The organism is Streptomyces sp. 4N509B, from assembly GCF_052245655.1.
GTDB lineage: Bacteria > Actinomycetota > Actinomycetes > Streptomycetales > Streptomycetaceae > Streptomyces.
The window spans coordinates 1-57192 of the sequence record NZ_JBQQBZ010000029.1; the positions used below are offsets into that span (position 1 = coordinate 1).

Consider the following 57192-nt stretch of genomic DNA (forward strand, 5'->3'; position numbering starts at 1 on the left):
CGCCCACCCCACGAGTCCACGGGGCGCGCGGCACCAGGAGCTGATGTCGCTGCTCGGCGCCTGGGCCCTCGCGGCCTGCCAGCCCGAGGAGTCCGAGCGCGTCGAGGCCCACCTCAACGACTGCGCCCCCTGCGCCGACGAGGCCATGCGGCTGCGCGACGCCGCCACCCTGCTGGAGCCGCAGCGCGGGCTCGACCTCGACCACGACCTGCGCCCCCGCGTGCTCGACGCCTGCCTCGCCCGCCGTTCCGCCCGCGTTCCCGTCCCGTCCTGGGCCGCGCCCTACGACGCGGAGGTGGCGCGCCTCGACACGCTGCTGATCGACTTCGCCGCCGACGAGTGGCGCACCCCGGTGACGCTGCGCTGGTACGGCGGCGGCGCGTGGCCCTCCCGCGCCACCACGGTGGCCGGGGTGATCGACCACCTCCACGCGGTCGACGGGCTGCTGGCCCGCGCGGTCGGACTGCCCGACCCCCTCGCGGAGCCCGTCGACCCCGCCGCGTCCGACCCGGACACCGGCCGCGGCCCCGGTCCCGGTCCCGGTACCGGAGAGCCGACCCGCCCGGCGGGGCCGGGGACGACGGCCGGCCCCGGGGAAGGAGCGGGCGGCGAAAGCACGCCGGAAGCCCGCGCGCCCGAGCCGGCACAGGTGCCGTTGGACCCCACGGCCCGCACCCTCGCCCGCTGGTCACGACAGCGGTCCCCCGAGGGCGACGCGACGGCGCGGGACCCGGAGACGGCGACCCGCACGCCGTGGCGGGAGCAGTCGCGCGCCCTGGTGCGGGCGGCGGCCCGGGTGGGCGGGCGCACCGGGGAACGCACCATGTCCCACGCCGCGTACGGCGACCCGGGGCTCTTCACGGCGGACCCCGGCACCGGCGAACTGGCCCTCTCCGACGCCTACCTCGACCGCGCCTTCGCCTGCTGGATCCACGCCATGGACGTCGCGCATGCCGTCAGCTACCCCTACGACCCGCCGCCCGGCGCGCACCTGCGGCTGCTGGTCGACCTCACCGCGCGCCGGCTGCCCGGCAGCGTCGCGCGGCGCCGCCGGGCGGGGCTCGCGCACCTCGCCCGGGGGCTGACGACGGCGGGACGGCCGGGGCGCATCCTTCACCTGGAGGTCGAGGGGTCGGGCGGCGGCGACTTCTACATAGCGCTCGACTCGCCCGCCGCCACGGTCACCCGCGCGGAGGCGCGCGAGGCCGTGGCGCACGTCGCCCTCGACGACGTGCAGTTCTGTCAGCTGGCCTCCGGCCGGATCTCCCCGGAGGAGGCGGCCGAGAGCGCCGGCGTCGTCGGCGACGAGGACGCCGTGCGCGACGTGCTGTTCGCCGCGGCGGACCTCTCCCGCCTGTGAGGGACGGCCGTCAGGCGAAGACGACGGTGCGGCGCCCGTTGAGCAGCACGCGGCGCTCGCTGTGCCACTTCACCGCCCGCGCCAGCGCCTGGCACTCCACGTCGCGCCCGACCGCCACCAGCTGCTGCGGCGTCAGCTCGTGGCCGACCCGCTCCACCTCCTGCTCGATGATCGGGCCCTCGTCCAGCTCCGCCGTCACGTAGTGCGCCGTGGCGCCGATCAGCTTCACGCCCCGGTCGTGCGCTTGGTGGTACGGCCGCGCGCCCTTGAAGCTGGGGAGGAAGGAGTGGTGGATGTTGATGATGCGGCCGGGGAGCCGCTTGCACAGCTCGTCCGAGATGACCTGCATGTACCGGGCCAGAACGACGAGTTCCACGCCCTCGTCCTCGACGATCCGCAGCAGCCGCGCCTCCGCCTCCGGCTTGGTGTCGGCGGTGACGGGGATGTGGTGGAACGGGGTGTCGTAGGAGGCGGCGAGCTCCGCGAAGTCGGTGTGGTTGGAGACCACGGCGGCGATCTCGATGGGGAGGGCGCCGATGCGGGTGCGGAAGAGCAGGTCGTTCAGGCAGTGGCCGAACCTGCTGACCATCAGCAGCACGCGCATCCGGTCCGCGGTGGGGTGCAGCTGCCAGTCCATCTGGAAGGAGTCCCCGATCGCGGTGAAGCTGGCCCGCAGCTTCTCCGCCGTGAGGGAGGGCTCGACGGCCGAGAAGTGCACCCGCATGAAGAACAGACCGGTGTGGCGGTCTCCGAACTGCTGACTGTCCTCGATGTTGCACCCGGTCATGAAGAGGTAGCTCGACACGGCGTGCACGATGCCCGGCTTGTCCGGGCAGGAGAGCGTGAGGATGAACTGCTCGGGAGCCGGGGTCGGGGCCGGGGTCGGTGCGGGGGACGAGGCGGTCATGGCACCAGCCTGGCACACGCGCCGGGGTGCTCGGCACGCGGCGCGGGGGTGCCGCCCGGCCGCCGCGTCGGACCGGGCCGCGCCCGGCGGGACGCCCAGCCCTCGGCGGGGACGCCCAGGCACCCCGGGCCGAACCCGGAACCCGGAACCCGGGGCGAGCCCGGAGCCCGGGGCCTCAGAGCGAGTGGAGCAGGACGGCCAGCTCGTCGAGGGAGCGCGGCGGCGCGTCCGGGTCCTCGCCGTCGTTGAGCGCCAGCCGGACGTGGGCCTCGCGCGCCGCCCGCACCGCCTCGGGCCAGCCGTGGTGCTGGAGGTAGGCGGAGACCGGCGCGTCCGGGCCGACCTGGTGCATGATCCGCAGCACCCGCAGCACCGCGACGTCGACCAGCGCGGCCTCCTGGGAGTCCCGGAAGACGCTGCCGACGTACTTGTCCGCGGACCAGTTGTCCAGCCAGGTGTCCTCGACCAGGCGGTAGACGGCGTCGGTGACGTCGCCGTACCCGGGCACGGCGGCGAGCCAACGCTCCTGGTGGAGGACGGGGTCGGAGAGCATGTGCAGCGCGGAGCGCACATTGGCGCGCCAGCGCCACCACGGGAGGTCGTGAAGCGGCATGCGGACCATGGTGCGCGAACGGCGCCCGTGAGGGAATGGCGCTGCCGTCTGCTGTGGCGAGGCCGACGACTCCGACTCCGACTCCGATTCCGGCGCCGACGCCGACGGCGCGGCCGGCCGCGGGGCGTGGCCCTCCCGCGGGGCCTGCTGCCTTCTCGGCCGCGGGGCCTGCGGCGGCGCTTCCGTGGGCTCCTGGCTCACAGCTGGCTCGCCTCCCGCTCCGGCAGCCCGTGCTCGACGGCGATGGGGTTCCACAGGGAGGCCGCCTCCTCCTTGGCCTGGGTGGCGACCCCGCTGGCCGCGTCCCCGTCGTTGGCGGCGGCGGTGTGGCGGGCCTGGTTGTTGCGGCAGATCTGGCCGCGGCCCTCGCGGACGTCGTCGGCCCAGTCCGCGTAGTGCTCGTCGGCGAGCGCCGACGCCTCCCATGCCTCGGTCAGGGCCGCGCCGAGCGCGTCGCCGTCCGGGAGCTGGTCGATGTTGAGCTCCTCCAGGCGCGCCACGAGGCCGTTGCGCTGGCCGGCGGCGTCCCGCAGGTCCCGCGCGGCCTGGGGCAGGCGCTTGCAGGAACGGATGCTGTCGACGGCGCTGATCACGGCGTCGCGGCTGTCGTTGCTGTCCTCCAGCAGCGCGGAGAGCGCCTCGGCCTGCTGCCGCACGGCCTCCGGGTCGCCCTCCTCGTCCTCCTCGCCGCCCGCGCCTCCGGCGGCGGACTCGCCCTCGCCGCCGCCCTCGCCGCCGGCGTCGGCGCCGCCGGCGTCCCCCTGCTCCTCGGCGGTGGTGTCGGAGTCGGAGCCGCCGCTGCTGAACGCGGCGCCCGCGATGAGGCCGACGAGGGCGCTGACGGCGACGACGGCCACGATCACCGCCGTGGAGACGCGCCGCCGCCCGCCGCCGTCCCCCGCGTCCCCGCCCCGGCCGTGACCGAAGACCGCCGGGGCCACGTCGGGCTCGTCCTGCGGCGTGTGGTGGGAGGCGGACCGGAAGAGGCTGTCGAAGTCGCCGCCGCCCGGGAGGTCGCCCGGGATCCCGGGCATGGCCTGCGTCGACTCGACGCCGCTCTCCGGGCGGATCTGGCCGCCCGCGTGCCGGTGGCGGCCCGCCCGGTGCGACGGGGGCGCGCCGCGCTGCGAGGTGTCCCGTATCGCGCGTATCTGGGTGGTGGACTCGGGGTCGGCCGGGGCCGGCGTGGCGTCGGTGACCGGCGGGATCAGCTGGGTCGCGCCCTCGGGGTCGGCCTGCGTCGGGGGGACGTCGGTGACCGGGGGGATCAGCTGGGTGGCGCCCTCGGAGTCGACGGGCGGCCGCGCGGGGCCGGCGTGCTGGGGGACGGCGCGGATCTGCGTCGTCGACTCGACGTCGCCACCCCCCTGCGGGCCCGGCAGGCCGGGCAGGCCCTGCTGGCCGTGTGGTCCCTGCTGACCATGCGGTCCCTGCTGGCCCGCGTGGCCGACCGGTCCCGCCCCGTCGGCCGGAACGGGCGGGATCAGCTCGGTGGCCGCCTCGTCGGACAGGGCGGGCGGGGTGACCGAACCGGGCGCGGGCGCGTGGCTGGGCATGGGGGGCGTCGGCTGCCGGGGCAGCTCGGGCGCCCCCTGGGCCGGAGCCGGAGCAGGAACAGGAGCAGGGGCCGGCGGCGCGGCGGGCGGCGCCGGCAGCTGCTGCGGCTGCGAAGGCGGCTGCACCTGGGGCGGCGGGGGGACCTGCGCCTGCGGGGGCAGCTGCGGTTGCGGGTGCGACGAGTGGGACGACGGCGACGGCTGGGGCTGCGACGGCTGCTGACCCTGCGCCGGCAGTTGCTGGCCGGGCCCCCAGGGCTGGCCCCACGGCTGCCCCGAGGAGGGTGCCCCCAGGCCGGGGCCGGTCTGCTGCGACTCGTCACGCGGGTTCCACGGCTGGCCACCGTCCGAGGGCAGCACGACGCCCTCGCGTGGTTCCTCGTCCCGACCGCTGTGGCTGTTCACGCGGGTCACGTTAGCGGCTCTGATTGAGAGTCGTCGAACGGCTCAGCGAATGCTGGCCGCGGATCGCGGCGCTCACCCGACGGGCACCGCGCCCGCCCTCGGCTGCCACCGCGCGGTGAAGTCCCTGACGACGGGCTCCCCCTCGTGCGGCGCGAGCCGCGAGGTGAAGTCGGCGAAGTACTCCGCGCCGCGGCCCGACCGCAGGCCCGTCAGGAGCGACGCGGCCTCGCCCGCCGTGTGGCAGGCGTGGTCGAGCTCGCCCTCCTGGAGCTGGCCCGTCGCCATCACCAACAGGCCGATGGCGCGGCGCCTGGCGCGGCCCTGGGGGTGGCCCGCCAGCGCCTCGGCCGCCCGCCGCTGCGCGGCCTGCCCCTGGCCGAGGTCGCGGTGGCAGTGGGCGAGCTCGTCGGCGAGGTACGCCGTGTCGAAGTGGCGGATCCACGCGGGCTCCTCGCCGTCGCTGCCGCCGGCCGCGCCCGCGGCCCGTTCCATGGCGCCCAACGCCGCTCCGGCGGCCCGGCGGCAGGACTCCTTGTCCCCCAGCTGGGCGTGGCCGCGCGCCTCCGCGGCCAGGAACAACGCCTCGGCGCGCGGCGGCACCCGCCCGCGGGTGCCCTCCTGGGCGGCACGGGCCAGCTGGATGACCTCCCGGGGGTTGCCCAGCTCGGCGGCGAGATGGCTCATTCCCGCGGCCAGCACGTACCCGCCGAAGCCACGGTCGCCGGCCGCCTGCGCCAGCCTGAGCGCCTGGATGTAGTACCGCTGGGCGAGCCCCGGCAGTCCGCTGTCGACGGCCATGTACCCGGCGAGCTCGGTCAGGCGGGCCGCGGCGGCGTACAGCTCGCGGCCGACCGGCTCCCGGTAGGCGCCGGACAGGAGGCCGGAGAGAACGGTGTTGAGGTAGTGCACGACGAGGGGGCGCACGTGTCCCGAACCCCAGCGGCGGTCGAGGTCGACCAGCGCCACGATGGTGGCGCGGACCGTGGCCACGTCGGAGGCGCCCACGCGCGGCCCCGAGGAGCGGCCGACCTCCGCGTCGGTCGGAGTGATCAGCCAGTCCCGGCTCGGCTCCACGAGGGCGGCCGGGGCGACGTGCGCGGCGCTGGCGCCGTATGGCCCGCTGAACACCCCGCCGACCAGCGCGAACGGCGCTCCCGGCGCGGCCGGCACCCCGCCCGCCCCCGACGGGCCCGACGTCCCGCCCGAGCCGGCTGCCCCGCCCGGCCCCGCGGGCGCGGGGATGAAGCCGCCGGCACTCTCGTTCTCCCGCCGCGCCACGTCGGACCGCCACAGCTCGGTGGCCTGCTCCAGGCACTCGGCGAGCCCGGCCGCGAAGTGCAGCCCCACGGAGGAGCCGAGCTGGCGCGAGTTGCCCATGCCGATCTCGTCGACCGTGACCGGGCGGCCCAGCTTGCGGCCCAGGGCCTCGGCGATGATGTCCGGCGCCCGGCCACGGGGCTGCTGGCCCCGGATCCACCGCGCCACCGACGTCTTGTCGTAGCGGAAGTCGAGGCCGCGCTCGGCGGCACACATGTTGACGCGGCGGGCCAGCCCCGCGTTGGAGCAGCCGGCCTCCCGGATGAGGGACAGCAGGCGCTCGTTCGGCTGGCGCGCGATCAGCGGTCTGGCGGTCATCGGCGGCACGCCTCCCGACCATGAGGCATCGGGCACAGGGACATTTCGGCAGTCATCAGCTCGCTCCCGACCGGGGACACTCCGCGCTGATGACTGCCCGGTGAGTTCCGGGTCCATCCCATACGCCCCCGTTGATGCACCGATGCGCCCCAGGGTGCGGATGGGGGAGCACGGGATCACCGGGGCAGCATGCGGACCTCTCCGGGCGTGGACGGGCGCGGACGAGCGCGGACGGGCGCGGACGGACGGGGACGGACGGGGACAGGCGTTCGGGAAAACGCTCCGGGAGACGCTCGGCGACGAGCGCTCGGGGTCGACAGGAACGGCAGGAGAATCTCAGGGGAGAAACGTCGCGCGGCCGTGGCCGTAACCCATCTGGCCCAATCCGAGTTGTGTTCGACGTGGAAGAGACCCTCGGCGCCACCCCCGCCCCCTCCCTCGCGGCCCGTCCCGGCATCCCGCCCCGACACACCTTCACCTCGACGATCCCGGCCGCCCGACCAGCGCCGACGCCCCCGTCGGCGCCATCGGTGACCTCACCGGTGGCCGCGCCGGTCGTCTCGGCTGCCGTCCCAGGCGCCACCTCCCGCACCACCGCACGGCCCGTCCCGTCCGTCGCGCACGTCGCCTCCGCCCCACTCGCCCCACCCGCCCCGTCCGGCCCGCCCGTCACGATCAGCGCCGTGGCCGAGCCGCTGCTCGACCACGCGGTGCGGTACGCCCAGGAGCGGCACTGGGAGGTGCTTCCCGGCACCTGGCTCGAGTTCACCGGAGGCGTCCCGCGCTGCTCGTGCGCCGTGCGCGACTGTGACGCTCCGGGTGCGCACCCCGTGCGCCCCGACTGGGCGGCGCAGGCCACGGGGAGCGCCAGCACGGTCCGGCAGCTGTGGACCGCCGAGCCGCGGGCGGCGATCCTGCTGCCGACCGGGCGCACGTTCGACATCCTGGAGGTGCCGGAGTCGGCGGGCTGCCTGGCGCTGGCACGGATGGAGCGCATGGGCACCACGCTCGGTCCGGTCAGCAGCACGCCGTACGGCAGGATGCAGTTCTTCGTGCTGGCGGGCGGCGCCGCTAAGGCCCAGGCCCTGCTGCGGCGGCAGGCCCGGGGGCGGTCCCGGGGACAGGGGCCGGTCGACCTGGTGGCGCGCGGCGAGGGTGGGTACGTGGTGGCGCCGCCCACGCGGATGGGGCCGCGTGGCTCGGCGCAGTGGGTGCGCGAGCCGGCCTCCGCCGCCCGCTGGCTGCCCGACGCGGAGGAGCTGGTGCCGCCGCTGACCTACGCCTGCTCGGTCGACCAACGCTAGGGCCCTTCTGACGCCGGCTGACGCCGGGCCGTGGCCGTGGGGGCGGGTGCCGGGAGCCGGCTCCCGCCACCGCTGCCCGGCTCCTCTCCCCTCTTCCGGGTCCGGGTCCCGGGGCGCCGTCTAGGGTGAGAGCCATGACGGTACCCGGGGACAGCAACACGGCCACCTCTCGCATATCGCCCATCCCACCCGCCCCCGGCCAGGCCGAGCGCCCCGCCGCCGTCCGCGTGCGAGGGCTGTGGAAGCGCTTCGGGGAGCAGGTCGCGGTCTCCGGGATCGACCTGGTGCTCCCCCAGGGGCGCTTCGTCGGCCTGGTCGGCCCCAACGGGGCGGGCAAGACCACGACCCTGTCCATGATCACCGGCCTGCTGCGTCCCGACGCCGGCGAGGTCGAGGTCGCCGGGCACGACGTCTGGCGTGACCCGGTGGCCGTCAAGTCCCGCATCGGGGTGCTGCCCGAGGGCCTGCGCCTCTTCGACCGCCTCAGCGGACGCGAGCTGCTGACGTACCTGGGGCGCCTGCGCGGGCTGCCGGAGGCCGAGGTGGAGCGCCGCGCCGACCAGCTGCTGGACGTGCTCGACCTCTCCTCCGCCCAGAACAAGCTGATCATCGACTACTCGACCGGCATGCGGAAGAAGACGGGACTGGCCGCCGCGCTGCTGCACAACCCCGAGGTCCTCTTCCTCGACGAGCCCTTCGAGGGCGTCGACCCGGTCTCCGCCCAGACGATCAGGGGCGTGCTGGAGCGGTACACCGAGTCGGGCGCCACGGTCGTCTTCTCCAGCCACGTGATGGAGCTCGTCGAGTCGCTGTGCGACTGGGTGGCGGTGATCGCCGCCGGGCGGATCAGAGCCGACGGGCCGCTGGAGGCGGTGCGCGGCGACGCCGACTCGTTGCAGAACGCCTTCCTCGCCCTGGTCGGCGCGCAGGGCAACCCGGCCGGGCAGACCCTCGACTGGTTGGGCGGCGCCCGGTGAGCGCCACCCCGTCCGTCCCCTCGGTCCCACCGCCCGTTCCCCCAACGGGCCCCCCAACGGGCCCGCCGTCGGGCCCGCCACCGGTGCCGCCGGCAGTCCCGCCGGCCAGCGCGCCGCCTCCCGCGTCGCCCGCCGTCGCCGGCGCTGTCGCCCCCGCCGCCGCGACGCCGTTCGCCCTGGCCTCGACGCGGGTCGTGACCGCCACCTTCCTCCGGCTGAAGCTGGCGCTGCTGCGCAACGGGGTGCGGCAGTCCACCGGCCGCTCCGCCGCGTTCATCGGCTCGCTCGTCCTCACCGTGCTGTTCGGCAGCCTCGGGCTGCTGAGCATGGTCGCGCTGCGCGGCTACGCCCACGTCACGGACGTGGCGCTCGCGCTGGTCGCGCTGGTCGCGCTGGCCTGGGCGTTCCTGCCGTTCTTCGTCGGCGGCGTGGACGAGACGCTCGACCCGGGCCGCCTCGCGATGCTGCCGCTGCGCCCCCGTCCGCTCATGGTGGCCCAGCTGACGGCCTCCGTGGTCGGCATGGGGCCGCTCTTCACGCTGCTGCTGATCCTCGGCTCCGCGTTCGCGATCGTCGACGGCACGGCGGGCTGGGTCTGTCTCGCGGTGGCGGTGCCGCTGGTCCTGGTGACCTGCACCACCCTCACCCGCACGCTGGCCACGGCCAACGCCCGCCTGCTGACCAGCCGCCGAGGCCGTGACCTGGCGGTTCTCAGCGGTCTCGTGGTGGGCTTCGGCATCCAGCTGGTCAACCTCGGCGTCTCCCGCCTCTCCGGCGAGGACGGCATCGGGCCCGTCTCGGCGACGGTGGACGTGGTGCGCTGGGTCCCGCCGGTCTCGGCGATCGACGCGGTGCGGGCGGCCGAGGAGGGCGAGACCGGCGTCGTCGTGCTCGGCCTCGGCGGCACGGTGGCGCTGCTCGGCCTGCTGCTGTGGTGGTGGCAGCGCGCGTTGACGCGGCTGATGACGGCGCCCGACTCCTCGACGCTCCAGGCCGCCCCCACCGGCGGCACGCCGCGGCGCGCGGGCCGGAGCCGGGCGAGCGGGCGGCGCGGCGGCCGGCGCGGCCTCGCCGCGCTGCTGCCGCGGGGCCGCACCGGGGTCGTGATGCTGCGGACGCTGCGCTACGGCTGGCGCGACCCGAAGACGAAGATGGGCTGGGCGACGTCGCTGGGCATGGGTGTGCTCCTGCCGGTGGTCTTCGCCGCGCAGGGCAACGACAGCATCTTCCACGCGTGCTGGGGCGCCGGCATGCTCGGCCTGCTGATGTACAACCAGTTCGGGCAGGACTACAGCGCCTTCTGGCTCGTGTCGCAGACCATCAGCTCGCGCCGCGACGCCTTCGAGGAGCTGCGGGGGCGGGCGCTGGCGGTCGGCGTGATCGCCGGGCCCTACACGACGATGGTGGTGCTGCTCTCGGCCGCCGTCTTCGACGCGTGGGACCAGCTGCCCGAGGCGATGGGCATCTCGCTGGCGCTGCTCGGCTCGCTCTTCGGCGTCGGCGCGTTCTCCTCCGCCCGGTACCCGTACTCCATCCCCCAGGACAACCCGATGAAGAACGTGGCCGCCGGGCAGGCGTCGGTCGCGTGGGTCAGCATCCTGTGCGGCTCGCTGGCGGCGGCGGGGCTGACCCTGCCGGTGCTGGGGCTCGGGCTGTGGTGGGGCGGTTCGGACAGCGAGCTGGCGTGGACCGTGCTGCCGTTGGGCGCGGGCTACGGCCTGCTGCTGGCCTACCTCGGATTGCGTCTCGGCGCGGGCGTCACCGCCTCGCGTCTCCCGGAGATCCTCGACGCGGTCAGCCGCTCCTAGCGGCCTGTCGTCCGGAGCCGTCCCGAGGCCAGGGACCGACGCTCCGTCGCGGACGCGCGTTCGATATCGGCGTTTTACCCACGTTTGAGTGATAGGGCGGAATGCGTCGGAGACGGGCGGTATGGGGAGAGAAGGAACGGGAGGGACGCCGGCCCTGATGCTCGGGGCTCCAGGGCCGTGCGGAGAAGAGGGGGGTGGGTGAGAGGTGGGCTGGCCGTACCGACGCCAGGGCGCGGCCGGCCCGCCACCACCCGACCGTCCTTCCGGTGCCTGTCCTCCCGTGCGGTCGCCCGGCGCCTGTCGCCCGATGCCTGTCGCCCGATGCCCGTCGCCCCGGAACGGCCGGGCGCCCGTCTGCCGCCCCTCGTCGCTGCGCTGCACGCCGACGGCTCCGTCCGCCGTCGTGGCCGTCCGCCGTGGCCGCCCTCGCCGTCGTCGCCGTGCGACGCGGCGGGCCCCGCCGGGCGTGGCGGCCGGGCCCGGCCGCGCTCAGCCCTTGGCGACGAAGACGTGCATGGCGACCTCGGGATCGAGCTCGGCCGCCTCACCGCCACTGCCGACCTGCACCCCGCCCCCGACACCGGGCGTGACGCTCACCGACGCACCGGGCTGTACCCCGGCCCGCCGCAGCGTCTGCATCACCTGCGAGTCGGTCTGGATCGGCTCGCCGATCCGGCGGACGATCACCGTCTTGCCCCCGTCGGAGGCGAGGTCGGAGAGCGCGACCATGCCCTCGTCGAGGAACGGGTCGGGCTCGCTCGTCTCCCCCAGCTCCGCCAGGGCGGGAATGGGATTCCCGTACGGCGACTCCGTGGGGTGGTTCAGCAGCTCCAGGACACGGCGCTCGACCGCGTCACTCATGACGTGCTCCCAGCGGCACGCCTCGGCGTGCACGTGCTCCCACTCGAGGCCGATGACGTCGACGAGGAGGCACTCGGCCAGCCGGTGCTTGCGCATCACCCGCTCCGCCAGGCGCCGCCCCTGCTCCGTCAGCTCCAGATGACGGTCCCCCGCCACGACCAGCAGCCCGTCGCGCTCCATGCGGGCCACGGTCTGGCTGACGGTGGGACCACTCTGCTCCAGCCGCTCCGCGATGCGCGCCCGCATCGGGACCACCCCTTCTTCCTCCAGCTCCAGGACGGTGCGGAGGTACATCTCGGTGGTGTCGATGAGTCCGGACATGAAAGCCCCTAGATTCTCGTGCGGTGGCCCTTGTCCAATTGTGACCCACGCCAGTGACAATCGTTCCCGCCCGGCGACGTCGGCGGTGACGGGTTTGGAGGGTAGCGGGTTTGGACGCGGCGATGACAGGAACGGCCGAGCCGGAAGAGGCCCCGGGGACGGCCGCGACGACGGCCGCCCCGACAGCCGGGGCGGACGCCGAAACGACACGGCGAGCGGGCTCGGACCCCGCCTCGGGCTCCACGCCGGACCCCGCAGAAGGCCCCGCGGCCGGCTCCGCGCCCGCCGACCGGTACCTGGAGGCGGCCGTCGGCCTGCTCCAACGGGCCAGGCAGACGCAGGCGGCCACGCTGGCACGCGCCGGCGCCCTCGTCGCCGACACCGTCGCGGGCGGCGGCGCGCTCTTCGCCCACGGCGCCGGCCACTCCTCCCTCGCCGCCCAGGACCTCGTCTACCGGTCCGGCGGCCTGGCCCTGGTCAACCTGCTCGCCGTGCCCGGCGCCACCGGCGTCGACGCGGTGCCCGCCCCGTTCGGCAGCGCGCTGGAGCGGGTCAGCGGCCTGGCCCGCGCCGCCCTCGACACCAGCCCCGCCCGCGCCGGCGACCTGCTGTTCGTGGTCTCCCTCTCCGGCCGCAACGCGCTGCCCGTCGAGATGGCCTCCCACGCAAGGGCCCTGGGCCTGACCGTGATCGGCGTCACCTCACTCGCCTACGCCCGGCGGTACGGGGCGACGCTGCGCGAGCACTGTGACCTGGTGCTCGACACCGGGATCGCCGTCGGGGACGCCGAGCTCACCGACGACCGTGTGGCCGCGCCGTTCGCTCCCGCCTCGACGGTGGTGGCCGCCGCCCTGCTCCAGGCCACGGTCGCGCAGGCCGTCGGCGAGCTGGCCGACCGCGGCGTCGAGCCTCCGCTGCTGCGCTCGGGCAACGTCGACGGCGGCGCCGCGTGGAACGAACGGGTCCACGCCGCGGCGGCCGACCGCGTCTACTGGCGCCACCCTCCCCGCCCCGCCTGAGCCCGCCACCCGCCGGGGCGAAAAAGGGTTGTGTCGAGCCGACACCGGCGCCTAGCGTATTGAGCACACGAGAAGGGAGGTGGTTCGGCAGATGATTGACTACCGGACGCGTGAGGTGGCTGCGGCCTAGCGGTCGTCGCCCCACTGCACGTGGAGCCGGCACCGCCGGCCAATCCCAAGCAGTCACCCGATCCGCGGGCCGCCGGTGACGTCCGGCCGGCTCCCCGGGCGCCCAGCGCCCCGGGGAACCAGGTCCGCGGGTCGTTTCTTTTTGGGGCGCCCTCTCTTCGTGCGCCCCTCCTTTTGTATGTGCTCCTTTTGTGTGTGCCCTCGTCCCGCCCGCGCCGCCAGAGCCTCCGCGCCAGGACCGATACGGACGGCGGGCCAGGGACCGCTACGGGCAGAGCCGCTCGACCGTCCAGCCCGCGCCCTCGCGGACGTACCGCAGCCTGTCGTGCAGCCGGTTCTGCCGGCCCTGCCAGAACTCCACGGTCTCCGGCACCACCCGGTACCCACCCCACTGCGGGGGCGCCGGCACGTCCTCCTCCTCCGGATACCGCTCGGCCAGCTCGGCGTACATCCGGTCCAGCTCCGCCCGCGACGCCACCTTCGAGGACTGCTCGCTGGCCCAGGCTCCCAGCTGCGAGCCGTGCGGCCTGGTCCTGAAGTACGCCACGGTCTCGTCCCTGCCGGTGCGCCCGGCCGTGCCGGAGACGATCACCTGCCGCGAGATCCCGTGCCAGGGGAAGAGGAGCGAGACGTGGGGGTTCGCCTCGATCTCGCGCCCCTTGCGCGAGCCGTAGTTCGTGAAGAAGACGAACCCGCGCGGGTCGACCTGCTTCAGCAGCACGGTGCGGGAGCTGGGACGGCCCTGGGTGTCGGCGGACGAGAGGACCATCGCGTTCGGCTCGTGCAGGCCACTGGCGGCGGCCTCCTTGTACCACTCCTCGAACTGCGTGAACGGGTCGGGAGCGAGGTCCTTCTCGTCCAGGCCAGCCTCGACGTACCGGGCGCGCGTGACGGCGGGGTCGAGCTGGCGAGCGGGAGCGTCGGACCGCTCAGGTGGGCCGTCGCCGCGGGAGGCGCGGGAGTCGCTTCGGGGATCGCTTTGGTGGTCGCTTCGGCGGTCGCTTCGGGGAGGGGTGCTGTCGGCGTGGGACACGCGCCATATCTTGCAACACCCGACTGACACTCGGGGCTCGCGAGGGGCTTTTGTCCCGTGCTCTGTACCTTGTGTGTGTCGTGCGGGAACCCCGTGGCCACCTGACGTCCCCGCCGGGCCCCCGCCGGGGACGCCACCGGCGCTGACGCGGACCGCCCCCGCGGCGGGCTGGCGGACGGCGGACAGGAGAAACGACACGGCGAAGGCCGGACGGGCGGAGCCGGACGGCGGAGGGGGGAGACGGCCGTCCGGAACCCGGGGATATGGTGACGCCGCCACCCGATCCAACGAGGAGCCACCCATGTCCGACATCCCCGACGCCCCCGGCACCGCTCCCGGCTTCGTCGCCGGCCTGGAGGGCGTGGTCGCCTTCGAGACCGAGATCGCCGAGCCCGACCGGGAGGGTGGCGCCCTGCGCTACCGGGGCGTGGACATCGAGGACCTCGTGGGCCGCGTCTCGTTCGGCCGGGTCTGGGGCCTGCTGGTGGACGGCGCCTTCGCGCCCGGCCTGCCGCCCGCCGAACCGTTTCCCCTCCCCGTTCACACCGGTGACGTCCGGGTCGACGTGCAGGCCGCCCTCGCCATGCTCGCCCCCGCCTGGGGCCTGCGACCGCTCCTCGACATCGACGCCACCCAGGCGCGCGAGGACCTGGCGCGGGCCGCCGTCATGGCGTTGAGCTACGTCGCCCAGTCCGCCCGCGACCCCGCCCTGCCCCGCGTGCCGCAGCGCGAGATCGACAAGGCCGACACCATCGTCGAACGCTTCATGCGCCGCTGGCGCGGCGAGCCCGACCCGCGGCACGTCGCCGCCGTGGACGCGTACTGGACCTCCGCCGCCGAGCACGGCATGAACGCCTCCACCTTCACCGCCCGCGTCATCGCCTCCACCGGCGCGGACGTCGCCGCCGCCCTCTCCGGCGCGGTCGGCGCCATGTCGGGCCCGCTCCACGGCGGCGCGCCCTCCCGCGTGCTCGGCATGATCGAGGAGGTGGAACGGACCGGCGACGCGACGGCCTACGTCCGACGCGCCCTCGACGCGGGCGAGCGCCTGATGGGCTTCGGCCACCGCGTCTACCGCGCCGAGGACCCGCGCGCCCGGGTGCTGCGGCGCACGGCGCGGGAGCTGGGCGCGCCGCGCTACGAGGTCGCCGTCGCGCTCGAACAGGCCGCGTTGGAGGAGCTGCGGGCGCGGCGGCCCGACCGGGTGCTGGCCACGAACGTCGAGTTCTGGGCCGCGATCGTCCTCGACTTCGCGGAGGTCCCCGCGGACATGTTCACGGCGATGTTCACGTGTGCGCGGTCCGCGGGGTGGTCGGCCCACATCCTGGAGCAGAAACGTACCGGCCGCCTGGTGCGACCCTCCGCCCGCTACGTCGGCCCGCCGGCGCGCCCGCTGAAATCCGTTGCCGCCGACGGCGACCCGGCCTAGCGTGCCTGGCGTGGAGTACTCCTTCTTCCTCGTCGACGTCTTCACCGAGCGGCGTTTCGGTGGCAACCAGCTCGCCGTCCTGACCGACGCGCGCGGCCTGACGACCGAGACCATGCAGGCCATCGCCCGCGAGTTCAACTTCTCCGAGACCACCTTCGTCCTCCCACCCGAGGGTGAGGGCGAGGGCGGGCCCGGCGGAGCCGGCGACGGGGAGGCGCCGGTACCGGAACGGCGGCTGCGGATCTTCACGCCCGCCAGCGAGCTGCCGTTCGCCGGCCACCCGACGGTGGGCACGGCCGCGGTGCTCGCCGCGACCGAGGAGGAGGTCCGCTCGGCCGGCCGTCTCGTGCTGCGGGAGGGCGTCGGCCCCGTCCCCGTCGAGATCGACGGCACCTTCGCCCGTTTCACGGTGACCGCCCCCTACCTGGCGCCGGACGACGGCCGCGAACCGTCGCGCGCCGACGTGGCCGCCGCGCTCGCCCTCCCCGACGGCGAGAGCGGGATCGTCGACACCTGGTATGGCGGCGTCGGCGTCGGCTTCTGCTTCGTGCGGCTCGCCGACGCCGAGGCCGTGGACCGGATCGTCGTCGACCGGGCGGCCTGGGCGGCGGGCGTGGCCAGGGGCTGGTCCCCCGACCTGTACGTCTTCGCCCCTGACGCTGACGGGGAGCACGTCAACGCCCGGTCCTTCCCGTTGGCCATGGGCATCGACGAGGACCCGGCCACCGGCGCCGCGAGCGCGGGCCTCGTCGCGAGCCTCGCCGTGCGCGAGGGCCTGGCCAACCCGTCGCTCCTGATCGAGCAGGGCGTGCGGATGGGCCGCCCGAGCCTGATCGAGGCGACGGCGCACACCGAGGGCGGGCGCCTGACGGGTGCCTCCGTCGGTGGCCATTCCGTCATCGTCGGAAACGGAACGATCTCCGTGTGACGGCCTTACGATGGCCCCTCGTGTGAGGCGTGTGAGGGCTCAGCCCAGTGGCTGAGGGGCTGTCAGGGGAGCGTGACGGTGACACGACCGGTGGTGCTGCGTCGGCTCGACCCGTCGATCGTCGGGGCGGAGCCGTGTCCGAGTTGCCGCGTCCGCGTCGTGAAGCTCCCGGGGCTCACCCACCCGTTGTGTCTGCACTGCTTCGCCGCCGAACGACTCCCCTACGAACGCCAGTCGGCGGCCGCCACCCTGTACGTCACGGCGTGCGTCGCCGGACCGCAGTGCCCTGCCTGCGGCAGCACCCGCGTGGACGCGGACGGCGCGCTGTGGTGGTGCGAGGGCTGCGGCCTGTGCACGCGGGTGGCCGAGTAGCCCCTTCCGGTCAACGGTGAGCGTTGGCCAAAATACGTCACCTTCCGCCGTATTGTCGTTACCTCTGGCTATGCTGTGACAGTTGGTGTCTGACCGTGATCTGGGGGACGTTCGCGATCCAGGGGGTGGGCCACGGTGAGTGGAAGCGATCTGTACATAGACGGGGAGATGCTCGCGCGGGTGCGGCAGAACCTGCGGCACATCACGGACATCCTCGAAGACCCCATGGAGAAGATCCGGGAGGTCGGGGCCGAGGACGCCGGAGTCGACGAACTGTCCGACCGGCTGGGCGAGTTCGGCGAGGAGTGGGACTACGGCATCGGCAAGATCAACGAGTACGCGGGCGGCGCCGCCGACACGTTACAGAACGTCGAGCAGGCCTTCGACGACCTGGACCTGAGCCTGGCGCAGGCGCTCCAGGACGCCCGGTCCGGCTCCGGCTCCGGTTCCTGAGGGGGGCATCCATGTCATTCCGAAGCCAGCCACGGTTGGAGGAGTTCCCGGCTCTCGGGTTCGTCCCCTGCCCCGGCCGCCAGGAGTCGATGGACTCCGTCGCGCAGACGTTCAGCGACACCGCCGACGTCCTGGCCGAGGTCAACGCGGTCCTGACCGGAGCCGACGACGGCGAGTGGCGCGGCGAGACCGCCCGCGCCTTCCGTCAGATGCTCCGCGAGGACTTCCAGCCCAAGGTGGAGAACGCCTGGCAGTCCTTCAGCGACGCCTACCGCGCCATGTCCGACTGGGTGCTCGACATGGAGGACTTCCAGCGACGCGCCGACAACCTGGAGGAGGAGGCCGCCACCGCCCTCGAAGAGGTCCAGATCGCCCAGGCGGCCGTGGACGGACTGCCGGCCGAGTCCGAGGGCTCGGACGACGAGGACCGCGAGGAGACGGAAGGCGGCGAGTCCCCCGAGGAACGCAGGGAACGACTGGAGGGCACGCTCTCCCTCGCCGACGGCGCCCTGGAGGACGTCCGCCAACGGGCTCGCAACCTCCAGGACGACTACAACGAGGCGGGCCGGGACACCGCCGAACGCCTGCGCAACGCGATGGACCTGGCACCGAACGAGCCGGGCTGGCTGTCCTCCGCGATCGACGGCTTCGGCGACTTCATGCAGGGCATCGGCGACTGGGTCGACGAGATCAGCTCGGGGCTGATCGACGTCCTCACCCAACTGGCGCCGATCCTGGCGAAGATCGGCGAGATCGCGGGCCTGGCCAGCTTCGTCGTCGGCCTGTTCGCGCTGGTTCCCGGGCTGCAGTTCCTGGCTCCGGTGGCGCTGTGGCTGGGTGTCGTATCCCTCGGTGCCACCTACCTCGCGACGGTCGGTGAGACGGGAAGCTGGACACAGGCGCTCACCAACCCCGACGTCATCGTGGCGGCAGCCGGTCTGGCCATGGGTCTGGGGGCCGCGCGCGTCATCCGTTCGATGACGAGTTCAGGGGTGATCACGCAGGGCGCCCTGGGCGGCGTCATGCCCAACGCCGCCAACATCATGTCCCAGGGTGACGACGTGATGAACTTCGTGCTCGTCGCCAACGTGCACACCTCGTGGACCTTCGCGAACGACCTCACGAGTAACTTCCAGGCGGCGATGGACTTCCGACCGCACGAGGGCTGGCACCTCGACAACTCCCCCGTCGCGTCCGAGTGAGCTGGTGGCAGAACCATGGACGTCAGGAACACCGACCACACCGCGGCGAACGCCACGAGCCAGAAGGAGGGCCAGGAGAGTGAGACGAGCCAGGAACACATCTTCGGAGGTGGCCCACCGGCCCGCCTCTACGTTCCCTCTGACTGGTTCGACTTCCTGAGCGACGGCGAGGACGTCGACGCCGCCCGGCGGCGCTACGAGACTCTGATCGGCCGTGTCTTTCCCAGCGCGACGGCCGATCAGCGACAGGAGATCATCAAGGGCCTGATGCTGTGGCGCGAACAGATGTGGTCCAAGGGAATGCTCTCCCACGGCATCGTCAACGTGCCGGCCAACGGCACCGAGCCGCCGATCTTCTGGAATGTCTTCGCAATCGCCATGAAGCTGCCGGCTGCCAGCCCCGAGCTGAACTCAACCTCCCTGCTCAGTCAGTTGATCGGCCACTCCGATCTCTCGTTCGCGCGGCACGTCGAAACCTTTCCAACGGATATGGGTGTCGGCCTCGGCCTGTTCGGGCGACAAGCGACTCCTCAGCTGGGCACGGCCTCGGCGTCACCACAGGACGACGACGTCAACCGACAACAGCACGGCATCGCGGCTGCCTTGTCCTATACGCCGGGCGCCGAGTACGGTCTGGCCGTGGTCGGCGTGAGCATGGATCCGGAACAGGACCAGGACGTCGGTAGGCTGGTCGCGCTCATTGCTGGACGATCGACGTTCGTAACCCCCGAGACAGAGGACGCGTGAGCATGTCCAGAGGGAGCACGCAGCAGGAGAAGGTACGACCGGGGACACCCCGCCAGGAACTTCCGCCGCGTGTTCGCCGGCAGCTCACCACCGCCCACGTGCGTCGCTGCGGCGTGGATTCGTTGTCGAAACACCCTGTGCCCTACCGCAGGTGGGAACCACGGGCCGTGATCACGTTCACCTTCATCGCCTCGGTCGCCGTATGGAGCGTCGCAGGGATCAGGGTCGCGACGGAGTCGCCAGGGGCCTACGTGTTGTATCCCCTCGGTGGCGTCGCCCTCTGGGCGGTGGTTATGGGACCCATCCTTCTCACCCAGCTCAGGCGCGTCAGAAAGACGAAGCGCCGCCTGGAGGAAGCGGCCGAGGCCATCCCTGCCCCCCAGGACGGAAACAGCTCGCTGCCCTGGTGTTCGGACGACGACGCGGGCCGGGTCCTCTACGGTGGGGACTCGCTTCGCCTGATCTCGAAGAACGGTGGGACGACCACCATCCCGTTCTCTGAGATCCACTTCACCGAGGAACTTCCGCCCAAGGGCATCCTGGGCATTCCCGGGATCGACGTTCTGACGAAGGCGGGTCACTGGACCGAGCTCCGGGTCACCGACAACACCGGACTCCTCACCGCCTTGGAGCAGGCCGGCACCCCCGTTGTGCGTGCCCGTAACTTCCCCTTCAAGAACAAGTACGCCTGAGACCTGGATAATCTGCCAGGCCGCGCCTGCAGCGCGGTGACGGGTTCCTGGCTCTCCGACGGATCCCCTCAGAAGCGGCGTGGTCGCCGCCTTCTCCTATGGGCCGGCACCGAATACGGTTTGACCAGGACAACGCCGGCGCGTGGCGCCTGTTGCTGGATGGTCGACGTTCGTGACGGCCAAGACAAGGGGAAATATGAGCAGACTCAGAGGGAAGTCGAAGCAGAAGGCACAGGAAAAGATTCGCGCGGGAACGCCCCGCCAGGACCTTCCGTTACGCATTCGCCGACAACTCACCTACGCCCACGTGCAGAAGTGGGGCGTCGAGGCGCTGCCCGAGCATCCCGTGCCCTACCGGAGGTGGGAGCCGTGGGTCGTGGTGACAGTCTCGTTGGGTCTGTCCGTCGTCGTGTTCGGCCAGGCAGGCATCAGGTCGGATCCGGACTCGCTCTTGTCCTACGTGGTGTCCCCCCTCATCGGCGTTGCCTGTTGGACAGTGTTCATAGGACCGGTCCTCCTGTACCAGTCCCGTCGCCTCGGAAGGACGAAGCGTCGCATGGAGGAGGCGGCGCGAGCCGCCCCCGTTCCCTCCGGTCGCGGGCCTGCAATTCCGTGGTCGTCGGACGAGGGGGCGGGCCTCGTCAGCTACGGCGGCGATTCTCTCCACCTGGTCAGCGACGACGGTGCGGTGACCGACATTCCGTTCTCCGAGATCCATTTCGTCGAGGAACTTCCGCCCATGGGCATCCTGGGTATCCCCGGAATCGATGTCCTGACCACAGCGGGCCACTGGACCGAGATCCGAGTCATTGACAACACTGAACTGATCGCCGCCTTGGAGATGGCCGGAGCACCCGTGGTGAGGGCTCGCAACCACCCCTTCAGAAACATGTACACCTGAGCCGAACCTGATCTGACCGACAAGGTGGTGTAGCGGTCTCAGTATGAGCAGGACCAGAAGGAACAAGCAGCAGGAAAAGTTACTTCGGAAAAAACCCCGCCAGTCTCTTCCCCCGCCTCATCGTCGGCAACTCACCCTCGCCCACGTGCGTCGGTGGGGCGTCGAGACTCTGTCGCAGCATCCCGTCCCCTACCGGAGGGGAGCCATGGGCCCTGATCACGGTCAACATCGTCGCCTTCGTCGGCGCCTGGAGCCTGTTGGGAGTCGTGTTCGCACAGGCGTCCTCGACCTATAACGTGGCCTACCCTCTTGGCGGCGCCGTCGCCTGGCTGATGCTCCTGGGCCCCGTCTTTCTGCGCCAGAGCAGGAGCGACAGAAAGACAAGGCACCGCATTCTCGACGCTGCGCGGGCGATTCCTGCTCCCATCGGGGCAGACGGTGCGCTGGCCTGCTCGACGGGAGAGCACGCGGGTCTTGTCAGTTACAGCAGCGAGTCGTTGCGCGTGACCACAGAGAACGGCACAGTGACCGACATTCCGTTGACAGAGGTCCACTTCGCCGAGGAGCTTCCACCGAAGAGCATGTGGGGCCTTCCCGGGATCGATGTCCTGACCAAGGTCGGCCATTGGACCGAGATCCTGGTCATCGACAACACCGAACTCATCGCAGCACTGGAGCGCGCTGGCGCGCCCGTGGTGAGGGCCCGCAACTTCCGCTTCAAGAAGACCCACACCTGAGCTCCGGCTCGCTCCGGCTCGCCCTCCGGGGGCGGGGGTCGCGAGGGCTTTCGAGGCAGTGGAACCCGGCCCGCGCGTCGGGCCGGGTTCCGACGACCCGGACGTCGTGGCTGTTCGTGGGTGTTACTGGACGATGGCCTGAATTTCCTCGACGTTGAGGTCAACGGTAGTGGAGAAGGCGCCGTCAGGGAGAGAGCCGGTGTTCCCCTGGTAGTCGGTCCAGGTGATCTCCCACGTGAGGGTGGCTTCGAGTTCGTACTCCTCGGCGTCGGGAGTGGCACGGAGGTAGGTGAGACCGCAGGGCGGCGTCTCGTCGCCACGGCCCTCGCTGTACGGCTCACCGATGGTGCCGTCAGCGCTGATGCTGCACGACCCGTCGCCAGGGTGGAGATCGGCGTCCTCGGTGCCGGGGTCGAGGGTGAGCGTGGCCGGCGTGGCGGTCGTCTCCGCCCAGATGCCGTAGTCGGGGAGCTCGGCACGAACGGTCACCGGCTCGAAAGCCGCCTCGTCCAGCCAGACCCAGGTCGGGACCCCCACGACCTGATCCACCTCCGGGCTGACGGAGACCTCGGTCTCCGGGACCCTGGTGTGCTCCCAGGCGAGCTCGGCGAGCGTGTCGGTGTCCACGACGTTGGGGTCGTCCGGCGGCGGATCGCCGAACTCGACCCAGAAGATGCGGTAGTCGCAGACGAGTTGTTCCGCCAGTGGATAGTCGTCGTTCCTCACAACCATCCAGAAGAGGCCCTCGCCCTCCTGGTCGATGTTGTAGTTGGGAAACTCACCATCCTCCCCGAAGCGGGCCTCGTGGGACTCACGGATCGACTGGACATCCTCCGGCGGCCACGGCGGGGTGTGGAACCGACTGAGGATGCCCTCCTGGTACGCCTCCATCTCAGTCGGCGTGTACACCGGTGCGTAGTAGCAGGCTGGCGGCGTCCATTCCGTCGTGCTCGTCAGCGGGGAGTTCGATTCTTCCGACCCGCCGCTCGTCGTGTAGGTGATGCGCTCGATTCCAGCACTGATTCCGTCGTTGTCGGATTCGTGCGACGTAGATTCATCCGACTGCTGCCCTCCCTCCTCACCAGAGCCCAAGGCGTCCGCATATGCAGTACCAGTCAGGAGAGCTAAGCTGCCTAATAAGGAAACGGTCACCGTGATTCTCCTCCAGCCACTCACCGACACGCGCTATCCTCCTGCTCGGTTCCAAACTCAACCGCTTCCCAGACTCCGTCCTCGTTGATCTCCACACGCTCGGTGTAGTAGGTGGGGAGAGCTGAGGGCTCAGCCTCATTGATGATCTCGCCAGTGTCCGCATCGGCGTCGTACGTCTCACTGTAATCTCGACAGAACGTGACGATGGCTGCGGTCTCGTTTAGGAGATTGACTTCGCGATTGAAGTAGCGCACCGTTCCCGCCGAAACGATGTTGTCATCAATGATCGTTTCGAGCACGTCAAGAATCCGCGCTTGAGCCTCCCCTTCGTAGTAGAAGGAAATTGCCTCATGCTGCGTGTCTTGGGCTGTCATCGCGGCGTAGTCTGCCGCGATGCGCTGTTCGTGGTCGTACAGGATGGCCTCCACGACAGGGTCTCCCGTCTCGACCTCCTCGATGATCAGTTCGAGGTTGGCCGGCAGTACCAGCTCCGGGCGGTCGATGCCGTCGTCCGGCGGTTGGGACTCGGACTCGGTGGGCTCCTGCGTGCTCTCGTTCGGGGTCTCTTCGCCGGGGCTCTGCGCCCCGTCGATCGCGTCGTCGCCACTGTCGGAGTCGTCGCTGGAGCACGCGGTGGCGCCTGTCAGCAGTAGCGCGGCGCTGAGGAGGCCGGCGGCGATGGGGCGGCGGTGGGACACGGTCAACTCCTGGTCGGTGGCTGTGTGTTGTCCAGAGAAGGTCGTGCTGCTACCGAAGCCTAGCCAGGTGACGACATGTCGGGCCATAGCTCTCCGCAACATCACCGTCACGATCGGCGGAACGACAGCCTCCGGACCTTCCACGCGGTCGGCCGAGCAACACAGGACATAGCAAGCCCTTGCTGAGTCGCGAGGTCTCCCCTTCAATGTCCGTCAGAACTCACACGCCTTCAGGAGGCTACGAGTGACGTCTCGCATGCGTGCGTCAGGAGTCGGGGCCGCACTCGCGGTCGGCCTCGCCCTCACCGCCGGCGCCTCGGTCGCGACGGCCGCCACGGCCGCCACGGCCGCCTCGGCACCGGCTGTGGCCAGCGACGTCGGTGTCATGGACTACTGGCACCTCTGGGGCCACTACCCCACGGAGCAGGAGTGTGTCGCCGTGGGCGAGTCGTACGTCCCGGAGCGGGCGGACGGCTACGCCTGCCAGCCCAAGGACGGCGGCTGGGACCTGTACCTGATCTTCGCCACCTGACCCGCCGACCCAACCCGCCCCACCCGCAAGCCCTTTCCTTCCCGCGCACCCCACAACCGAGCGTCCGGAACGACGCCCCTCACCGGGAGGTTCATGTGAAAGCACGCCTGCGCACCTTCGTGGCCGCGGCCGCCGTCGCCGCGGGACTCGCCCTCACCGCCGGCACGACGACGGCCACAGCCGCCGTCGCCAGCACGGCGGACGACGTCCACGCGATGGACTACTGGCAGTACCACGACCACTACCCCACCCTCGACGAGTGCCACGCCGCCGCGCAGCCGTGGCTGTTCCCCACACACCCGGGCGGCGCCGACTACTACGAGTGCGTCCCCTACGCCGACGGCTGGGACCTGTACCTGATCTTCCTCACCTGAGACTGACGCCCCCCTGGCCGGACCGGCACCCGCCGCTCCGGCCAGGCGCCCCCTCACGGCCGCGCGGCCACCCCGTCGAACGCCCCCCGCTTCACGGCCGCGAGCAACGCACGCACCCTCGCGGGATCAGCGACGACCACGACGCGCTCGTCATCGCTCTCGCGTACGTGAACCCTGCCCGCCACCAGTCCCAGTTCGACACAGGAACTTTCTCCGTTACTCGCGGAATAGGAAGATTTCTGCCAGCGTATGTCGGACATGTCATTATCCTCAGAGCTGCCGCAGGATGTCGCGAACGAAGTCACGCGTCTTCTCCTCGTTCAACGAGAGCATCTCAACGCGATCGAGAATACAGCGGTTCTTGTTCAGAACCGCTGGGGCGTCGAGGAACAGGGTGTTCATCGGAGTGTCGAACTGCACCGTATCCAGCGCCGGTACGGCACCGTAGAAGTAGTTGACCACCGAACCGGCGTGCGGAAACCCACCGGCAGAGAACGGAATGACGCGCACCGTCACGTTCTCCCGTTCCGACGCGTCGAGGATATGCCGCAACTGTTCACGCATGACCGTCGTTCCACCGAAGACGAGACGCAGGGCGGCCTCGTGGATGAGGAAGACGCACGACGGAGGATCATCCCGATCGAGTACGTCACGACGCTTCATCCGGAAGGAGAGGAAACATCGCAACGCCGAGGGCATCGGCTCAGGGACATCGGTGGAGAGGACGGCCTTCGCGAACGATTCGGTCTGCAGCAGACCCGGAAGGTACGTGACCTGGAGGCTCCGCACCGCCGTGGCATGTGCCTCCAACTCGGCCAGGTCGAGCGCTCCGACGCCGAGCTTCCCGCGATACTCCTCCCACCATCCCTTGCCCCGTTCCTCGGCCATGGCGGCAAGCGCGTCCACGTAGGCGCGGTCCGCGCAGTCATACACACTCGCGAGTGATCTCACGGTCTCGGCGCTGACGCCGGTCCGCCCGGCTTCCATGTTGCTGATCCGGGTGCGGTCGATCCCCAGGCGCTCGGCTGCCTCACCGCCGCCGAGCCCCGCCGCGTCGCGCATTCTGCGCAGCTCAGCGCCCAACCTGCGTTGCCTGGCGGTGGGCGTCGTCCTCGCTGGCATCCGTGTCCTCCCATCGCGTCCCAGACAGCTTCGCCGACCTTTCCACAGGCTCTCGACACGGCGCAAACTTGACGATGTGCCGATGCACGTGTGATGCGCCGTGCCCTACGGTTGCCTTCCGTGATCCGGCAACCACACCACGGAGGTAGGCCGTTGAGCACCACCGCGTCCATGGCGGCGTCGTCCCCGTCCACGTCGTCCCCCGTACGTCGCTTCCGGCTCGTCGCCCCGAACGCGTCCGACACCCCGCGCCTCGCGCGCGACCACGTCGGCTACCTCCTCCTGCGCGAGGGTCTTCCCGAACTCGTGGACACCGCACGGCTGCTGGTCACCGAGCTGGCCAGCAACGTCCTCCAGCACACCTCCGCCCGTTCCCTCGCCGTCGAGACGACGTTCGAGCACGGCCGCGTCACCGTCGCCGTCGTCGACTCCTCGCCCGGCGGCTCCACCGCGATCCGGCCACCGGACGTGCCTCCCGGCGCGGAGGCGGACTACGGACGTGGGCTGATGCTCGTCGACCGGCTCGCCGACGGCTGGGGTGTGACCGTCCTCCACGACGCCCGCTCGGCGACGCCCGTCGGGAAGCGGGTCTGGTTCACCCTGGTCCACACGTTGGTCCACACCCTGGCCGACAGCTGATCCTCCGGCGCAGTGGGTGGAGCGCTGCGTTCGCGTTCGGGCAGGTCAACCGTGCGAGCCCGCGCGCGGCCCGCGCACGGTCCGGTCCCGCCGCGCCGGCCGTGCCGGGGGCGGCTGTCCGTACGACGCGCGGACCGCGTGTGCGCTCGCGGCGCGCGGCGTGCGGGCGCGGCCACGGCGAGGTGGGCGGGCGCCCGTGCTTCCGGGGACCGCGTTCGCGCCTACCGACCGTGGGCCACGGTTCGTCACGCTGAGCTGGGCCGGAGCCAGGGCTGGGGCTGGAGCCGTGGAGGGGGTGACGACCCGTGGATCCGACGAGGCAGGCGGAGACGACGGCGGCGGAGGGAGGGCGGGGTGGCGCACGCCCGGGGTGGGCGCCACGGAGGCGGCCGCTGCGGCGGCCGGCGCTGCGGGAGCAGGCGCTCCGGAGGTGGGCCGGGGGCGCGGCCGGTCTCGGCGTACCGGCGCTGGCCGTCGCGTACTTCGTCACCTACGTCCCCTACAGCGCGCTGGTCAAGGCGCTCTCCAGCGGCGAGGTCCCGGGCGTCGACGAACCCGTGGGCGGCCTGGTCCTGCTGCCGGCCGCGGCGTTGGGGCAGCTCGCGGCGATGCCGGTGGTTCTGGCGGTCGTCGGCTGGTGGCGCTACGCGCACCGCCGCACGGTGCGCGGCCGGTCGGTGGTGATGCCCCGGGCGACGATGCTGTGGGCGGGCTTCTGGATGGCGCTGATCATCGGCGCCACCACCCTCAACTACACCTTCGTCGGCGCCTCGATCCTCCTGATGCTGCTCCTGATGCGCGGCGGCGTGCTCGTCCTCTCCCCCTTCGTGGACATCCTCCGGCGGCGGTCGGTCCGCGCCTCTTCCTGGGTGGCGCTCGTACTGAGCCTGACCGCCGTGACCGTGGCCCTCGGCGACGTCGACGGCTACCCGCTGGGCCTGGGCGGGGCGCTGAGCGTCGGGGCGTACCTGGTCGGCTACGTCGGCCGTTTCACGATCATGAGCGGGGTCGCGAAGACCGGCGACCCCGAGGTCGACCGGCGGTACTTCGTCGACGAGCACGTCGCGGCGCCGGTCTTCCTGCTTCTGCTCTGCGCGCTCCCCGCGATCGTGGGGGCGGGCGCCTGGGGCGGGGAGTTACGGGAGGGCTTCACCGGATTCCTCCTCACGCCGGCCGCGGTTCCGGCGTTCGCGGTCGGGATCTGCTACGAGGCGCTGTTCGTCTTCGGCACGTGGATCTACCTCGACCGCCGCGAGTACACCTGGGCCGTGCCCGCCAACCGCTGCGCGAGCCTCCTCGCCGGCCTGGTCGCCGCCTTCGCGTTGACCGCTCTGACGGGTGTCCCGCGGCCCGGTGACGTGCAGCTGGTGGCGTACGTCTTCGTCCTGGCCGCCGTCGCCGTCCTCTGCTGGCCGTCGCGGGCCGGTCGGCGTTCCGAGTAGGCCCCGGAGTAGCCGGCGCCGAGGACGACGATGTGGTGCTTCATGGTGGGGTGCTCCTGTCGTTCGCGTGGCTCTCGTGGGTTGAGCGGGGCGGCGGCGCGATTCCTGACGGTGCGGGGTGTGGCGTGGTCCACGGGCGTGGGTCACGGGCGTGGGTCACAGATGACCGCGGCGGGCGGCCAGGGCGGGCCAGGCCAGGCCAGGCCAGGACGGCGACGGCGGCGAGGACGAAGACGTACGCCACGAGCTGCGCGTCGCCCGGCAGCGGTACGTCGGTCAGCGCGGTGAGCGCGAACGCCGAGACCAGGCCGGCGAGGAGGCTGGAGCAGCGGTTGACCGGCACCGCCCAGGTGTACTCGCGGCGGTCGAGGTAGATCCACGTGCCGAACACGAACAGCGCCTCGTAGCAGATCCCGACGGCGAACGCCGGGACCACGGCGGGCGGCGTGAGGAGGAATCCGGTGAACCCCTCCCGCAGCTCCGCGCCCCACGCGCCGACCCCGGCGACGGCCGGGACCGCGCAGAGCAGCAGCACGAAGACGGGCGCCGCGACGTGCTCGTCGACGAAGTACCGCCGGTCGACCTCGGGGTCGCCGGTCTTCGCGACCCCGCTCATGATCGTGAAACGGCCGACGTAGCCGACCAGGTACGCCCCGACGCTCAGCGCCCCGCCCAGGCCCAGCGCGTAGCCGTCGACGTCGCCGAGGGCGACGGTCACGGCCGTCAGGCTCAGCACCAGCGCCACCCACGACGCGGGCTGGACCGCCCGCCGCCGGACGAGGTCGACCACGGGGCAGAGGACGAGCACCCCGCCGCGCATCAGCAGCAGCATGGGCAGGATCGACACGCCGGTGAAGGAGTAGTTGAGGGTGGTGGTCGAGATGATCAACGCCATCCAGAAGCCCGCCCACAGCATCGTCGCCGTCGGCAGCACCACCCGGCGGCCCCTGATGGTGCGGCGGTGCGCGTAGCCCCACCAGCCGACCGCCGACAGCACCAGCGGCATCGCCGCGAGCTGCCCGAGGGCCGCCGCCGGCAGCATCACCAGCCCGCCCACGGGCTCGCCGACGCCCAGCACCTCGCCGCTGGAGAGCGCCTTCACGAGCGCGCTGTACGGGACGTAGGCGGCGAAGTACGCGGCGGCGAGGCCCAGTACCCCGAGCCCCGCCGCCGCACGCACGCCCGGGTGCTGTCGCCGCGCCCGCGTCCCCTGCTCGCGACCCTCCCGCACCACGTGTCCGCCCCCTTCGCCCGCCAGCCGAGGCTACGGCTCGCACACCCTTGGGCTTGCGTCCCACCTCAGGTGACGAGCCGTTGGCCAGGGTGACAGGCGTGTACGGGAGCAAAGGAGTCACGGCCGCTGGTGCAGTTCCGCTGTTCGCCACCGCGCGAGCGCCCACGCCCCCCGCGCGCAGGCGGCACGCGCGCCGCACGGGCTGTCGGCTGTCGGGTCGCGGGGGGCGCGCTACCAGTCGATGGGGAGCGACGCCAGGTGGTCGTCGAGCAGGCCGGAGACGCGCTCTGACGGGCGGCCGCCCAGGCTCCACCCCGGACGTGGCCGCCCGGACCCCGGGAGAGGGCAGGGCCCGTACCCACGGAGTGCGCCGTGGCTGCCCTCGGGGCTCTGTCGTGTGGGCGTGTGGGTTTGGAAGGATGCGCCCCATGCACGCACGAGCACGTGAGGATCAGCACGGCGGGCCGACCGACCGGCGCGGGGCGCGGTCGGTCGTGGCGCGGCCGGGAGGGCCGGCGTCGTCGGGCCCGGGGCTCGCCGCGCCGGACGCCGCGACCCCGGCGCACCTGCTGGCGCTGCAACGGCTGGTCGGCAACCAGGTGGTCGCCCGCGCGCTGGCGGAGCGGGAGCGCGGCGGGTCGGAGCCCGGCGGGTCGGAGCCGGCGGTGCAGCGGTCGGCCGTCGACGCCGTGCTGCGCACGCCCGGGCGGCCGCTGGCAGAGCCGGTGCGGCAGGAGATGGAGGCGCGGTTCGGCGGCGCCGACTTCTCCGACGTGCGGCTGCACACCGGCGGTTCGGCGGAGCACTCGGCCCGGGAGATCGGCGCGCGGGCGTACACCTCGGGTAGCCACATCGTCATCGGCAGCGGCGGCGAGGACCGGCACACGCTCGCCCACGAGCTGACGCACGTCATCCAGCAGCGCCAGGGCCCGGTCGCGGGCACCGACAACGGCGACGGGCTGCGGATCTCGGACCCGTCGGACCGCTTCGAGCGTCACGCGGAGGAGACCGCCCGCCGCGTTCTCGGCGGGGAGCACCCGCCCGTCCAACGCGCCACGGGAGAGCACACGCCGCACGCGCCGCACCACCACACGCACGCCGACGGGTGCGGCCACGGCCTGCCGGTGCAGCGGGCTCCCCGGGTGCGGTCGGAGACCCTGAACAACGACGTCGGCGACGGCCTGATGCCTCAGGCAGCGGCGGACCAGGCCGGAGTCGAGTCTGCCTTCCCCACCGTCCGTCCGAACTTCCGGCAGTATTACGAGCAGTTCCCCGACCCGGTCGACCACGTTCGGCAGGTGATGGCCGGGGCCCTGCAGGCGGCCAACGCCAGCGCGCCCCACGATCTGCCACCCGCCGCGTGGGTCGAGGCGATCAACCACCGGCGGGACGAGGGCACCGATCTCAGCCAAGGCCGGTACGGGCCCTTCCGCCGGAACTGTATCGAGGCCGTGCGCAGCTTCATCGCCTCCTGGTCCGGCAGGCCCACGGCCGCCCGCGGGATCGCCCAGGGCGTCGAGCAGGGCGGGAACAGGGCGACGGCGGACTGGCTGAACGCCGGCCAGTTCCGTGACCCCTTCGCCTACTCGGTGGTGCCCTCGGACGGCTCTGTGAACAGCGCATGGGACGCCATCGCGCGCGTGCTGACCACCCTGGGGCACGGCGCCGCGAGCATCGTGGTCTTCGAGCCCGACCGCGACAGGCCCGTCAACCCCAACGGGGAGGACCCGTACCACGCCATCGCCGCCGTCAACTTCCAGGGGAGGGTGCTGTGGGTCGACGCGCAGTTGGGGCGGGTCAGCAGCCGACCCATGTACCAGGGCACCGGCATCCTCGTGATCACGCTGCGACCCAACCTCACCGTGTTCGAGCCTGCGGCAGCGCCCCTGAATCTCAACAAGAACTACGCCTCGCCGGACGCCCTGCCCGACCTCCTCTGAGGAGCGGCGGCTTCCGAGGGGCCGCGGCGTTGTTCCCCTTCAGGTGTACGTGTTCGTGAAGGGATGGTTGCGCGCCCTGACCACCGGCGTGCCGGCGTTCTCCGGGGTGGTGAGGAGTTCGGTGGTGTCGGCGGCCCTGAGTTCGGTCCGGTGGCCGGCCCTGGTGAGGACGTCGATGCCGGGGAGGCCCCATCGGCAACAGCGCCCACCGCCCACTGCGTGCCCGTCACGTCTCGCCGTCCTACCCGGTGATCATCACAGACCGTGATCTACTTCTGGTCACAGCGCCGAACAACGAGAAGCCGAGATCATGACCAGTCACTGCTGTGAGGCGATGGCCAAGCGCGTGAACGTGCGCTGCGACCAGCACGACACCTCCTTCGCCTGCCCCGACGCGCTGGTTGGCTTCAGTGCCAAGTTCCAGGAGTACGGGCTGATCATCCATGACGGCGGCACGTCGAGCATCACGATCGACTTCTGTCCCTGGTGCGGACGACGCCTCCCCGAGTCGCAACGGGACCGGTGGTTTGAGGAGCTAAGCCGCCGCGGGATCGATCCGTGGGAGGACGAGGTTCCCGCCGAATTCCAGGATGACCGCTGGCTCGCCCCTCTGTGCCAGGAGTAGCGGACCAGCAGCACGTCAGGCCACTTCCGACACACGTCCCAGACGTGCTCGGCACCGGGGCCGTCATGGCGCCGGCGCTGGTCGCGGCGCTGTGGTGGCTGTGGTGAGCCGTGGTGGCTGTGGTGGCCGTGGTGGCGTGCCGGTCGCGATGGCCGTGATCGCCGTGATCGCCGTGGTGATGTGGCGACCGCGATGGCCGTGACGGCCGCGATGACCGTGGCCCGCGTTCACGGATTCCGGCCGTGGGGCCGGTCGCGGAACCCCGACGACGCGCCGGTGGGCGACGCGGCACGGCACCGCCCGACGCGACACCGCAGTGCGGCGTCGGCCGGCGCGCCACCGCCGAGCGCCACGGTCGGCGCGCGGCCAACGACCCGGCGGGTCGTTGGTCAGCGCTGCCGAGCGACGGCACGCACGGCCGCCGCGCGACCGTCCCGCGCGGCGGCCGCGCGACGCTCGAACGCGTCGTCGTCGTGTCCACGTGAGGCACCACGTGGGGTCTGGCGGAGCCCTCCGTGGGTGTCTCGGATGTCAGCGTGAGGTTCCGGGGTGGGCCCGTGCCGGAACCTCACGCTGAGTCCCCGTCGATCCTCTGGCGGGACCGCCGCCCAGCAGGAAGCGGCGGTGGCTGGCCCGCGCTGAGGATGGTCTCCTGGCGGGAGCGACGGGGTGACGGAGGGGTGGTGCGTTGGTGAAGTCAGTGGGTTTTGCAAGGAGTCAGTGGGAGCGCTCCCAGGATGTTGTCGACTTGCGTACATGTCAAGACTCCGACACACAGATCATGCAGATCCCGTAAGACACTTGGCCCATCAGCGAGGTTGAGTCACGCCGTCTCCACATTTCTTGAACGCGACTCTGGCCAAGAGGCGTCGCCGGGGTTACGGTCCTTTGAGTCAGTGGGAGCGCTTCCAAGAGACCGTCAGCCCCGCCACCCCTTCCCCGGGGCGGCGCCACGACCGTCGCCACGGCCCGCCTCGGCGCGCGGGACGACGGACTCGACAACCTCCCGAAAGGACTGCACAGACCCATGAGCCGCACACGCGGACTGAGAGGCAGACCCGCCACACGTGGTCGCCTCGCGCTCCTGACGGCCGGTGCCATGGCCGCCACGGCGCTGGGCACGGGCGGAATGTTGTACGGCACGGCCAGCGCGGCTGCCGCGGCATGCTCCGTCGACTACACCACCAACGACTGGGGCTCTGGCTTCACCGCCAACATCACCATCACGAACGAGGGCGACGCGCCGTTGAACGGCTGGACCCTCACCTACGACTACAGCGGCAACCAGCGCCTCGCGCAGGGCTGGAACGCCGTCTGGTCGCAGTCCGGCGCCAGGGTGACCGTCGAGGACGCTGGCTGGAACGCGACCGTCGCGGCGGGCGCCTCCGTCTCCGCCGGGGCGAATTTCAGCTACAGCGGGACGAACACGGCCCCCACATCCTTCTCCGTCAACGGCGTGGTCTGTGGTGAGGATGGCGGCGGCGGCCCGACGGACCCGCCGGACCCGACCGACCCGCCCGGGGACCGCGTGGACAACCCGTACGAGAACGCGGGCGTCTACGTGAACCCCGACTGGAGCGCGAACGCCGCGGCCGAGCCCGGCGGCGACGCCATCGCCAACGAGCCGACCGCCGTCTGGCTGGACCGCCGCTCGGCGATCACCGGCGGCTCCGCCGGCAACAGCACGGGCCTGCGCGAGCACCTCGACAACGCCCTGGTCCAGGCCGAGGAGCACGAGAACTTCGTCTTCCAGGTCGTCGTCTACAACCTGCCCGGCCGTGACTGCGCGGCGCTCGCCTCGCAGGGCGAGCTCGGGCCGAACGACATCGACATCTACAAGACCGAGTTCATCGACCCGATCGCCGAGATCCTCGGCGACCCGGCCTACGCCGACCTGCGCATCGTGACGATCGTCGAGATCGACTCGCTGCCGAACCTCGTCACCAACGTCAGCCCGCGCGAGACGGCGACCGAGAACTGCGACGAGATGCTCGCCAACGGCAACTACCAGGAGGGCATCAGCTACGCCCTCCAGGAGCTGGGCGCCATCCCGAACGTCTACAACTACGTCGACGCCGGCCACTACGGCTGGATCGGCTGGGACGACAACCTCACCGCGTCGGCCGAGCTGTTCCACGAGACGGCCACGATGAACGGTGGCTCGGTGGACAACGTCCACGGCTTCATCGTCAACACCGCCAACTACGGCCCGACCGTCGAGCCGTACTACACCATCAACGACACGGTGAACGGCACCTCCGTGCGCCAGTCGAGCTGGGTGGACTGGAACCGCTACGTGGACAACCAGTCCTTCGCCCAGGGCTTCCGCGAGGAGCTGATCCGGCAGGGCTTCAACTCCGACATCGGCATGCTGATCGACACCAGCCGCAACGGCTGGGGCGGCCCCGACCGTCCCACCGGCCCCGGCCCGACGACCAGCCTGGACGCCTACGTCGACGGCAGCCGCATCGACGGCCGCTACCAGGCCGGCAACTGGTGCAACCAGGCCGGCGCCGGTCTCGGCGAGCGCCCGCAGGCGGACCCCGCGCCGGGCATCGACGCCTACGCGTGGATCAAGCCGCCGGGTGAGTCCGACGGGGCGAGCGAGTACATCGAGAACCCCGAGGGCAAGCTGCCCGACGAGATGTGCGACCCGGCCTACGAGGGCAACCCGCGCAACAACTACAACATGTCGGGTGCTCTCCCCGACGCCCCGCTCTCCGGGCACTGGTTCTCCGCCCAGTTCCAGGAGCTGCTGGCCAACGCCTACCCGCCGGTGAACTGACGCACCGACGGGTGGAGAGATGACCGGCTGACCGGTCGATCACCTGGTTCACGTCCCGCTTCGGAGCTGTGGGGGCTCCGGAGCGGGACGCTCCTTTTGTGACGCCGGCCGCCGCCGCGCCGGACACGGTGCGGACTGTGGGATTCGAGGGGTTGACCGAGGTGCCGCCTTTTGGCGTGGCGGGCGGTTGACGGAGACTGGAGGTCCTGACCGGGCCACCGGACCACCGGATTACCGGGCCACGCGGTCCCCGGACCGTCGGACCACGCGGTCCCCGGACCGCCCGACCGCCGGACCACCGGACGACCCGGCCACCGGGGCCCCGGCCACCGGACGACCGCACGCACCCCCACGGAGGGCAGGGACCACCGATGCTGTTCATGCGCGACCACGAGCTGCGGCTGCCGACGGCCGAGGAGGCGCCGGTCGGCCGCCCCACCCCGCTCTACGAGGTGCCGGAGCGTCACGCCGAGCTCGGCACGGCCCTGTTGGGCCCCTATCCCGAGACCTGCGAGATCGCGGACTTCGCCCTCGGCTGCTTCTGGGGCGCCGAGCGGCGGTTCTGGCAGACGCCCGGCGTCTGGACCACGCTGACGGGCTTCCAGGGCGGGTTCACCCCGAACCCCACCGACGACGAGATCCGCTCCGGCATGACCGGACACGCCGAGACCGTGCGGGTGGTCTTCGACCCGGCCGCGGTGTCCTACCGGCGGCTGCTGCGGCTCTTCTGGGAGTCGCACGACCCGACCCAGGGGTTCAGGCAGGGCAACGACGTGGGCACGCACGTCCGCTCCGTCGTCTTCACCCACTCCCCCGAGCAGCGCGCCGCCGCCGAGGAGACCCTCGCGGACTACCAGCGCTCGCTGACCGCCGCCGGGTACGGGCGGATCACGACGGAGATCCTGCCCGCCGAGCGGCACCCGTTCTACCCGGCCAGGGCCCAGCACCAGCAGTACCTCGCGCGGAACCCGTCCGGGTACTGCGGTCTCGGCGGCACGGGCGTGCTGGCGGAGTTCGCGACGGAGGCCTGACCGGGCCGGGCCGGCGCCGGCCCGGCCCGGTCAGGCTCGGCCCGGTCAGGCCATGAGGCGCCGGACACACCCGTGGATAACCTTGCGGGAATATAACCAGCGAGGCATACTCGCTGCGTGAGAGCCGCGAAGGACGACGACGACGCACGGCCCGACGACGGATCGCGCGCCGGCGAGGTGATCGAGGCGATAGCCGAGCCCAACCGGCGTCGCATCCTCGACCTGCTGCGGGAGGGCGAGCGCCCCGTCGGCGAGCTCGCCACGCGCATCGGCCTGTCGCAGCCCGCCGTCTCCAAGCACCTGCGGGTGCTGCGGGCCGCGGGGCTCGTGGACGTCACGGCCCACGCCCAGCGGCGGCTGTACCGCGTGCGTGCCGAGCCGCTGGCCGAGCTCGACGCCTGGCTCGCGCCGTACCGCCGCCTGTGGGGCCAGAGCCTGGACCGGCTCGAACAGCATCTGGCACAGGACGAACACGAGCGTGAAGGACCCAGCCGTGACTGACAGCGACCCCACCCTGCTCACCGCCGGCGAACGCCCCGCCGTCCGCCTCGAACGCCTCCTCGACCGCCCGCCCGCGGCCGTCTGGCGTGCGATCACCGACCGCGAGGAGCTGCGCGCGTGGTTCCCCAGCGACGTCGTCGTGGCGGCGTGGGAGCCGGGCGAGACGATCACGTTCGTCTTCGACATGGAGGAGGAGCCCCACACGGAGAGCCTCTCGGACCTCACGGGGACCGTGTTGGAGGTGGACCCGCCCCGCCTGCTGGTGTTCACCTGGGGCGAGGACACGCTGCGCTTCGAGCTGTTTCCCGAGCCGGTCGGGGAGGACGGCGTCGAGCGCACCCGCCTGGTCCTGACCAACGAGCTCCCTCCCGGCACCGCCGCGCGCAACGCCGCCGGCTGGCAGCTGTGCCTCGCGGCGCTGGCGGGCGAGACCGTCGCCGACGACGCGTGGAAGGACCTCTTCGATCGCAACGTCGCAGCCTTCGAGCCGGTCGTCGGTCCGCAGGAAGGCCCGCCCAAGGGCTGAGAAACGCGTGTTCGCGGCGGAATGCCGGCGCGGCCGTGATCGTTTCAGCAGTCATGACTGAGATTGCGAACGAAAACGCGGGCGGGGCAGGCGCACAGCGCGTCACGTTCGACGCGGCCACGCGGGAGCTGCTGGACGGGAAGAACTTCGCCACGGTGGCGACGCTGCTGGCGAGCGGCGCGCCCCAGACCTCGGTGGTGTGGCTGGGGCGCGAGGAGGACACCGTGGTGTTCTCCACGCGGGCGGACCGTCAGAAGGCGCGGAACCTCAGGCGGGACCCTCGGGTGAGCGTCACGCTGTTCGACTCCGCGAACCCCTACCGCTCGGTGGAGATCCGGGGCAGGGCCGAGCTGGAGGAGGACCAGGAGAAGGAGCTCGGGCGGCGGCTGTCCCACAAGTACCTGGGCGAGGACCCGCCGCCCGAGCCGGACGACGTCGTGCGTCTGGTGGTGCGGGTGCGTCCCGAACGGGTGATCTCCTTCTCCGTGTGAGGACCGACGATCACGGCCAGGGCCACGACCAGGAAGTCAGGGCCACGGGCCACGGGCCACGACGAGGACCGAGGGTCGTCGCGGCCCGTGACCGGTGTCCACAGCCGTTCGCCGTGGCTACGCGGTGACGCGCTCGGGCGCGGGGCCGGGCTCGTCGTCCCTGGCCGCCACCGCCGCCGCCTCCTCGGGCGTCGGGTCGGTGTTGAGGGACTCCAGCAGCACGTCCCGCTCCTCGCGCTGATCCGGCCGGACGAGCCCGATCCCGACGTAGAGGACGAGCGAGGTCAGCAGCGGGAGGCTGACGACCTGGGTCTGCGAGGCGTCCTCCACGATGTAGAAGACGACGTACCAGACGGCCAGGCCACCGGCCCAGGACGTGATGGCGGCGATCGGCCCGCAGCGCCTGAACCAGGGCAGCAGCCCGAGCATCAACGGGATGGAGATCGGCCCCATCGTCGCGGCCACCAGGTCGACGACCACGTCGAGGACGAATCCCTCGCCGCCCGTGGTGATGGCGATGATCATGCTCGTCGCGACGAAGACGACCGTGGTGACGCGCGCGAACCTGAGCTGCGCCGCCTGGCCGAGCCGCCGCACCTTCGGCACGATGACCGGGGCGATGTCGCGGGTGATGACGGCGGTGATGACGTTGGAGTCGGAGGCCACCATCGCCATGGTGTGGGAGAAGAAGCCGGCCAGCATGAGGCCGATGAGTCCGGCGGGCAGCAGCTCCTGCGACAGCGCGATGTAGGACTCCTCGCCGTTCTCCAGGCCCGGGACGATCAGCGGGGCGGCGAACATCGGCAGGAAGAGGATGAACGGCCACAGCAGCCACAGCGCGCTGGACAGCAGCGCGGAGCGGCGGGCCTCCGAGCCGGAGGGGGAGGCCATGTACCGCTGGGCCAGGTTCCACATGCCGCCGTTGTACTCGAAGGTCTTCACCAGCAGGAACGCGAGGATGAGGGTGGTGGTGACGGTGTCGTTGACGGGGTCGTTGTGGTCGGCCGGCAGGTCACTCCACATGGCCCAGGGGAAGTCGGCGCCGAGCTCGCCCATGATCGCGATGAACATGGCGACGCCCGCGACACCCTGGATGACGAACTGGCCCATGTCGGTGAGGACGTCGGCCCACAGTCCGCCGACCGTCATGTAGGCCATGGTCGCGACGCCGGTGATGACGATGCCCCACTCCATGGGGATGTCAGCGAAGCCCTCCAGCAGGACGGAGACGGCCACCCACTTGGCGGCGATGTCCACGACCTTCAGGGCGGCGCCGCTGTAGGCCAGGACCTGCTGGGTGGGGAGGTCGTAGCGCCGCAGCAGGTACTCGAGGGGGGACTTGACGCCGTGCTTGGCGCGTAGGCGGTTCCATCGTGGGGCGAAGAGGAAGGCCCCGACGCCGATGCCGAGGCCGATGGTCATCGCCCACCAGACGTAGACGGTGAGTCCGGAGTTGTAGGCGACGGCGGCGAAGGCCACGAACATCACGGCGCTGTAGCCGGACATGTGGTGCGATATGCCCGTCAGCCACCAGGGGATCTTGCCTCTCGCGGTGAAGAAGTCGGCGATGGTGTGGATGCGTTTCTTCGACCACCAGCCGATGGCTACCATCACGAAGAAGTAGCCGCCGACCACAATCCAGTCGAGCGCTGACATCGTGGCTCAGCTCCTTAAGTCCAGTGGAAACGGGCGTTTGAGAGAAAGCGCTTGCTATGAAGGCGAACGGGAGGACGAACCAGGGGCGGGGCGGTGCGGTGCGGTGCGAGGTGGGTGGTGCGGGGTGGCGCTGGTGGGGGAACGGGGCGCGCGGGCTGGAGCCGGGGCCAGGGCCGGGGAGTCGTGGGGTCTACGGGTGGAGCGGCGAGAGGGAAGGCGGGAAGGCGGGTCGGGCTGCCGATACGGCCGGTGCTGCCGCTACGGAGCTGCTACTGCTTCTCTGGCTGGTGCTACGGCTGGTGCTCTGGCTACTGCTACTGCTGCTTCTTCTTCTGGTTCTGCTGGTTCTTCTGGTTCTTCTGTTCTCGCTTCTACGGATCGCTGAGCGTGGGGGGGACGCGAGGGTGATGCGGGGGCGGGCGCGGAGACGGACCCGCCCCGCGCGGCGGTCCGGCGGCCTACCAGTGGGCGCGCCTGGGCTGGAAGTCGGGCTCGAACCGGTGCATGTACACGGTGTCGTCCCGACGTCGGATGCCGCAGCGCTCGTACTGCTCGTGCAGGACGGCGAGGGCGTCGCGGTCGAGCTCGACGCCGAGCCCCGGGCCTTCCGGCACGGGCACGGCACCGTCGACGAAGCGCAGCGCGCCCGGCGCGACGACGTCCTGCCCGTCCTGCCAGGGGGTGTGGGTGTCGCAGGCGTGGGTGATGCCGGGGGTGGCGGCGGCCAGGTGGGTCATGGCGGCCAGGCTGATGCCCAGGTGGGTGTTGGAGTGCATCGACAGTTCGAGGCCGAAGATCTCGCACAGGGCCGCGATCTGGGAGGAGCGGTGCAGGCCGCCCCAGTAGTGGTGGTCGGTCAGGAGGACGCCGATGGCGCGCCGGTCGATGGCCGGCGGCAGGTGCTCGGGGGTGACGACGCACATGTTGGTGGCCAGCGGCATGGGCACCTCGGCGGCGACCTCGGCCATCCCGGCGATCTCGGGGGCGGGGTCCTCCAGGTACTCCAGCACCCCCTCCAGCGCCTTGCCGACGCGGATCGAGGTGGCGGGGGTCCATGCGGCGTTGGGGTCCAGGCGCAGGGGGTGGTCGGGGAACGCCTCGCGCAGCGCCAGGATCGCCTCGATCTCCTGGTCGGGCGGCAGCACGCCGCCCTTGAGCTTGATCGAGCCGAAGCCGTACTCCTCGACGAGGAGGCGGGCCTGGGCGACGACGCCCTCGGGGTCGAGGGCGGCGCCGAAGCGGTCCTCGGCCTGGCCGGGGTGGGCGGCCCACTTGTAGAAGAGGTAGGCGCTGTAGGGGACGGCGTCGCGGACCGGGCCGCCGAGGAGGTCGACGACGCGCAGGCCGGCGGCGCGGGCGCGGATGTCGAGGCAGGCAGTCTCGAAGGCGGCGAAGACGGCGTCGACCGTCTTCTGGTTGCTGCCGGCGCCGGTCAGGCCGTGCTGGTCGGTGACGACGGCGCTGCCCACACTGGCGGCGACGCGGGCGTAGAGGGCATGGTGGGCGTGGACGTCGACGGGGGCGTCGGGGTCGGTGAGCGCGGTCGCGGCGGCTCTGAGTCGTTCGAGGTGGGAGGCGTCGCCGTAGGTCTCGCCGAGGCCGGTGAGGCCCTCGTCGCTGACGACCTCGACGACGGCGCGCAGCGCCCAGGGTTCGTGGACGCCCATGGCGTTCAGCAGCGGCGGGTCCCGGAAGGCCACGGGCGTGATGCGTATCTCGCGTATGCGCATGTCCCTTGACCTCCTGTTGGGCAATTCCCGGGACCGGTTCATGTGGGTGAACGCTGACCATTCTGCTGAACGTTCCACGTCAAGGTAGAAGTCCCCCAGGGGAGCGTCAAGGGTGTCGACGGCGCCTCGTGCGACCCTTTCGCCCCGTGGGCGCGGCCGGGGCCGGCTCGTCGTGCAGGGCGTCGGCGAGGATCTCGGCGAGGTGGCGCGCGCGGTGGCCGCCGAGTTGGTCGAGCTGGGTGCGGCAGGAGTACCCGTCCGCCAGCAGCACGGCGTCGGCCGGGGCCGAGCGGACGGCCGGCAGCAGCACGTCCTCGGCGCAGGCGACGGAGACCTCGTAGTGGCCCCTCTCGTAGCCGAAGTTCCCCGCCAGCCCGCAGCAGCCGGCCGACAGCTCGCCGGTCAGACCCGCCCGCTCGCGCAGCCGGCGGTCGGCGGCGTCGCCGAGGACGGCGTGCTGGTGGCAGTGGGTCTGGCCGGCGACCGGGCGGCCGACGTGGGGCGGCTCCCACCCGGGGGCGCGTTCGGCCAGCGTCTCGGCGAAGGTGCGGACGGCCGTGGCCAGCCGGCGGGCGCGCGGGTCGTCGGGCAGCAGCTCGGGCACGTCGGTGCGGAGCGCGGCGGCGCAGGGCGGTTCGAGGACGGTGACGGGCAGGCCGGCGTCGAGGACCGCCTCCATGCGGTCGAGGGTGCGGCGCATCACGGCGCGGGCGCGGTCGAGCTGTCCCGTCGTGGTGTAGGTCAGGCCGCAGCAGACCGGCCCGTCGGGGAGGGTGGGGCGCAGGCCGGCGGCGGTCAGCACGCGGGCGGCGGCCTCCCCCGCCTCGGGGGAGAGGTGGTTGGTGAAGGTGTCGGGGAAGAGCAGCACGTCCCCGGCTCCGGCCCCTCCCCCGGCTCCGGCCCCTCCCCCGGCACCGGCCCCGCCCCCGGCTCCGTCGCCCCTGTCCCCGCTGTGGTCGTCGTCGAGGCGCAGCCGCCTGGTCAACGGGACGCGCGGCAGGGCCGGGATCGGCCGCTGCGGGGCGATGCCGGCCAGGCGCTTGGCGAGCGCGGTCAGCGGCGGGACGCGGGCGGCGAGGTTCACCACGGGCGCGAGGCGCAGCGTCGACAGCAGCCGCAGCCAGGTGGGCAGGCGCCCGAGCGCGAGGTGGGAGGCGGGGCGGCGGCGCCCGGCGTAGTGGTGGTGGAGGAACTCCGCCTTGTAGGTGGCCATGTCCACGCCGACGGGGCAGTCGGAGCGGCAGCCCCGGCACGACAGGCACAGGTCGAGCGCCTCGGCGACCTCGGGCGAACGCCAGCCCTCCGTCACGACCTCGCCGGTCAGCATCTCGTGCAGCAGCCTGGCCCGGCCCCTGGTGGAGTGCTGCTCGGCGCCGGTGGCCCGGAAGGACGGGCACATGACGTCGTTGCCCGCCGTGTCCTCGCGGCACTTGGCGACGCCGACGCAGCGCCGCACGGCCTGCGCGAAGTCTCCGTCGTCGTGGGGGTAGGAGAACGCGACGGCCACCCGCTCCCCCTCCCTGCCCGGCCCTCCGGGCAGCCCGACGAAGCGCAGGTCGGCGTCGACCGGTGCCCTGCGGGGGGCGATGACGCCCGGGTTGAGCCGCTCGTCGGGGTCCCACAGCCGCTTGTAGGCGTCGAACACGGCGACGAGCTCGTCGCCGTACATGCGGGGCAGCAGCTCGGAGCGGGCCAGGCCGTCGCCGTGCTCCCCCGACAGCGAGCCGCCGTGGCGCACCACGAGGTCGGCGAGGTCGACCGAGAAGGCGCGGAAGGCGCGGATGCCGGCGGTGTGGGTGAGGTCGAGGTCGAGGCGGACGTGGATGCAGCCGTCGCCGAAGTGGCCGTAGGGCACGCCGCGCAGCCCGTGTCCTGCCAGCAGCTCGCGGAAGTCCCGCAGGTACGCGCCGAGGCGGGCGGGCGGCACGGCGCAGTCCTCCCAGCCCGGCCACGCCTCGCCGCCGTCGGGGCGGCGGGTGGCGGTGCCCGAGGCGTCCTCGCGGATGCGCCACAGCACGCGCTGCGCGGCCGGGTCGTCGACGACGGTGTGGTCCATGGCGGCCGTGCCGTCGGCGTCGCCGACGCGGCCGAGTTCCAGGGCGCGGGCGCGGGCCTCGGCGGGCGTGTCGCCGCCGGTCTCGACGAACAGCCAGGCGGCGCCGCGCGGCAGCGGGGCGCGGACGGCCGGGTCGGGGATCAGGTCCACGGCCATGCCCTCGACCGTGAGCGGCCGGTAGGGCAGCAGCCCGGCCGCCGCCTCGGCGGCTGCCGCCTCGTCGGCGTAGCCGAGGACGGCGAGGGCGCGGGCGCGGGGGGCGCGCTCCAGCCGGACGGTCGCCTCGGTGAGCACGCCGAGGGTGCCCTCGCTGCCGGTGAAGGCGCGGGCGTGGTCGCGGCCGTGCTCGGGCAGCAGCGCGTCGAGGGCGTAGCCGGAGATGCGGCGCGGCAGCTCGGGGAACCCGGTGCGCAGCGCGGCGAGGTGGCGGCCGGTCAGCTCCTCGACGGAGCGGCGCAGCTCCGGCGGCAGGCCGTCGCCGCCTCGGCCGAGGACGGCGCGCTCGCCGCGGTAGGTGAGGACGGCCAGGGACTCGACGGTGTCGGCGGTGGTGCCCCAGGCGACGGAGTGGGAGCCGCAGGAGTTGTTGCCGATCATGCCGCCGAGGGTGCAGCGGCTGTGGGTGGAGGGGTCGGGCCCGTAGGTGAGGCCGTGGCGGGCGGCGGCGGCGCGCAGCGCGTCGCAGACGACGCCGGGCTGGACGGTGGCGGTGCGGGCGTCCGGGTCGAGGGAGAGGACGCGGTTCATGTGGCGGGTGAAGTCCAGGACCACGCCGGTGCCGGTGGCGTTCCCCGCGATGCTGGTGCCGCCGCCGCGCGCCACGACCGGCACGCCGTGCTCGCGGCAGACGGCGAGGGCCGCGGCGACGTCGTCGGCGTCGCGGGGGGAGACGACGCCGAGCGGGACGCGGCGGTAGTTGGAGGCGTCCTGGGTGACCAGGGCACGGCTTCCCGCGTCGAACGCCACCTCGCCGCCGACGGCGTCGCGCAGCGCCGCGGCGAGGGCGCGGGCGTCCTCGGGCGGCGTCGGGGATGGTCCTGGTGGGGATGGGGGTCCTGGGGTCGCGGGTGTGGGTGCCATGGGACCTAGCGTGCCCCCTCGACGGCGTCGAACGCGGGTGGGGCACGGTGCGGGCCTCGGCGCGGCCCGCTGTGGTGTGGTCGTGACCGGCGTCGCGGCCGGTCGACGCGGCTGCGACGTCGCGGGCCGTCGACGCGTGGCGTCGCCGTCCCCGGTCGAGGAAACCCGGCTTCCGGAGTTCACGATCAAGCTCGCCGCAGGCTCCTACTCCACGAGACCACCGCCCCGTCAGGGCGTAGGCGGGAACGAGAGGAAGAGCATCGATGGACACCACCACGGCCGACCTGCGCACCGCCGATCCGGCCGACGTCGATCTGGCAGGGGCGCGTTGGTCGGACACCGGAACGCGGTGGCCGCCCACCACGGATGGCGAGGATCTCAGAGCCCGAATCGCCCGGAGCCGTCTCCCGGCGGGCCGCCGGTCGTCGTGCGACGCTGGAGGAGTGCTGAGGACGCTGCTGAACCTGGTCTGGCTGATCTTCTCCGGCCTGTGGATGGCGTTGGGCTACGCCGTCGCGGGCCTGATCTGCTTCGTACTCGTCGTGACCATCCCCTGGGGCATCGCGTGCTTCCGCATCGCCCGCTACGCGCTGTGGCCCTTCGGCAACACGATCGTCCGGCGTTCGGAGGCGGGCATCGCCTCCGGCATCGGCAACGTGGTCTGGCTGGTCTTCGCCGGCATCTGGATCACGATCGCGCACATCACGGCCGGGGTCGCGTTCTGCCTGACCATCGTGGGCATCCCGTTCGGCCTGGCGCACTTCAAGATGGTGCCCGTCTCGCTCATGCCCCTCGGCAGCGAGATCGTTCCCAGCGACGCGGCCTATCCCCGGTACCGCTGGTAGCCACGACCGTCCGCACGACCGTCGTCCGCGCCGTCGACCCGGGCCGCCGTCCCGACGTCGTCCTCGCCACCCGGTGATCGCCGTGTGCAGCACCCGTGAATCCGGAACCCATCCCCTGGGACTCACTTATAGTGTGGGCGGATTATCGCCTGTCAGTGCCGCCCGATGAGGACCCATAGATGACAGCGCAGACTCTGCAGACGCCACGGACGCTCCCGTCTTCCCCGGAGCGCCGTAGAACGCGGGCGGAGCGTCCACCCGTTCGTCCCCTGCTGATCGCCCTGCTCGTCTCCGTCACGGCCACGGGCGTCGCGTGGCTCGGGGCGATGTACGCGGCGCCGGAGTCGTTCGAGGCGACGCTGGCGTGGGGCGCGGGTGCCGGCGCGGTGGCGCTGTGCGTGGCCGTGGGCGTCGCGACGTGGTCGCTGGGGCGCCTGCGTCAGGCGCGTGCCGGGATCGCCGAGGCGGAGGCCGAGACGGCGCGCTTCGCCCACGAGACCGTGCCAACGCTGGTCCGGCTGCTGCGCGAGGGCCAGTCGTCGGCCACCGCGCTGGCGGAGACGATCCCCGACGCGCCGCAGGCCGAGCCCTACCAGACGGTGCTGCGTTCCGTCGCCGAGGAGGTGGGCCGCGGCCAGACGGAGAAGAACGCCGCCATGGCGGCCTGCGCCAACGCGGCGGGCCGGATGCAGGCGTTGGCCACGGGCATGCTCGCCGACCTGCGCGACATGGAGCACCGCCACGCCCACCCCGACGTCCTGGGGGACCTGCTCCACCTCGACCACCGCACGGCGCAGGCCGGGCGGTTGGCCGACAGCATCGCCGTGCTGACCGGGGCCCGTTCCGGGCGGCGCTGGGCCAAGCCCATCGTCATGGAGAGCATCCTGCGCGGCGCGATGGGCCGCATCGGCGGGTACCAGCGGGTGCGGCTGCACTGCACGGTGACGGTGACGGTCGCCGGCCACGCCGCCGAGGGCGTCATGCACGCCCTCGCGGAACTCCTCGACAACGCCGCGAACTTCTCGCCCCCCACCTCCGAGGTCCACGTCTACGTGGAGGAGGTGCCGGCCGGCGTCATCGTCACCGTGGAGGACAGCGGCCTGGTCATGGGCGACGTGGCGCTGCGCCGCGCCGAGCGCGCGGTGGCGCGCGACCAGCCGTTGGACCTCACCAGCCTGTCCGGCAGCCGGCTCGGCCTCGCCGTGGTGGGTGTGCTCGCGCGCAAGCACGGGCTGTCGGTGTCGTTCCGACCCTCGGCCCGTGGCGGCACGGGGGCGCTGCTGATGATCCCGCACGAGCTGATCAACCGCGTGCCGTCGGACGACGAGCGCGTGGCGTCGCGCGAGCGGCGCGCCCCGGCCGCCGACGCGACGGAGGCGATGGAGGCGACGGGTGCCGCGCCGACGCGTGGTCTCGCGGCGAGTGCCGCCTCCCGCGTCGCGGACCGGGCGAACGGCCCGGACACCGCCGGCACCACGGACCTCGCGGACACCACGGACACCACGGACACCACGGACGCCACCGCCACCCGGCGGGAGCCGGCCGCCCCGGCCGCCTCCGCCGTGCCCCGCGCCACCGACGACCACGCGCCCGGCTCCGACGACGCGGTCGGCACGCGCGGCTCCGACGGCCCGGTGGAGTACGGCGCCAGCGGTCTGCCGAAGCGGCGACGCGGCAGGACCCTGGCCAACGCCCACCCCGACGGCGTCCCCGGCACCCGCCGTCGCGCCGCCGCCCAGCCGGCCACCCCCCGCCCACCCCGCACGCCCGAGAGCTCCGCGGCGCGGCTGCGGGCCTTCCGTGACGCCGTGCGCGGCCCGCAGGACAGCCAGGCGACCCCGACCGTCACCGTGGAAGCCGCCGCGGAAGCCACGGCGACCGCGGCTCCCGCCACACCAGCGCGGGGTGACGCGCCGGACGGACCGTCCACACCGGTCGAGCCGTCCACACCATCCACCGTATCCGCCACCTCGGCGCCTCATCCGGAGGACGACGACGCATGACCGCACCATCGACGGGGACACGACCCCAGGCCCCGAGTCGCGGCACCACCGCGGAGCTCACCTGGCTGCTGGAGAACCTCGTGGGCCGCACACCCGGCGCACGCCACGCGCTGGTGCTGTCGCGCGACGGACTGAGGCTGTGCCACACACCGGAGCTGACGCAGGACCAGGCCGACCAGCTGGCCGCGATCTCCGCCGGCATCCAGAGCCTGTCGCAGGGAGCGTCGATCGAGTTCGGTGACGGCACCGGCGGGGTGCGGCAGTCGATGACCGAGTTCTACGGCGGCATCCTCTTCATCGTGGAGGCGGGGGACGGCGCCCACCTGGCGATCATCGCGGGCGAGGACGCCGACGTCGGCCTCATCGGGCACAACATGACCGAGCTCGTCGAGCAGCTCGGCGAACACCTCACCTCCCCGCCGCGTCACGCCGCGGACGCCTCGACGGCCCCGCCGAGCCGCCCATGAACCGGATGCGCCGCCCTGGCCGCGACGACGACCCCGACCGGCTGTACACCGTCACGGGTGGGCGCAGCCGCGCCGGTACTGACGTCTTCGACCTGGTGACGCTCGTGGTCGCCGAGAGTGGGCCGACCCCCGGCATGCAGTCGGAGCACGCCACGATCCTGCGGCTGTGCCACTACCCGACGGCGGTCGTCGAGATCGCCGCCGAGCTGCGTTTACCGGTCAGCATCGTGCGGATCCTGCTGAGCGACCTGCTCGACTCCGGCCACATCACCGCCCGTCACCCCGTCACCAGCCGCGCGGCCCGCACGGCCGACGGGAGCGGCGGTGACGACGGCGGCAGCGGCCACGGCGCCGACGGCGGCGACGAGGCCGACTCCCACCTTCCCGACCCACAACTCCTCGAACAGGTGCTCGTTGGACTCCGCAACCTCTGACGCGACGGCAACCCCTGACGCGACGGCCCCGGCGCGGGCCGATGACGCGCCCCGCCCCCACCTGAACGCCGCCGCGAGCAACGGTCTGAAGATCGTGATCGTCGGCGGCTTCGGCGTCGGCAAGACCACCATGGTCCGCTCGGTGAGCGACATCCGCCCGCTCAACACCGAGGAGGTCATGACCCAGGCCGGCCAGGACGTCGACGACCTCAGCGGCGTCGGCGGCAAGACCGCCACGACCGTCGCGTTCGACTTCGGACGGATCAGCATCAACGAGGAGACGGTCCTCTACCTCTTCGGCGCGCCGGGGCAGGAGCGGTTCTGGTTCCTGTGGGACCGGCTCTTCAGCGGCACCCTCGGCGCGGTGGTGCTGGTGGACACCCGGCGGCTGGCCGACTGCTGGTACGCCATCGACCGGCTGGAGCACCACGGGACGCCGTTCATCGTGGCACGCAACGACTTCGGCGGCCCGCAGCACAGCCACGACGAGATCCGGGAGGCGCTGGACCTCGACGAGCGGATCCCGTTCGTCGACTGCGACGCCCGGTCCCGGTCCTCCAGCAAGAACGTCCTGATAACGCTCGTCGAACATCTGCGGTCCCTCACCTCGCCGTGAGGCCCGCCGCGCGAGACTCGCCGTCCGGGGCCCGACGCCGCCCCTGACCCCGTCGACGCCGATGCCACCGTCGACGCCGATGCCACGTCGACCCCGATCCCACCGTCGCCACCGATGCCACCGTTCGAGGAACGAAGCGAAGGATCCCCCACATGACCGCCCAGCAGCAGCCCCCGACGGCGCCCACCTCCGCCGTGCCCAGCGCGGAGCCCGACGCCGTGCCGCTGAGCGGCCCGCGCTTCCACACCGACCCGGCCCACCTCTACCAGGAGATGCGCCGCGACCACGGCCCCGTGGTGCCCGTGACGCTCCCCGGCGACATCCCCGCCTGGCTGGTCGTCGGCTACCGCGAGCTGCACCGCGTCACCAGCGACCCGACGCTGTTCACGCGGGACATGGACCTGTGGAACCAGTGGCCCAACATCCCGGACGACTGGCCGCTGCTGCCCATGGTCAACAAGAAGCAGCCGTCGATCTACTACACGGTCGGCGAGGAGCACAAGCGTCACGCCGAGGTCGTCGGCGACGCGCTGGAGGCCGTCGACCCGTTCCAGCTGCGCAAGGACACCGAGGAGCTGGCGGACGGCCTGATCGACGCCTTCTGCGGGAGCGGCGCGGCCGAGCTCGTCGGCGACTACGCGCGGCTGCTGCCGGTCCTCGCCCTGGCCCGCGTCGTGGGCTTCCGCGACGAGCAGGCCCCCGAGCTCGCCCGCGACATGAACGCGCTGGCCGACGGCGGCGAGGACGCGATCGCCAGCCACCAGCGGGTGCTCGCCGCCCTCGCCGAGCTGGTCGCGGCCAAGCGCCGGCTGCCCGGGCCCGACGTGACCTCGCGGATGCTGGGCCACCGGATCGCGTTGACCGACCAGGAGCTCCAGCTGGACCTGGCGGCGATCACCATCGCCGGGCACCAGCCCACCGCCGACTGGATCGGGAACTCCCTGCGGCTGATCCTCACCGAGGAGCGCTTCGCCGCCTCCCTCTCCGGCGGCCAGCAGAGCATCGGCCAGGCCATGAACGAGGTGCTGTGGGCCGACACACCCACCCAGATCCTCGCCGGCCGCTGGGCCGCCCGCGACGCCCAGCTCGGCGGCCGGCACGTCCGCGCGGGCGACATGCTGCTGCTGGGCCTGGCCGGCGCCAACGGCGACCCGCAGGTGCACGAGCAGGTCGGTGTCCACACGGGCGGCAACGGGGCGCACTTCTCCTTCAGCCACGGCGAGTTCCGCTGCCCGTTCCCGGCACAGGAGATCTCCGAGATCATCGCCCGCACCGCGATCGAGGTGCTGCTCGACCGGCTGCCGGACATCGACCTCGCGGTCCCCGCCGACGAGCTGACGCGGCGGCCCTCGCCGTTCCTGCGGGGCCTCACCCGGCTGCCGGTCCGCTTCACGCCGACGGTGCGTCAGTTCCGCTGAGGCGGCGGGCTCGTGGGCCGCGAGGGCCGCGCGGGTCACACGGGGGTGGGGGTGTGCGGCGCGGAGAACGGTCCGTAGGGTCTCGCTCAGGCGGTCCCGTTGTGAGGATCCCGCGGACGGATCCCGTTGGAGGAACGAGATGAGCTGTCCTGTCCACCACGACCCCGACCCCGTCGTCGACCCCATCGTCCTCGACCCCCTGGTGCGCGACCTGCGCGGCGAGACCCGCCGCCTGCGCGACGCCGGGCCCCTGACCCACATCGAGCTGCCCGGCGGCGTCACCGCCTGGACCGTCACCAGCCACGCCGAGGCCCGGCGGCTGCTGACCGACCCCCGGCTGGTGAAGGACATCAACCAGTGGGAGCTGTGGCGCACCGGCAAGGTGACCCGGCAGTGGCCGCTGATCGGCATGATCGACTCCGGGCGCAGCATGTTCACCGTCGACGGCGCCGAGCACCGGCGGCTGCGCGCCAAGACGGCGCAGGCCATCACGGCGCGCCGGGTGGAGGAGCAGCGGCCCGTCGTCGAGGAGACGGTCGCGCGGCTGCTCGACGCGCTGGCCGAGGAGGGCGCCGACGGGCGGCCCGTCGACCTGAAGGCGGTGTTCGCGCAGCCGCTGCCGATGGTCGTCGTCAGCCGCCTGATGGGCGTGGACCCGGCCGAGCACCCGCGGCTGCACCGGCTCTACGAGGCGTTCTTCAGCGGCCTCACGCCGCAGGACGAGCGGCTGGCCGTGATCGGGGAGCTGGACGTCTTCTTCGCCCGCATGGTGGCGGAGAAGAAGGAGCACCCGGGGGACGACCTGACCAGCGCGCTGCTCGCGGCCGAGGACGGCGGCGAGCCGCTGACGGAGGAGGAGGTGGAGGGGAACCTCAAGGCGATGGTGGCCGCCGGGCACGAGACCACGATCAGCCTCATCGTCAACGCGGTGCGCGCGCTGTGCGGGAACCCGGAGCAGCGGGAGCTGGTGCAGCGGGGCGAGGTGTCGTGGGAGGCGGTCGTCGAGGAGACGATGCGCTGGGACTCCCCCACCCCGCACCTGCTGATGCGTTTCGCCACGGAGGACGTCGAGGTCGGCGGGACGGTGATCCGGCGGGGCGAGGGGCTGGTGATCTCGTACCACGCGATCGGCTGGGACGAGGCGCAGCACGGCGCGGACGCGGACCGTTTCGACGTCACGCGGCCGACGCCGATCCGGCACATCAGTTTCGGCCACGGGCCCCACATCTGCCCCGGGGCGGCGCTGGCGCGCCTTGAGGCGCGCATCGCGCTGCCCGCACTCTTCGCGCGCTTCCCCGCGCTGGAGCTGGCCGTCGCGGACGAGGAGCTGCGCAACCTCCCGATCGTCACGCAGAACGAACTCGCGGCACTGCCGGTGCTGCTGGGGGCCTGAGCGGCCGGGGCCGTGGCGTGCGGCGGGCGGGCGCGCGGTGGCGGGCGCCTTCGGTCACCGCCGCGCGCCCCCGGTCCCGCCCGGTCCGCCCGGCCCCGGCCCGGCGTCGCCACCCGGCGTCGCCACGCTGCGGGCCGGGCCCGGCGCGGACCCGTCCACGGACTGGCGACACGAGTCTCACCGGCCGGACACGTTGCTGTCCCGACTGCCGGACGGACTACGCTCCGACCCGTGGCCGATATCCAGATTCCCGCTGACATCAAGCCCGCCGACGGCCGGTTCGGATCGGGCCCCTCCAAGGTGCGCACCGAGGCGCTGAGTGCCCTGGGCGCCACGGGTGTCTCTTTGCTGGGCACCTCCCACCGCCAGGCCCCGGTCAAGAACCTCGTCGGCAGGGTCCTCACGGGCGTGCGCGAGCTGTTCTCGCTGCCCGAGGGCTACGAGGTGGTGCTGGGCAACGGCGGCGCCACCGCGTTCTGGGACGTCGCGACGCACGGCCTGATCGAGGCGAAGTCGCAGCACCTGTCGTTCGGCGAGTTCTCGTCGAAGTTCGCGAAGGCCGCGAGCCGCGCCCCGTGGCTGGACGAGCCCACGGTCATCACGGCGAACCCCGGCTCGCACCCGCTGCCGCGCGCCCAGCACGGCGTCGACACCTACGCCCTCACCCACAACGAGACCTCGACCGGCGTGTCCATGCCGCTCCAGCGGGTCGCGGGGGCGGACGCCGGTTCGCTGGTGGTGGTGGACGCCACCTCCGGCGCGGGCGGCCTGCCCGTCGACATCGCCGAGACGGACGTGTACTACTTCGCGCCGCAGAAGTCGTTCGCCTCCGACGGCGGCCTGTGGATCGCGATCTTCTCCCCCGCCGCGCTGGAGCGCGCCGAGCGGATCCACACCTCGGGCCGGCACGTGCCGGAGTTCTTCTCGCTGCCCACGGCGATCGACAACTCGCGCAAGAACCAGACGTACAACACCCCGGCCGTGGCCACGCTCTTCCTGCTCGCGGAGCAGCTGGACTGGATCAACGGCCAGGGCGGCCTGGCGTGGGCCACGCAGCGCACCGCCGACTCGGCCTCCCGCCTCTACGGCTGGGCGGACAAGCACGAGCTGGCCACCCCGTTCGTGACGGACCCGGAGCAGCGCTCGCAGGTCGTCGGCACGATCGACTTCGCCGAGGGCACGGACGCGGCGGCGATCGCGAAGGTGCTGCGGGCCAACGGGGTCGTGGACACCGAGCCGTACCGGAAGCTCGGCCGCAACCAGCTGCGCGTCGCGATGTACCCGGCCGTCGACCCGGCGGACGTCGAGGCCCTGACGGCCTGCGTGGACTACGTGATCGACCGGCTCTGACGGTCACCGGACGGCCGTCGGGACGGACGGCCGCACGACGGAGGCGCTCGGGCCGTTCGGCCCCCGGACGGCGGGGGTCGAACGGCCCGAGCGCGTTGTGGTCGGCGCGGGGTCAGCGCCTGTCGGCGGTCGGCGGACGTCGGCTCCCCGCGCGCGGCACGCGCGTCAGCCGGTGACGATGGAGACGCCGTAGACGCGCTCCACCTCGGTCCAGGGTGTGGCGTAGGAGGTGACGCCGGAGCCCGCGATGACGTGGCCCCGGATGAACGCGTCCGTGTTGCCCCTGACGTAGAACGGGCCGCCCGAGTCCCCTGGCTGCGGCTGGGTGCCACCGTTGAAGACGATGACCGGCCACGTGCAGCCGACCTCGGTGCACACCTGCCCGTCGATGCTGACGGCCGTGTGGCCGCAGTGCTCGCCGGTGGTCCGGCCGCTGTGGCAGTAGTCGGCGAAGCCGACGGTGGCCGGTCCCGCGGCGGACACCCTGTACGCGGTGGTGCTGTTGACGCCGCCGCTGTAGACGAATCCCGCGTAGGACTGCCCGCCGACGCGCTCGACGTCGATCGGCTCTCCCGTGACCGGGGGCAGACGCCGGTCGAACACCGTGCCGTACACGAGGTTGAGGGATTCGGTCCACACGGTCGCGCCGTTCCCGAAGCAGTGCCCGGCGGTCACCATGGACACGCCGCCGGCGGCGTCGCGCACGGCGTAGCCGGAGGAGCAGCGGGCGTTCTGGTCGGTGATGCCGGCGGCTCCCCAGAACGGCGCGGTGTCGTCCCGGCGGCTGAAGGTGGTGGAGACGGTCCTGTGGTGCACCTCCACGTCCCCGGCCGTCGCCAGCCCGGTGGGCAGGGCCGTCAGCTCGGCGACCAGGTCCGCCGGCGCGTCGGTCTCCAGGACGATCCGTCCGGTCTCGTGGTCGACGAAGCTGCCGAAGGTGTACTCCGTGCCGTTGGCGGCGACGTGGTCGGCGATCCGCTGCTGGATCGTGGCCAGTGCCTCCGCCGTCGCGGCCGGCACCGCCGCTGGCTCGGCGGTCGCGGCCACGGCATGGTCGGGCGCCACCGTGGAGGCCGGGGCCGTTCTGCCCGCCGGCTCCTCGCTCCGGGCGGCGCCCGTGCTGAGAACGGCCGTCGCCACGATCGCGGCGAGGACCGCTCCAACCAGCCTTGTTCTGCGTCCGTGCATCCGTGTCGACCTTCCGTTCGTCCCTGAGGGCCGACGGCACACGTCATGCCGTCACGGAAAGTAGGCCCCGGTGGCGGCCCCGGCCGACAGGGCGCGCGGGCCCGTGGCCCTGCCGAAAAGGAGTGCGTCGGGCGCGCGCGTCGCGGCCCGCACGCCGTCCGGCCGGAGGCGTGCGGGCCGCGTGCCCGCCGAGGACCGTGCGCCCCGGGATCGCCCCGGGGCAGCCGGGATCGCCCGGGAGATGGCCGAGGTCATCCGGGATGGCCGGGATCGCGCCGGGATCGCCGGGGCAGCCGGGATCGCGCCGGGATCGCCCCAGCCGCCCGGGCGGCTGGGGCTGACTCCCCCCTCAGCGCCCGAGGCCCTGGAACTTCCTGACGGCCAGCGGCATCGCGACGGCCGTGATGACCAACGGCCACACCACCGCCATCAGCATCGCGTTCTCCTCGATCCAGCCGCCGCCGTTGGAGGGCAGCGGGTTCCCGAAGAGCTCGCGGACCGCGTCGGAGGTGGCCGAGACCGGGTTCCACATCGCGATCGTGCCCAGCCAGTCCGGCATCAGCGACGGCGGCGTGAAGACGCTGGAGATCATCCCGAACGGGAAGGCGACGGCGAAGAGGCTGCCGGCGGCCTCCTGGTTCGGCATCAGCAGCCCCAGGTAGATCCCGACCCAGATCAGCGCGAAGCGCAGCAGGAGCAGCAGCCCGAACGCGGCGAGCGTCGCCAGCAGCCCGCCGTCCGAGCGCCAGCCGACGACGAGGGCGATGCCCGCCATGATCGCCAGGTCCAGCGCGGCGTGGAGCAGGTCGGAGACGCCGCGCCCCGCGACGACGGCCGAGGGTGACATGGGCATCGACCTGAAGCGGTCGGTGACGCCCTTCTCCTTCTCGATGGTGACGACCATGGCCGTGTTCATGAAGCCGAAGGCCATCGTCATGGCGAACATGCCCGGCATGGCGTAGTCCTTGAAGTCCACGCCCTCGCCCACGTCCATGGCGCTGCCGAAGACGTAGACGAACAGCAGCACGGAGACGATCGGGAAGCCGAGCTGCCAGGCGACGATCGAGGGCTGCTTCACCAGGTGGGTCAGGTCCCGCTGGACGACGGTCCAGCAGTCGGCGAAGGCCCAGTACAGGCGCCGCTCGGGGCCGGTCACGCCGAAGGCGTCGGCCGCGAGGGGGCCCGTGGTGCCGGCCGTGGTGCCGGTCGTGGTGTCGGTCGTGTTCGTCGTGCTCACGCGACGACCTCCTTCGTCTCCGCCGCGTCGCCCTGGTCCGCCGCCCTGCCCGTGGTGCTCGCCGTGCCGGTCGCGCCCGGTGTGCCCGTCGTGCCCGAGCCCTCCTCGGGCGGCGCGCCGGTCAGGCGCAGGAAGACCTCGTCGAGGGTGGGCCGGCGCAGCCCGATGTCCACGACGCTGGCGTCGGCCTCCTTCAGGGTCCGCGCCACCTCCGTGAGCGCCGCGACGCCGTCGCTGACGGGCGCGTGTACCCGCAGCTGCTCCTCGTCGGTGCGCGGCTCGACGCCGCTGTCCGTCACCCTCGCGACGGCGCTGGTGGCGACGGCCAGGTCGGCCGGGTCCTCCACGACGACCTCGACGCGGTCCCCGCCCACCGCGCGCTTGAGCCCGGCCGGGGTGTCCTCGGTGATCTTCCGGCCGCCGTCGATGAGGGCGATGCGGTCGGAGAGCTGGTCGGCCTCGTCGAGGTAGTGCGTGGTGAGCAGGACGGTGGTGCCGGCCGCCGTCAGCTGGCGGATCGACTGCCAGACCTCGCTGCGCCCGCGCGGGTCGAGGCCGGTGGTCGGCTCGTCGAGGAAGAGCACCTCGGGCGCGAGGATCATGCTGGCCGCGAGGTCGAGCCGGCGCCGCATGCCGCCACTGAAGGAGGAGACCTGCTTGTCGGCGGCCTCCGTCAGGCTGAAGTGTTCCAGCAGCTCCTCCGCCCGCGCCGAGGCCCGAGCCCGGCTGAGGTGGAAGAGGCGCCCGAACATCCGCAGGTTCTGCCGGGCGCTGAGGATCTCGTCGACGGCCGGGTTCTGTCCGGTCAGGCCGATCCGACGGCGCACCTGGCGTGCCTGGCGGCGCACGTCGTACCCGCCGACGCGGGCGGTGCCGCCGTCGGGTCGCAGCAGGGTGGTGAGGATGCGGACCGTGGTGGTCTTGCCGGCGCCGTTGGGCCCGAGCAGGCCCATCACCGTGCCGCGTCGCACCTCCAGGTCGAGTCCTTCGAGGGCGGTCTTGTCGCCGTAGCGCTTGCACAGCCCTTCGGCGACGACCGAGTGGTCAGCCATACGCCCCTCCCGGGGAGCTTCTGGGGGTGGTCTTGGGACTTCGAGCGGATCCGAGGGGATCGGGATCAAGGAAGCGATGAACTGGGTACGTCGTACAGGGTACGTTGTACTCATAATACCGAGAGAACGGGGTACGTCGTACCCAATAACCGGGCGGCGCTGGTCGGACCTAGGATGACGAGCGACATGACGACGGCACATCACAGCGGCAGCGGCGACATCGCCCGCAGCCTCCAGCTCCTGTGGCAGGGGCGCGAGCAGGCCAGCCGCGGCCCGAAGCCCACGCTGACGCTGGAGGGCATCGTCACCGCCGCCGTCGCCCTCGCCGACGAGGAGGGGCTCGCCGCCCTCTCCATGCGGCGCGTCGCCGCCACCCTCGGCGTCGGCACCATGACGCTCTACCGGTACGTCCCCGGCAAGGCGGAGCTGCTGGACCTGATGCTCGACCGGGTCAACGGGCCGGGGGAGGAGGCCGGGGAGAGCTCCGAGGAGGAGGCCCGGCGGCTGGGCGAGCTGGGCTGGCGGGAAGGGCTCGAACACATCGGGGCCGGCCTCTTCCGGCTCTACGAGAGGCACCCCTGGCTGCTCCAGATCAACCAGAGCCGCCCCCTGCTCGGCCCGAACTCCCTGCGCGGCTTCGACCTCGCGCTGTCGGTCCTCGAGGGGCTGCGCCTGACCAGCCAGGAGAAGGTCACCGTGATCACGATCATCGACTCGTTCGTGACCGGCATCGCGCGCGCCCACATCCTCCAGCGGCAGGTGGCGGAGCAGACCGGCATCTCCGACGAGGAGTTCTGGCGGGCGCAGACGCCGATCATCGAGATCGCGATGTCCAGCGGGTGCTATCCGCACGTCTTCGCGCTCGACGAGGACGCGTTCAGCCTGAGCAACGAGGAGACCATGCGATTCGGCCTCGCCCGCATACTCGACGGCCTGGCGTCCTTTCTCGACAGCAGGAACGCCGACTGAAGGCCGACCGAAAGCCGGCTGAACGCCTTTTCCGTCCCGCCTTCGGCATCCAATAATTTCGTCATGAAATCGGTGTTTTACGGCGGGCCTTGTCTGTTTCGCACGCCTCACCTTAGCGTGGATGAGGAACGGCCGCGCGGAAGAGGCGAAAGGAAAAGGGGACATGGGAAAGGGCATCACGAACACGTTGCGCGATCTCGTCGGTGACGTCGCCGACGACATGAAGGAGGCGTTCGACGAACTCCTCGACTACGACTGGCACGACCGGGGGCGACGGGACCGCCAGGACCGGGACGGGCGGGGCGAGAGGGACCGCTGGGACCGCGACGGCTGGGACAGGGACCGGTGGGACCGCGACCGGTGGGACCGCGACCGGTGGGACAGGGACGGCCGCTGGGACCGTTCCGATCGGGACGGCCCCCCGCGTCGGCACCATCACCACCACCCAGGCGACGGGCACCACGGCAGGGACCACGGCTGGGACGACGGGCCGTGGGACGAGCTGGCCGGGCGGATGAACGCCCTGATCCACCTGCTCCAGCGGGTCGCCCCCGTGCCGGGGCCCGCGACCGCGCCCGCGCCCGCGCGCGAGCGCGAGACCTCCGAGCGGTGAACCAGTAGCCCTTGACTCCGACCCCCCGTGAGGCGGCCACGGATTGAGCGTCGCTCGTCTCCGCGTCGTCGCAGGCGTCCTGCGTGAACTCATGGCCGGTGAGGTGCGACGCGTGGTCGCCTCACGACGCGAGGGAGGCGAGACCCCCAGCCGGGCCCAGGACCTGCGGCACGCGTTGGAACGGCTCGGCCCCTTCTACGTGAAGGTCGGCCAGATGCTCTCCACCCGCCCCGACATCGTCCCCGACCACGTCATCCCCGAGCTGGAGAAGCTGCACGACCAGGCCGCCGTCCTGCCGTTCGCCCGGCTCGAACCCGTGCTCCGCGCGGAGTTCGGCCCCGCGTGGACGGGGCTCTTCCGCGACGTCGACACCGACACCCCCGTCGGCGCCGCCTCCCTCGCCCAGGTCCACCGGGCCACGCTCCGCGACGGCCGGCCCGTCGTCGTGAAGATCCAGCGCCCCGGCGTGCGGGAGGTGGTGCTGCGGGACATGGCGCTGATGCGCCGCGCCGCCCGGCTGGTGGGGCGCGCCGCGCCACGCTTCAACGCGGTCGTGGACGTCGAGGCGATGCTCGACGTCATCTTCGACTCGATGCGGCCGGAG

The 57192-nt window shown here is 72.5% G+C and carries 55 protein-coding genes (1 of these 55 only partly in view); 37 read left to right on the top strand and 18 right to left on the bottom strand.

Annotation, left to right across the window (positions count from 1 at the left end):
- A partial coding sequence (locus ACTWP5_RS23445; RefSeq protein ID WP_443223058.1) for a zf-HC2 domain-containing protein occupies positions 1-1360 on the top strand: 1360 nt, incomplete at its 5' end.
- Positions 1361-1370: 10 nt separating this feature from the next.
- Here the strand turns inward: ACTWP5_RS23445 and purU are convergent.
- From purU to ACTWP5_RS23465, 4 genes are all read right to left on the bottom strand, one after another.
- Positions 1371-2267: a formyltetrahydrofolate deformylase gene (gene purU / locus ACTWP5_RS23450; protein ID WP_443223059.1), complete on the bottom strand. Its 897-nt coding sequence runs from the start codon at positions 2265-2267 to the stop codon at positions 1371-1373.
- Between the two features lie 175 nt (positions 2268-2442).
- Positions 2443-2889, bottom strand: a complete 447-nt coding sequence (locus ACTWP5_RS23455) for an SCO4402 family protein (protein ID WP_443223060.1) — start codon at positions 2887-2889, stop codon at positions 2443-2445.
- 188 nt (positions 2890-3077) lie between these two features.
- Positions 3078-4841: a hypothetical protein gene (locus ACTWP5_RS23460; protein WP_443223061.1), complete on the bottom strand. Its 1764-nt coding sequence runs from the start codon at positions 4839-4841 to the stop codon at positions 3078-3080.
- Positions 4842-4913: 72 nt separating this feature from the next.
- A complete protein-coding gene (locus ACTWP5_RS23465) occupies positions 4914-6476 on the bottom strand; it encodes a transcriptional regulator (RefSeq protein ID WP_443223062.1) in 1563 nt (520 codons plus the stop codon).
- A gap of 674 nt (positions 6477-7150) precedes the next feature.
- Between ACTWP5_RS23465 and ACTWP5_RS23470 the strand changes: the two genes are divergently transcribed.
- From ACTWP5_RS23470 to ACTWP5_RS23480, 3 genes are all read left to right on the top strand, one after another.
- Positions 7151-7780 (top strand): bifunctional DNA primase/polymerase, encoded by a 630-nt coding sequence (locus ACTWP5_RS23470; protein WP_443223139.1) that lies wholly within the window; start codon positions 7151-7153, stop codon positions 7778-7780.
- 134 nt (positions 7781-7914) lie between these two features.
- Positions 7915-8757 (top strand): ABC transporter ATP-binding protein, encoded by an 843-nt coding sequence (locus tag ACTWP5_RS23475; RefSeq protein WP_443223063.1) that lies wholly within the window; start codon positions 7915-7917, stop codon positions 8755-8757.
- An 83-nt stretch (positions 8758-8840) separates the two neighbouring features.
- Complete coding sequence (locus tag ACTWP5_RS23480) at positions 8841-10565, top strand: transporter (RefSeq protein ID WP_443223064.1); 1725 nt, start codon at positions 8841-8843, stop codon at positions 10563-10565.
- Between the two features lie 489 nt (positions 10566-11054).
- Here the strand turns inward: ACTWP5_RS23480 and ACTWP5_RS23485 are convergent, their stop codons facing one another.
- The gene (locus tag ACTWP5_RS23485; protein WP_443223065.1) at positions 11055-11747 is read right to left on the bottom strand and encodes a metal-dependent transcriptional regulator; all 693 of its coding nucleotides are present in this window, start codon (positions 11745-11747) and stop codon (positions 11055-11057) included.
- 122 nt (positions 11748-11869) lie between these two features.
- Between ACTWP5_RS23485 and ACTWP5_RS23490 the strand changes: the two genes are divergently transcribed.
- Positions 11870-12766, top strand: coding sequence for an SIS domain-containing protein (locus ACTWP5_RS23490; RefSeq protein ID WP_443223066.1), 897 nt, complete (start codon positions 11870-11872; stop codon positions 12764-12766).
- A gap of 394 nt (positions 12767-13160) precedes the next feature.
- Here the strand turns inward: ACTWP5_RS23490 and pdxH are convergent, their stop codons facing one another.
- Positions 13161-13757, bottom strand: a complete 597-nt coding sequence (gene pdxH, locus ACTWP5_RS23495) for a pyridoxamine 5'-phosphate oxidase (RefSeq protein WP_443223140.1) — start codon at positions 13755-13757, stop codon at positions 13161-13163.
- Between the two features lie 472 nt (positions 13758-14229).
- On the opposite strand from pdxH, the gene ACTWP5_RS23500 reads away from it, so the two are divergent.
- From ACTWP5_RS23500 to ACTWP5_RS23540, 9 genes are all read left to right on the top strand, one after another.
- On the top strand, positions 14230-15357 hold the full coding sequence (locus ACTWP5_RS23500; protein WP_443223067.1) for a citrate synthase 2: 1128 nt from the start codon (positions 14230-14232) through the stop codon (positions 15355-15357).
- Between the two features lie 10 nt (positions 15358-15367).
- The gene (locus ACTWP5_RS23505) at positions 15368-16285 is read left to right on the top strand and encodes a PhzF family phenazine biosynthesis protein (protein ID WP_443223068.1); all 918 of its coding nucleotides are present in this window, start codon (positions 15368-15370) and stop codon (positions 16283-16285) included.
- Between the two features lie 78 nt (positions 16286-16363).
- A complete protein-coding gene (locus tag ACTWP5_RS23510; protein ID WP_443223069.1) occupies positions 16364-16657 on the top strand; it encodes a hypothetical protein in 294 nt (97 codons plus the stop codon).
- Between the two features lie 135 nt (positions 16658-16792).
- Positions 16793-17110, top strand: coding sequence for a hypothetical protein (locus ACTWP5_RS23515; RefSeq protein WP_443223070.1), 318 nt, complete (start codon positions 16793-16795; stop codon positions 17108-17110).
- Positions 17111-17121: 11 nt separating this feature from the next.
- A complete protein-coding gene (locus ACTWP5_RS23520; protein WP_443223071.1) occupies positions 17122-18312 on the top strand; it encodes a putative T7SS-secreted protein in 1191 nt (396 codons plus the stop codon).
- Positions 18313-18327: 15 nt separating this feature from the next.
- Positions 18328-19059, top strand: a complete 732-nt coding sequence (locus tag ACTWP5_RS23525) for a hypothetical protein (protein ID WP_443223072.1) — start codon at positions 18328-18330, stop codon at positions 19057-19059.
- Between the two features lie 167 nt (positions 19060-19226).
- On the top strand, positions 19227-19751 hold the full coding sequence (locus tag ACTWP5_RS23530) for a hypothetical protein (RefSeq protein ID WP_443223073.1): 525 nt from the start codon (positions 19227-19229) through the stop codon (positions 19749-19751).
- Positions 19752-19947: 196 nt separating this feature from the next.
- Positions 19948-20652: a hypothetical protein gene (locus tag ACTWP5_RS23535; RefSeq protein WP_443223074.1), complete on the top strand. Its 705-nt coding sequence runs from the start codon at positions 19948-19950 to the stop codon at positions 20650-20652.
- Positions 20653-20918: 266 nt separating this feature from the next.
- The gene (locus ACTWP5_RS23540) at positions 20919-21389 is read left to right on the top strand and encodes a hypothetical protein (protein WP_443223075.1); all 471 of its coding nucleotides are present in this window, start codon (positions 20919-20921) and stop codon (positions 21387-21389) included.
- A gap of 123 nt (positions 21390-21512) precedes the next feature.
- Here ACTWP5_RS23540 and ACTWP5_RS23545 read toward each other — a convergent pair whose 3' ends face one another.
- Entirely contained in the window at positions 21513-22541 is a 1029-nt protein-coding gene (locus tag ACTWP5_RS23545) for a hypothetical protein (protein WP_443223076.1), read from the bottom strand.
- A gap of 20 nt (positions 22542-22561) precedes the next feature.
- On the bottom strand, positions 22562-23239 hold the full coding sequence (locus ACTWP5_RS23550; protein WP_443223077.1) for a hypothetical protein: 678 nt from the start codon (positions 23237-23239) through the stop codon (positions 22562-22564).
- A 256-nt stretch (positions 23240-23495) separates the two neighbouring features.
- On the opposite strand from ACTWP5_RS23550, the gene ACTWP5_RS23555 reads away from it, so the two are divergent.
- Complete coding sequence (locus tag ACTWP5_RS23555; RefSeq protein WP_443223078.1) at positions 23496-23771, top strand: hypothetical protein; 276 nt, start codon at positions 23496-23498, stop codon at positions 23769-23771.
- Between the two features lie 95 nt (positions 23772-23866).
- The gene (locus ACTWP5_RS23560) at positions 23867-24145 is read left to right on the top strand and encodes a hypothetical protein (RefSeq protein WP_443223079.1); all 279 of its coding nucleotides are present in this window, start codon (positions 23867-23869) and stop codon (positions 24143-24145) included.
- Between the two features lie 53 nt (positions 24146-24198).
- Here ACTWP5_RS23560 and ACTWP5_RS23565 read toward each other — a convergent pair whose 3' ends face one another.
- On the bottom strand, positions 24199-24405 hold the full coding sequence (locus ACTWP5_RS23565; RefSeq protein ID WP_443223080.1) for a DUF397 domain-containing protein: 207 nt from the start codon (positions 24403-24405) through the stop codon (positions 24199-24201).
- A gap of 10 nt (positions 24406-24415) precedes the next feature.
- Positions 24416-25267 carry a helix-turn-helix domain-containing protein gene (locus ACTWP5_RS23570; protein WP_443223081.1) on the bottom strand — a complete coding sequence of 284 codons (852 nt, stop codon included), beginning with the start codon at positions 25265-25267 and terminating at the stop codon, positions 24416-24418.
- 153 nt (positions 25268-25420) lie between these two features.
- Here ACTWP5_RS23570 and ACTWP5_RS23575 point away from each other — a divergent pair, with 153 nt between their 5' ends.
- Together ACTWP5_RS23575 and ACTWP5_RS23580 are read left to right on the top strand one after the other, a co-directional pair.
- A complete protein-coding gene (locus tag ACTWP5_RS23575; RefSeq protein ID WP_443223082.1) occupies positions 25421-25906 on the top strand; it encodes an ATP-binding protein in 486 nt (161 codons plus the stop codon).
- A 305-nt stretch (positions 25907-26211) separates the two neighbouring features.
- On the top strand, positions 26212-27348 hold the full coding sequence (locus ACTWP5_RS23580; protein WP_443223083.1) for a hypothetical protein: 1137 nt from the start codon (positions 26212-26214) through the stop codon (positions 27346-27348).
- Between the two features lie 40 nt (positions 27349-27388).
- On the opposite strand, the gene ACTWP5_RS23585 is transcribed toward ACTWP5_RS23580, so the two are convergent.
- The gene (locus ACTWP5_RS23585; protein ID WP_443223084.1) at positions 27389-28582 is read right to left on the bottom strand and encodes a hypothetical protein; all 1194 of its coding nucleotides are present in this window, start codon (positions 28580-28582) and stop codon (positions 27389-27391) included.
- Positions 28583-29010: 428 nt separating this feature from the next.
- Between ACTWP5_RS23585 and ACTWP5_RS23590 the strand changes: the two genes are divergently transcribed.
- Positions 29011-30522, top strand: coding sequence for an eCIS core domain-containing protein (locus ACTWP5_RS23590; protein WP_443223085.1), 1512 nt, complete (start codon positions 29011-29013; stop codon positions 30520-30522).
- Between the two features lie 39 nt (positions 30523-30561).
- On the opposite strand, the gene ACTWP5_RS23595 is transcribed toward ACTWP5_RS23590, so the two are convergent.
- Positions 30562-30738 (bottom strand): hypothetical protein, encoded by a 177-nt coding sequence (locus ACTWP5_RS23595; protein ID WP_443223086.1) that lies wholly within the window; start codon positions 30736-30738, stop codon positions 30562-30564.
- Positions 30739-30832: 94 nt separating this feature from the next.
- On the opposite strand from ACTWP5_RS23595, the gene ACTWP5_RS23600 reads away from it, so the two are divergent.
- The 7 genes from ACTWP5_RS23600 to ACTWP5_RS23630 all read left to right on the top strand — a co-directional run bounded on the left by ACTWP5_RS23600 (position 30833) and on the right by ACTWP5_RS23630 (position 36481).
- Positions 30833-31147, top strand: a complete 315-nt coding sequence (locus tag ACTWP5_RS23600) for a DUF6980 family protein (protein WP_443223087.1) — start codon at positions 30833-30835, stop codon at positions 31145-31147.
- Between the two features lie 242 nt (positions 31148-31389).
- Positions 31390-31632 (top strand): hypothetical protein, encoded by a 243-nt coding sequence (locus ACTWP5_RS23605; protein ID WP_443223088.1) that lies wholly within the window; start codon positions 31390-31392, stop codon positions 31630-31632.
- Positions 31633-32174: 542 nt separating this feature from the next.
- Positions 32175-33932, top strand: a complete 1758-nt coding sequence (locus ACTWP5_RS23610; RefSeq protein WP_443223089.1) for a glycoside hydrolase family 6 protein — start codon at positions 32175-32177, stop codon at positions 33930-33932.
- A gap of 371 nt (positions 33933-34303) precedes the next feature.
- Complete coding sequence (msrA, locus tag ACTWP5_RS23615; RefSeq protein WP_443223090.1) at positions 34304-34963, top strand: peptide-methionine (S)-S-oxide reductase MsrA; 660 nt, start codon at positions 34304-34306, stop codon at positions 34961-34963.
- Positions 34964-35140: 177 nt separating this feature from the next.
- Positions 35141-35464: an ArsR/SmtB family transcription factor gene (locus ACTWP5_RS23620; RefSeq protein WP_443223141.1), complete on the top strand. Its 324-nt coding sequence runs from the start codon at positions 35141-35143 to the stop codon at positions 35462-35464.
- Positions 35457-35990, top strand: a complete 534-nt coding sequence (locus tag ACTWP5_RS23625; RefSeq protein WP_443223091.1) for an SRPBCC domain-containing protein — start codon at positions 35457-35459, stop codon at positions 35988-35990. Before ACTWP5_RS23620 ends, ACTWP5_RS23625 begins: the two co-directional genes overlap by 8 nt.
- A gap of 53 nt (positions 35991-36043) precedes the next feature.
- Positions 36044-36481, top strand: coding sequence for a PPOX class F420-dependent oxidoreductase (locus tag ACTWP5_RS23630; protein WP_443223092.1), 438 nt, complete (start codon positions 36044-36046; stop codon positions 36479-36481).
- A 117-nt stretch (positions 36482-36598) separates the two neighbouring features.
- Here the strand turns inward: ACTWP5_RS23630 and ACTWP5_RS23635 are convergent, their stop codons facing one another.
- The 3 genes from ACTWP5_RS23635 to ACTWP5_RS23645 form a co-directional block, all read right to left on the bottom strand.
- Complete coding sequence (locus tag ACTWP5_RS23635; protein WP_443223093.1) at positions 36599-38137, bottom strand: sodium:solute symporter family protein; 1539 nt, start codon at positions 38135-38137, stop codon at positions 36599-36601.
- Positions 38138-38595: 458 nt separating this feature from the next.
- Positions 38596-39867, bottom strand: coding sequence for an enolase C-terminal domain-like protein (locus ACTWP5_RS23640; protein ID WP_443223094.1), 1272 nt, complete (start codon positions 39865-39867; stop codon positions 38596-38598).
- Between the two features lie 106 nt (positions 39868-39973).
- A complete protein-coding gene (locus tag ACTWP5_RS23645) occupies positions 39974-43003 on the bottom strand; it encodes an FAD-binding and (Fe-S)-binding domain-containing protein (RefSeq protein WP_443223095.1) in 3030 nt (1009 codons plus the stop codon).
- A 446-nt stretch (positions 43004-43449) separates the two neighbouring features.
- On the opposite strand from ACTWP5_RS23645, the gene ACTWP5_RS23650 reads away from it, so the two are divergent.
- The 8 genes from ACTWP5_RS23650 (at position 43450) to serC (ending at position 51529) form a co-directional block, all read left to right on the top strand.
- Entirely contained in the window at positions 43450-43848 is a 399-nt protein-coding gene (locus tag ACTWP5_RS23650) for a YccF domain-containing protein (RefSeq protein ID WP_443223142.1), read from the top strand.
- 179 nt (positions 43849-44027) lie between these two features.
- Positions 44028-45851, top strand: coding sequence for an ATP-binding protein (locus ACTWP5_RS23655; protein WP_443223096.1), 1824 nt, complete (start codon positions 44028-44030; stop codon positions 45849-45851).
- Complete coding sequence (locus ACTWP5_RS23660; protein ID WP_443223097.1) at positions 45848-46318, top strand: roadblock/LC7 domain-containing protein; 471 nt, start codon at positions 45848-45850, stop codon at positions 46316-46318. Before ACTWP5_RS23655 ends, ACTWP5_RS23660 begins: the two co-directional genes overlap by 4 nt.
- Before the next feature lie 5 nt (positions 46319-46323).
- The gene (locus tag ACTWP5_RS23665) at positions 46324-46752 is read left to right on the top strand and encodes a DUF742 domain-containing protein (RefSeq protein ID WP_443223098.1); all 429 of its coding nucleotides are present in this window, start codon (positions 46324-46326) and stop codon (positions 46750-46752) included.
- Positions 46733-47368 carry a GTP-binding protein gene (locus ACTWP5_RS23670; protein ID WP_443223099.1) on the top strand — a complete coding sequence of 212 codons (636 nt, stop codon included), beginning with the start codon at positions 46733-46735 and terminating at the stop codon, positions 47366-47368. Before ACTWP5_RS23665 ends, ACTWP5_RS23670 begins: the two co-directional genes overlap by 20 nt.
- Positions 47369-47520: 152 nt before the next feature.
- A complete protein-coding gene (locus tag ACTWP5_RS23675) occupies positions 47521-48786 on the top strand; it encodes a cytochrome P450 (protein ID WP_443223100.1) in 1266 nt (421 codons plus the stop codon).
- Positions 48787-48925: 139 nt separating this feature from the next.
- Positions 48926-50179 carry a cytochrome P450 family protein gene (locus ACTWP5_RS23680; protein WP_443223101.1) on the top strand — a complete coding sequence of 418 codons (1254 nt, stop codon included), beginning with the start codon at positions 48926-48928 and terminating at the stop codon, positions 50177-50179.
- Positions 50180-50410: 231 nt separating this feature from the next.
- The gene (gene serC / locus ACTWP5_RS23685; RefSeq protein ID WP_443223102.1) at positions 50411-51529 is read left to right on the top strand and encodes a phosphoserine transaminase; all 1119 of its coding nucleotides are present in this window, start codon (positions 50411-50413) and stop codon (positions 51527-51529) included.
- 165 nt (positions 51530-51694) lie between these two features.
- Here the strand turns inward: serC and ACTWP5_RS23690 are convergent, their stop codons facing one another.
- From ACTWP5_RS23690 to ACTWP5_RS23700, 3 genes are all read right to left on the bottom strand, one after another.
- Positions 51695-52717: a hypothetical protein gene (locus tag ACTWP5_RS23690; RefSeq protein WP_443223103.1), complete on the bottom strand. Its 1023-nt coding sequence runs from the start codon at positions 52715-52717 to the stop codon at positions 51695-51697.
- Between the two features lie 349 nt (positions 52718-53066).
- Positions 53067-53954, bottom strand: a complete 888-nt coding sequence (locus ACTWP5_RS23695) for an ABC transporter permease (RefSeq protein ID WP_443223104.1) — start codon at positions 53952-53954, stop codon at positions 53067-53069.
- Positions 53951-55006 carry an ATP-binding cassette domain-containing protein gene (locus ACTWP5_RS23700; RefSeq protein WP_443223105.1) on the bottom strand — a complete coding sequence of 352 codons (1056 nt, stop codon included), beginning with the start codon at positions 55004-55006 and terminating at the stop codon, positions 53951-53953. Before ACTWP5_RS23700 ends, ACTWP5_RS23695 begins: the two co-directional genes overlap by 4 nt.
- Before the next feature lie 186 nt (positions 55007-55192).
- Here ACTWP5_RS23700 and ACTWP5_RS23705 point away from each other — a divergent pair, with 186 nt between their 5' ends.
- From ACTWP5_RS23705 to ACTWP5_RS23715, 3 genes are all read left to right on the top strand, one after another.
- A complete protein-coding gene (locus ACTWP5_RS23705; protein ID WP_443223106.1) occupies positions 55193-55975 on the top strand; it encodes a TetR/AcrR family transcriptional regulator in 783 nt (260 codons plus the stop codon).
- A 163-nt stretch (positions 55976-56138) separates the two neighbouring features.
- Positions 56139-56588 (top strand): hypothetical protein, encoded by a 450-nt coding sequence (locus ACTWP5_RS23710; RefSeq protein ID WP_443223107.1) that lies wholly within the window; start codon positions 56139-56141, stop codon positions 56586-56588.
- A 112-nt stretch (positions 56589-56700) separates the two neighbouring features.
- Positions 56701-57192, top strand: the 5' end (the start) of a protein-coding gene (locus ACTWP5_RS23715; protein WP_443223108.1) for an ABC1 kinase family protein. Its footprint extends 843 nt past the window's final position; the window shows 492 of its 1335 coding nt (coding positions 1-492); it begins with the start codon at positions 56701-56703; its stop codon lies off the right edge, out of view.

Coding starts and splice junctions, on each gene's coding strand:
- purU (WP_443223059.1), bottom strand. CDS start 2,267: ATGACCGCCTCGTCCCCCGCACCGACCCCGGCCCCGACCCCGGCTCCC.
- ACTWP5_RS23455 (WP_443223060.1), bottom strand. CDS start 2,889: ATGGTCCGCATGCCGCTTCACGACCTCCCGTGGTGGCGCTGGCGCGCC.
- ACTWP5_RS23465 (WP_443223062.1), bottom strand. CDS start 6,476: ATGACCGCCAGACCGCTGATCGCGCGCCAGCCGAACGAGCGCCTGCTG.
- ACTWP5_RS23475 (WP_443223063.1), top strand. CDS start 7,915: ATGACGGTACCCGGGGACAGCAACACGGCCACCTCTCGCATATCGCCC.
- ACTWP5_RS23485 (WP_443223065.1), bottom strand. CDS start 11,747: ATGTCCGGACTCATCGACACCACCGAGATGTACCTCCGCACCGTCCTG.
- ACTWP5_RS23490 (WP_443223066.1), top strand. CDS start 11,870: ATGACAGGAACGGCCGAGCCGGAAGAGGCCCCGGGGACGGCCGCGACG.
- ACTWP5_RS23500 (WP_443223067.1), top strand. CDS start 14,230: ATGTCCGACATCCCCGACGCCCCCGGCACCGCTCCCGGCTTCGTCGCC.
- ACTWP5_RS23520 (WP_443223071.1), top strand. CDS start 17,122: ATGTCATTCCGAAGCCAGCCACGGTTGGAGGAGTTCCCGGCTCTCGGG.
- ACTWP5_RS23525 (WP_443223072.1), top strand. CDS start 18,328: ATGGACGTCAGGAACACCGACCACACCGCGGCGAACGCCACGAGCCAG.
- ACTWP5_RS23535 (WP_443223074.1), top strand. CDS start 19,948: ATGAGCAGACTCAGAGGGAAGTCGAAGCAGAAGGCACAGGAAAAGATT.
- ACTWP5_RS23555 (WP_443223078.1), top strand. CDS start 23,496: ATGCGTGCGTCAGGAGTCGGGGCCGCACTCGCGGTCGGCCTCGCCCTC.
- ACTWP5_RS23565 (WP_443223080.1), bottom strand. CDS start 24,405: ATGTCCGACATACGCTGGCAGAAATCTTCCTATTCCGCGAGTAACGGA.
- ACTWP5_RS23570 (WP_443223081.1), bottom strand. CDS start 25,267: ATGCCAGCGAGGACGACGCCCACCGCCAGGCAACGCAGGTTGGGCGCT.
- ACTWP5_RS23590 (WP_443223085.1), top strand. CDS start 29,011: ATGCACGCACGAGCACGTGAGGATCAGCACGGCGGGCCGACCGACCGG.
- ACTWP5_RS23600 (WP_443223087.1), top strand. CDS start 30,833: ATGACCAGTCACTGCTGTGAGGCGATGGCCAAGCGCGTGAACGTGCGC.
- ACTWP5_RS23610 (WP_443223089.1), top strand. CDS start 32,175: ATGAGCCGCACACGCGGACTGAGAGGCAGACCCGCCACACGTGGTCGC.
- msrA (WP_443223090.1), top strand. CDS start 34,304: ATGCTGTTCATGCGCGACCACGAGCTGCGGCTGCCGACGGCCGAGGAG.
- ACTWP5_RS23630 (WP_443223092.1), top strand. CDS start 36,044: ATGACTGAGATTGCGAACGAAAACGCGGGCGGGGCAGGCGCACAGCGC.
- ACTWP5_RS23635 (WP_443223093.1), bottom strand. CDS start 38,137: ATGTCAGCGCTCGACTGGATTGTGGTCGGCGGCTACTTCTTCGTGATG.
- ACTWP5_RS23640 (WP_443223094.1), bottom strand. CDS start 39,867: ATGCGCATACGCGAGATACGCATCACGCCCGTGGCCTTCCGGGACCCG.
- ACTWP5_RS23645 (WP_443223095.1), bottom strand. CDS start 43,003: ATGGCACCCACACCCGCGACCCCAGGACCCCCATCCCCACCAGGACCA.
- ACTWP5_RS23655 (WP_443223096.1), top strand. CDS start 44,028: ATGACAGCGCAGACTCTGCAGACGCCACGGACGCTCCCGTCTTCCCCG.
- ACTWP5_RS23660 (WP_443223097.1), top strand. CDS start 45,848: ATGACCGCACCATCGACGGGGACACGACCCCAGGCCCCGAGTCGCGGC.
- ACTWP5_RS23665 (WP_443223098.1), top strand. CDS start 46,324: ATGCGCCGCCCTGGCCGCGACGACGACCCCGACCGGCTGTACACCGTC.
- ACTWP5_RS23675 (WP_443223100.1), top strand. CDS start 47,521: ATGACCGCCCAGCAGCAGCCCCCGACGGCGCCCACCTCCGCCGTGCCC.
- ACTWP5_RS23680 (WP_443223101.1), top strand. CDS start 48,926: ATGAGCTGTCCTGTCCACCACGACCCCGACCCCGTCGTCGACCCCATC.
- ACTWP5_RS23690 (WP_443223103.1), bottom strand. CDS start 52,717: ATGCACGGACGCAGAACAAGGCTGGTTGGAGCGGTCCTCGCCGCGATC.
- ACTWP5_RS23700 (WP_443223105.1), bottom strand. CDS start 55,006: ATGGCTGACCACTCGGTCGTCGCCGAAGGGCTGTGCAAGCGCTACGGC.
- ACTWP5_RS23705 (WP_443223106.1), top strand. CDS start 55,193: ATGACGACGGCACATCACAGCGGCAGCGGCGACATCGCCCGCAGCCTC.
- ACTWP5_RS23710 (WP_443223107.1), top strand. CDS start 56,139: ATGGGAAAGGGCATCACGAACACGTTGCGCGATCTCGTCGGTGACGTC.